This window comes from Lentilactobacillus diolivorans DSM 14421, from assembly GCF_001434255.1.
Classification (GTDB): domain Bacteria; phylum Bacillota; class Bacilli; order Lactobacillales; family Lactobacillaceae; genus Lentilactobacillus; species Lentilactobacillus diolivorans.
On record NZ_AZEY01000105.1, the window covers coordinates 1 to 57,671 of the forward strand.

A 57,671-nucleotide genomic window follows, 5' to 3' on the forward strand; every position below is an offset into this window, starting at 1 on the left:
AGTTCTATAAAAGATTTAATTGTTAAGAATATGGCACAACTAGCACAACGCGTTAATTACTAAATTTTATATTGGATAGAGACCTTTAAGTTTGCCGTCCCACAAAATTTAACAGCATCATCAATTTGGAAACTATCTTATCGATCTTTCGAAAAAAATTCAAACGATGCGATGATGATCGCGAAATTTCACGATTCTGTTAAATTGTCGTTTGAACAACTAATATGATTGTCTTGAATGTTAGAATAGGCCTAAATTGATTTGAAAAGATGTGTAGGCATGGACACAAAACTAACGAGTAAAATGACTTGGGTTCAAATCGTTGCGGCAATTGTTTTTTGCTTATTTGCGGTATTCTTAATTAATCACAATGATGGCTTATATGCCCAGCCGATTTATCAGGTAACCAGTGTAAAAAGTGGTAAGACGACTCGAATGACTGACGAGTTTCATAATGTCGATCACTATCATGTGCAGACCCTTTATGGGAAAATCACAAACGGCAAATACGCGGGGAGAAAACTGTCAATTAATAATGCGTATTCGGATTCTCACGCGATGGATCACCATTATTTGAAAGGCCAAAAATTATTTATTACCTTACATACAACTCCCAGGCTTCACGCCACGGTAAAAGACTTGAAGCGGGATGCACCAATTGCTCTCTTGTTTGCCCTTGCAATTAGTTTGTTATTTCTAATTTTAAAGTTACGAGGAATTACTGTCATTTCCAGTATTGTCATTAATACGATTTTATTCTGGATCGCAATTAAAATTGATCATAACAATGATGGCGCGGCGGTGATCCTTATCTTTAGTGTGTTAGCTGTCGTCTTTTGTTTTGTGACCTTATTTCTCGTAATGGGATGGAATCGCAAAATGTTGGTAACTTTAGCGGCAGTCCTTGGCGCGACCGCAACGACAATTTTACTGACCCTGTTAGCCTTTATGGGGACTCATGAGCGGGGTGTTTATTATGAGTCGATGCAGTACGTGACTCAATTGCCCAAGCCACTGTTTATTGCGGAAGTACTGATTGGTGTTTTAGGGGCGGTCATGGATGAAGCAACCGACATTATCGCATCGTTGGCAACTTTAAAACACGAACGACCGCAGTTGACTAAAATGCAACTCTTTAATTCTGGTCGCCAAATTGGTAAATCGATTATGGGACCACTGATTAATGTCTTATTCTTTATCTTTATGGCGGAAACCTTACCAATGACATTGCTATATTTGAAGAACGGGAATAGCTGGCAATACTCATTTTCAATGAATATGTCGCTAGGAATGACGTCGAGCTTGATTAGTGGGATTGGCATCGTGCTAACGGTGATTCTGTCAAGTTTGTTTGCGGGCTTATGGATTAAAGGAGATGATCGCTAATGGGAGCTATCACAGCGTTAGGGATTGTCTTATTGATTTTGATGATGATTGTTGGCGGCAAACAAGGCATCACATCATTTTTAAGCATGGTTGTCAATTTTGGAATTTTATTTTTCAGTATTGTCCTGATTGCGTTTCATATGCCGCCAATCCTCGTGGCCGTTGTGGCAAGCGCCATTTTATTAGCTATTACGATTTTTTGGAGCGATGCGAGTGACAATGCATCGGTCACGGCATTCGAAGCTTCGGTCATTATTTTAATTTTGTTAATTGCCATTATTATCCCGATTGAATATTGGGCTCAGGTGGGTGGCTTTGGTTTAGAGGACAGCGAAGAATTGGAAGGCTTATCAACGTACGTGGGCATTGATTTCACTAAAATCGCGATTGCCACGGCCATTCTAAGCTCACTGGGTGCCATTGCCGAGGCCGCAATTGCGATTGCCTCCGGTTTGGATGAAATTATCACCCAACACCAATTGATTCGGAGTGAACAGCTATATGTGGACGGGATTGTCATTGGCAAGCAGATTATCGGTACCGCGGTTAATACCCTGTTCTTTGGCTTCTTCGGCAGTTCACTGGGCTTGTTTATTTGGTTTTACAGTTTAAACTATTCGTTTGGTGAAATCCTAAATGATAAGGTGTTCGCAGCAGAATTAATTGCCATTGTCGTGTCACTGATTGGGGTGGTGACAACAATTCCGATTACAACATGGATCATGAGTTTGAAGTTGAAACGGAAGACCGCAGCTAAATGAGTCATTTTTTTGTTTCATATTTGCTTTGTAATAGTTATGATTACACAAAAGAGACCGGAAAAATCATGATTTCCCCGGTCTCTTTTATGTTACTGTAAATACAAATGTGATGGCGCAATGCTTTTAGCTTAAAGTTTACAGTAGTCAGTGCAAGTTACGATTCATTAAAAAGCGAATTGATTCAGCTTATAGTAATTTGTTTTTGTGTTGCCAATGTAACAACGACTGACGATGACTGCAGAATCAACGTACTTGGAATTGGAATTGTTATTTCTTGGGTTGATTGTGACTAAATGATGGTTGGTGTTGATGACTTTTAAGCGGTATTGATAGCGACCACTGGCGTTGATATGCGTGCTTGGCAAACCGGCAATTTTAGTCGTCGTATATAGATATGTGATATTTCCTTTGGTCGTTGATTTTTGAACCTTGGCCGTGCTGAATGGTTGACTAATTTTACTGCTGCCGATTGCCGGCTGACCTTTGAGAAATTCCAAGTAACCATCGGTGGTAACCCGAACTGCGTTTTCTTTAGCCTTCACAATCTGATTGCTGGCGGGATACTTAAATCCCTGCCAAATAAATCCATAATTGATGGACCAAGCCATTTGATTTGGCGAATAATACCGCAAATAATTAGGTGCGGTCACCTTTTTAAAGTTCTTAGTCGTTGCCCAAATGCCGGCAGTCAGCTGTTGGTTATGTTTGGAAGTGATAAACGGTTTTCTAAGTGACCAGCGTAATTGATTCGTATCAATGCTGACATAGGGATAACCGGTTTTGGCACCCTTGGAAAGGCCGCTTACTTGAAAAACGGTTCCTTTGGGAATGGTGATGTTAACGTCATTGAAATAACTATTGGTGGTGTGAATTGTTCGGTTGGTCATCAAGAAGTCCTGATTGGCAACGTTTGAAAGAAACCGGGTTTGGGCTGATGCCGTGGTGGTCAATGTGAGCGTGCTGACTAACGCGATGGCACTCGCTAAGCAGCAAGTAAAAATCATTTTAAATTTTATCAATTTTAATCATCCTTCTTAAAATTTTGTGGTACTTGTCCGGTGGTACCAATCCTGATTACCAATTTTTGAAACATATTGGTGAGTCAATTCTTTCACATTATTTTCGTTGGGAATGGCGGTAACGGTTGCCGCACTGAGCCAACGGATTGTCAACGTATAAGTGCTACCCGTGGTTTTTTGAAAGGGCAGTGGTGAAAATGATGAGTTGAAGACCATTATGTCCTTACCGCTGCCACCGGGATGAGTGGCACTTTGCACCTTTAAGGCTGCTGTTGGTTTTTTAGAGACTCGGTAGACAAAGGGGGATTTGACAAAATATTCCAGGTAGCCATCGGTAGTTACCCGCAATCGGTTACCACTTTGGGAAGCATAATCGGCGGGAAGGGTGTCACCCTGCCATAAATTACTGTTGGTGCTGAAATACCGGTTGTTAACGCGTTTTTTGCGAACATTGGTATTGTAATAGGATAAGTAAACGGGTGTCTTGATTTGTTTAAAGTTGGCTTTGGTTGCCGGAATCCAACCGCTGAAATTGCTGGTTACTTTTGAACTTAGCAACGGCTTGCGCAACCGGTAGCTGAGTTGCTCGGCATTAATGTAAATATATTTTCGACCAGCCTGATTTTTAACCTTAGCGGCTTGAACAGTGGTTCCCTTTGGCAGGGAGAGCTGAACTTGTTTCTTGCTGTTAGTAGTATGAATGGTTCGCTGGGTTGTTAAAAAGCTGTTTTGGATGACTTTAGCGTCTGCAGTTGTGGTTCCTAAAAGAACGGATCCAATCAGAAATGTTAATCCAGCAGTCAGTCCTAAACTTAAACGGGTGATGACTTTCAAAATAGTGAGCCTCTTTTCGTAGTTTAGGTTAATTGTAGCAGTGGTTGGCTGTCGCGGCAAAATCTTTTGGGATCGGAAAACATTTTCAAATATTAACAAGATTCTGCAACATTCATGACAAATAACGGCCATTGAAGCGGTTGAACAATAAATTATTGTCAGTTTTTAGTAAATGACGTAAGCGGATTCAAGAAAGGGTGTACGCTTAAGATAAATTTGCTTCGTAAAGTGAGGATGACGATTATGCAAAATAATGAAACTAAATTAAAACCAACTATCGAACCGATTTCTCAAGCAGCCAGAAAAGCCATGCGAGAAAAAATTGACAATTTAGCAAAACCAGTTGGCGGTTTGGGCAATTTGGAAGTGTTAGCGGTTGATCTTGCCGGGATTGAGCAACGGGTTGAGTTACAAACTGAAAAACGTTGTTGTTTAGTTTTTTGTGGTGATCATGGTGTTGAACGGGAAGGCGTTTCGGCAACCCCACGGCGAGTCACAGCAATGCAAGCCGTTAATATGGCAGCGGGCCATTCAAGCGTGGCGGCGCTGGCAAAGGCGAATCATTGTGAGGTTAAAGTGATTGATGTCGGAATTGACGCTGATATTTTGGATCAGGCGGTCATCAATTTGAAGATTCGTAAGGGAACCAATAATTTTCTCGAGAAACCGGCAATGACCCGTGATGAAGCGATTCGAGATGTCCAAGCAGGTTATGACGTGGCGGCTCAGGCAATTCATGAGGGTAACCAGATCCTATGCGTTGGTGAACTTGGCATTGCCAATACCACGGTGTCTTCAGCAATGATTGCATCGTTGCTTTCACTGCCGGTTGCTGATGTGGTGGGCCGTGGTTCTGTGATTTCCGATAAGCGGCTGGCTCATAAAATCGATGTGGTTGAAAAAGGGTTGGCAAAATGGCAGCCGGATCCAACTGATGGTTTAGACGTTTTAAGTAAAGTTGGCGGTTTTGAAATTGGTGCAAAGGCTGGCGCAATGATTTGTGCGGCGGCGCATCATGTCCCACTCATTATGGATGGTTTTATTTCGTATGCTGCCTTGGCTTTGGCTGAAGCGATGTGTCCGGGAATCCAGAGGTATGTGATTGCATCGCACGCAACGCGGCAGGCAGGAACCAAAGCAATTTTGAAGAAGCTGGGAGTCACACCAATGTTTAATCTGGGAATGGCAACCGGAGAAGGTAGTGGCGCGGTGGTAACGTTGGCTTTGATTGACGATATCCAGTCAGTATTGAAAAATATGACGACTTTGGAGGATATGGGGGTGAATTTCACGGCGTAGAGTGCAAAACCGAGCGTTTAGCTTCCAGAATATAAGGCACTTAAACCCAGATTCTTGTTTTGAATCTGGGTTTAAGTGCCTTATATGGCCGGAAGCTGCTCGGCTTTTGCACGTTTTGACTAAGTAATAAGGGTGATTCGCAGTCAGCAAACAATATTCCTGGTTTGGGAATATTGTTTGCGGGGGCTTATATGGCCGGAAGCTGCGGTTGCTTTGCACGTTTCAACTAGATAACAGGGAGATTTACAGTTAAAAAGCTCAAAACGAAGCCTTATATGGCCGGAAGCTGCTCGGCTTTTGCACGTTTTGACTAAGTAATAAGGGGGATTCGCAGTTAGCAAACAATATTCCTGGTTTGGGAATATTGTTTGTGGGGGCTTATATGGCCGGAAGCTGCTCGGCTTTTGCACGTTTTGGCTAAGTAACAAGGGTGATTCGCAGTCAGCAAACAATATTCCTGGTTTGGGAATATTGTTTGCGGGGGCTTATATGGCCGGAAGCTGTCCCTTTTTACACGTTACACACGTTGATCATAATATTTTAACGTTAAGGTTTCGACGACATTTCGATACGACAGGCAGAGATAAAGAATGATTAAAACTCGTGTGGTGCTAAACGTAAAGTGAATGGGGATGAAGACGCTCATAATTCCGATAATTGAGACAATCAATAGTAAAAAGTCATCGTATTTTTGAGTTATCGTATTTGATTTTGCCAAAACGTAATTCCAGCGCTCGTCATTTTGATACTTTATCCCTTGGTCTGCCTTATATTTTGCAAGATAAAGGGTGAAGAAGAGTGAAACTAGAACTAAACATACGATGATAATTTGATCCATGGCTATACCTCCGCTTTATAAAAGATGTCAGTGATAGAAACGTCAAACGCCACTGCAATATCAAACGCCAATTCCAGGGATGGTGTGTACTTATACTTTTCAATTGAAATAATTGCTTGTCTGGAAATGCCAACTTTTTTGGCGAGCATGGCTTGTGTCCAGTCGCGTTCAGCCCGGAGTACTTTGATTCGATTTTTAATCAACAGCAATCCTCCTCATTCAATCCAATGCAAATCTATTTGTAAATTATGGTAACGAACCCGTTATATTATGTCAAGAGATCATTACTATGATTTTGATGAATAAGTGCCAAAATAATCACTATTACCCACAAATTATCCTGTCAAAATGCTTTGACATCCCCGATTGCCAGGGGATTTTGGCGGTAAGTTGACGTGAATTGGCCTATGCTAAAAATGAAGCAGGGCAAATGCTTTAAACCGAAAATTGAAAGTGAGTGGTAACCATGCTGGAAGATAATGATTTTATTATTCGTCAAATTCGGGCAGCTGCTGAAGGGATGGCTTATATACTGGGTCATGGAAAGTCGACTGGACGGACTGAGATTGTTTTTCCACAGGATCAACGTCAGAAATTACCACATCAAAACGAGTTGCAACAATTAATTGATCAGCATCAGTATGCTCAGGCAGCAGAACGGCTTTTAAAATACCAGCGGACCATGGCAGATCAAGATTTTGTCAAATTAGGAAATTGGTTTTACGATCAAGTGAATTTGTCTAATCAGACCAACCACCCGAGCGAGGATCTGTCCAAACAAACCATTATGGCCGGACTAAGACAATTGAGTCGACTTAAGTTGGATGCTGATAAGGCGCCCAAAACAACTAGGTAAATTAAAAAGCCCATGATTTAATCCCTTGGTAAAAGGCGGTTAAATCATGGGCTTTTCAGTTTTGATAAAAGCTTCGAATAAGAAACAGGTAGGCAATGAATCAGATTATTCACGAATTTGGCCATTGCCGCGAATCACATATTTAGTCGTTGTTAATTCGTTAAGTCCCATCGGACCGCGGGCGTGCAGTTTTTGAGTACTAATGCCAATCTCGGCACCAAAACCAAATTGAAAGCCGTCGGTGAATCGGGTTGAGGCATTGACATAAACACACGCGGAATCAATTTTATCTAAAAAGGCTTGACCATTTTGATAGTTGTCGGAAATGATGACTTCAGAGTGACCGGTTGAATATTGATTGATATGATCAATTGCAGCTTGCTCGTTATCAACTACCTTAATTGCCATAATCAAATCGTTGTATTCAGTCGACCAATCGTCCTCGGTAGCTGGTTTGATTGAAGAAACAATTTGCCGGCTCCGATCATCACCCCGTAATTCAACGCCGTGATCCTGAAGTGCCTTGGCGATATCTGGTAATAAGGTTTCAGCGACATCTTGGTGAATTAATAATTTTTCGGCAGCGTTACAAACTGAAGGTCGTTGCACTTTGGCGTTAACAATGATATCAATCGCCATTTGTTTTTCAGCAAATTGGTCAACATAGATGTGGCAATTGCCGGCGCCAGTTTCAATGACCGGGACCGTTGCGTTTTTGACAACTGCCTGGATTAAACCTGAGCCACCACGGGGGATTAAGACATCAACGAATTGATTGAGATGCATTAAATCATTGGCCGTTTCATGACTGGTATCATGCAGAATCTGAATGACATTTTCGTCAAGATCGTTGGCAATTAAAACGTCTCGCAGAACTTGAGCCTGTGCCAAATTACTGTTGAGAGCTTCTTTACCACCTCGAAGAATAATGGCGTTACCACTCTTAAATGTGAGTGCGGAGGCATCGACCGTGACGTTTGGTCGAGCTTCAAAAATCATCGCAATGACGCCAAGTGGCACCCGTTTCTGCTCAATCTGAAGGCCGGCATCGTTTTGCCAACCCTTTTCAATATTACCAATTGGATCCGGCAGGGCCGCAACTTGACGTAAGCCAGCGGCCATATCAGCGACGCGCTGCTCAGTTAATTTTAATCGATCAGTAAATTTAGCCGGCATGTCAGAAGCATTAGCCAAATCCTTTTGGTTGGCGGTTAAAATATCAGCCGTATGCAGGACTAATTTATCGGCAAATTCATTTAAAATCAGATTTTTAGTGACGGTGTCCAGTAAATTCATTTTATAAGCAGCTGCCTTGGCATTTTTACCAATTTGAATAAGTTGTTCATTCATGAGTAACGCCCTCCTTTAATTGTGGGGTAGTCCTGGAAAATAAGGTGCCAACTTGTTTGCCAGCCAAGATATCAAGGATGACCCGTGGATCCTTTCCGTTGGCCAGCACCATTTGCCGATCTTCATCCAACATGCGTTTTGCGGCTAATAATTTAGTCCGCATCCCGCCGGTACCAAACCGGCTGCCTGTGCCACCGGCGACTGAAAAGTCTTCATCGTCAATTTTAGATACCTGGTTAATTAGATTGGCATTCGTAAATTTCTTAGGATTTCGGTCGTAAAAGCCGTTAATGTCTGACAGAACGACTAGTAAATCAGCATTGACATGACTGGCGACAATTGCTGACAATTGATCGTTATCACCAAAGGTTGTTTTATGGTCCAGCTCGTCGGTAGCGACGGTGTCATTTTCGTTGACAATCGGGATCACATTGTCGTTAAGTAAACAATTGAAAGTGTTCATGACAAACTGATCGCTTTTGGGGTAGTCAAAAACATCGTGGGTTAATAAGACTTGGGCAATGTTTGTCATGTAATGATTAAATCGTTGGGTGAACAAGGTCATGAGTTCTGATTGGCCAATGGCAGCCAGAGCCTGTTGAGCACCAATTTCAGTTGGCCGTTTTTTAAGATGCATTTTATTTAGGCCAACGCCAATTGCGCCGGAAGAAACTAAAATCAGTTCCTTTCCCTGATTGTTCAGAGCGCTTAAAGTGTAAGCCAGCTGGTCGAATGTTTCAAAATTGATGGCGCCGTTGGGATAGATTAAGCTACTGGTACCAACTTTGACAACAATTCGATTTGCAGTAATAATTCGATTTTCCATAGAGATCACCTGATGTTTATTATGATTGCGAAAGGAGAAACAGATACTGAATCGTCATGCTTGAAAATTAGGATATTAAAAAAAGCCCCACTTTGAATGAGTTGAGACACCCAATTGCGGGCGGTACCATTCTCATTCAAAGCGAGGCTTCACACTTTTACATTGTTAACGGAAATATCCGTGTCAGATTAAGACAATTTTATTCGAAGGTAGGATTCATGGACTAAAACGCCTTTCAGCTTTTGGCGAATTCTCTTAATTGCCACTACTTGATCTTCTAAAACACCGTAATCATATATTACTTACTATCAACTTGTCAACTGAAATGGTTCTTATTCCAAATTAAGAGCCTTTTCGTAGACCCAATATTTCGTGGCGCCGGAGTCGCTGCTGAAGCGGATTCGGTACCAGTGATGGCCGTTTTCTTTAGTGCTGTCGTTGTCAATATAAACTTTCTTGCCAACAGTTGCACCTACTGATGCCCATGAATAAGATTTAACATTTGCCCGCGTATTTTTCACGTGGTTGTACAATTTGTATGACTTGTACGTGTCTCCTAATAACGCGTTTTGGTCAACTGATTTGTAGGTGACTTCATCGTAAGCCTTTTTCTTTTTTACATTTGCTGTAATGGAACCGCTCGTGCTGTCGTCACTCAAATTATCATAGTTGGTTTTGACTAGTTGATAAAATTGAGCCATGGTATAGGCGCCGCCGAAATAGGCTTTACCCATGGAGGAATAATAACCGTTTGGATCAGTATGATCAGAGCCTCCCAGAAATTTTGAAACAGCCTTGTGAGACCAGACCGTCCCCTTGCCATCATAGGCAGCATCGTTGGGCTTTAACCCATATTCATCCAAAGTATAAGCGGTGTAATACGCAGCATTGGCAATTTCGTGGGCAAACGCGGACTTACTGTGAACGCGAACTTGTTCAAACTGGACAAATCTTGCGTTAGCCGGATATCCGGCTCCCCAAGCAAGATAGTTTGTGTTTGCGATATTGATAATTCGGCTGGCATCAACGAAAGTGTGAACGAAAGCGGCACTGTAGTTCTTTTTCATGTAGGCAATTTCGTTGTAGATGGTTGAGTTGGGGTTTGCGGTTTCGTGAACCACAACGCCCTCGGGTTTGCCAACGCCATTCCGATATTTATTCTTTGGAAAGCCGTTCCAAATTGAGGAGGTGACACTGGCATGGCCAATATCATTGCTGGAGATGTAGCTGTTAACACTGCTGGCAGAGGCGTGTGATCCGGAAAATGAGAACATGCCAATGACCGCGAATGACAGAGAGCAGACTGCTGCTAGTAGACTTCGTTTTTTCAAAATAGTTTCCCCTTCAGATGTGTGAATGTGATTGTCTAAGTTTCGATTTTAATGGTTTATTTTTTAAGATTTTAGGATTTAACGCTGATGCAAAACGGTTGGTTGGCGTTCGTTACGTTTTTACTTAACTGAGCGGTGGCTAAATTCCCCCGACACCAATAACGTTGTATGTTAAATATTTACATCGGTTAACTTGTACGCTGTTTAATATAAACGATAACGACTAGTCGTTTCAAGCCGCAAAAAAGCCCGCAAATAGCGAATTAACGCACTATTGCGGGCTTTGTCGAACTAGTTATCAATCATATTAAGAGTTGTTGACAAAAGGCTTAAGAAACACGTCAAACACTGATGGGGCATGTGTTTGCGACTGTAATAATTCATTTTTGGGATAGCTTGGCAATGTGTAACTTTTGTTGGCATTCAGGGCAGATTCCGGTAACTTCAAGCTGAGTACCTGTGATCAGATAACCAGTTTTGTTCCGGGTAAAGCTTTGGACATGTTTAACCAACTCGGGATACTCATCATCAAAAATATCGATGATTTTTCCACAGTTTTCGCAAATCGCATGGTAATGGGGCATTCCAAAATAATCGTAACGAATTCCGCCGTCATTATTTGGCAGTTCGATGACTAGTCCATTGTCCACGAGTAATTTTAATGTATTATAAATTGTGGCCACACTTAAATTGGGCAGCTTGGTTTCAATGCCGTCACGAATGGTGTCAACGGAGGGATGATTATGGTGGGTAATGAGATAATCCAAGATAATTTCACGTTGAGGCGTTATTCGAATTCCTTGCTTTTTGAGCTGAGCAAGTGACTGTTTGAGTGCTGTACTGGTCATTAATGAATTCCTCCTCAGGAAAGAAAAGTGTCTAATCCAAACACAGTTGAAAATCTGGTGCTTATTAAAAATAACTGGTTCTTACTTTAGAATAATTCTAATATAGTTTAACGAAATATTCAATGATATTGGCATAATTAATGGGATAATCTTAAAATACCTTAAAATTAGTCCAAATAGTCACAAGTCTAAAATAAAATGCTTTTGGTCGTTGGTCTTAAACTGGTTTTCAATCAGGCTTTTTTGAACGACATCGTTAGGAACTGATAAATTAACCTGGAGTTGATTGAAGTTAAAATGATCGGCTACAAATTGAATTGATCGACGAACAATTTCACCGAGGGCTTCTGAGTGTGCTTGATCAACAATAAAATCCAACTCACCGATTTGGTTAGGGTGGTCGAAACCGGAAATTGTGATGATTCCAACAAAAGTTTGGTTGTTTGAATCGGTGACGCCCCAAGTTAATTGTTTGTCGTTCATAACCTTCTGCATAATGTGGTTAATCCGTTTGACAGTATCCAGAATTTGGGTTGGCAGCTTTTCGGCGGCAACAGTTGAGATATTTGGATTGGTATAGAGATTATCGACTTGTTTGACTGGTGTTTGGGTCAACCAATCAAGCGTATAGTGGGAAGTGAGAACTGGGTGGAATTTTTCAAATGATGTCATGATTTTTAATCCTTTCGTGAAAAAGCTTTCAAAGCTATTTTGGTTAAGTTCGTTCTGTGGCATAATGTAACTATAAACTAATTCTGGAGGAAAAATATGATCGAAAAATATTTAATTGGAACATATACCAGACGAATCAGTAAGGGTGTCTATCAACTTGAATTAGATACCGATAATCAGAAGTTGCAAAACCTGACCTTTGTTGGCAGCGCCATTGATCCAACTTATGTTGCCGAGTCCAGCCGTAAGCGCATTTATGCGATTACCAAGGTTAAGGATGATAAGGGCGGCGTGACTGGCGGCTTCCATGAATGGGATGGCAACCGGGATGATTTTCCATTAAAACCAATTGACACGGTGCATGATCAAGAAACATCACCAGCTTACATTGCTGTTGATGAAGCCCGGCGCCTTGTTTTTACAGCTAATTATCATGCTGGTATTGTCTGCACGTATAAGATCGCCGAAGATGGGACAATTTCGTTGGCTGATCGGGTGATGGACAAAGGCACCCTCGGCTTTCGTGCCGAACAACAGGATGGGCCACATCCCCATTTTGTTAATTTAACACCGGATAATCGGGTAGTTGCCGTCGATTTAGGTGTTGATAAGGTTTATCTCTATGACTTAAACGATGCCGGTAAATTGACGCCACACAGTGAATTGCAAATGGAAGATGGGTACGGTCCTCGACACATTGCCTTTGACCAAAAGAAGCATGTTGCTTACCTAGTTGGCGAATTGAGTAGTAATTTAGCTGTTTTGGACTATGATTCAACCAAAGGTGAATTGAAAGTCCGGACGATTTCATCAACGATTCCCGATGATTGGACAGAACACAATGGTGCTGCCGCAGTTCGGGTTTCAAAAGATGGTCGTTTTGTCTACGTTTCTAACCGGGGTAATAATTCAATCGCCGTCTTTAGTTCAGATGATAACGGTGATGTTCAATTAGTGCAACGAATTTCAACTGAAGGCGATTTTCCAAGAGATTTTAACTTTAGTGACGACGAATCGTTTGTTATTTGTCTCAATCAAAATTCAGATAACGCAACGTTGTATACGCGTGATGCTGAGAGCGGGAAGCTAACGATGATCCAGAAGGATTTTGCCGTTCCAGAAGGTGTTAGCATCTTACGTAAAAAGTAAATTGGCTAATTAATAATAAATGATTGTTTTTAAAAAATTGAAAGCTGGGAATGACGCTGATTGAGCGTGATTCCCAGCTTTTTTCGTAAAGGAATAAATGACGGTTTCTCTGTGTTGAATACGTTGATCAACCAAACGGGATTGGGGTGAAAAAGACGATTAGCTTTCCGGGTATGATTAGGGCACCAAAAATGATCAGCGCCGGCGGTTGCAAGTCGGAAGTCTGACCGTTAACTTTTTTTCGGCAAAAATTTTGTGGGAACATCCCAGGTCAAACAATGGACAGAACCACCGGTGGTTGAGATTCGAGCGACATCAACGGGCACGACTTTTTTAGTAGTTTGTTGTTTAACAATTCTTAGTGCTTGAGCATCCGTTCGGAGACCATAATGTGGGACGTAAATGGTGTTCGGCGTTTCCAGCATGTTAATATATAATCCCTTAGCTGAAGCAATTTTGGCATCATATTGGCCCTTTGATGTATAGGCAGAGGGTAGGAGGACAAATTTGGCATCAGGAAGTTGGGCTTTAATGAGTCGTTGCACCTTTCTGACCAATTTTTGGTTCCCAGAGAAATCACTAATAAATAGTTTCCGGGAGCTGATGAACTTAACCATCCCATCGGCGTGGCCCAATACGTCTCCAGGTTCGGTGGGGATGAAGATGACATGATGGACCGCTAATTTTGTTTTTAATTCCGCTATAATTTCCGCTCGGGACCAATCTGGGTTATCGGCAAAGACGTGGGTCGTTAAGATAACGGTATCACTGTTATTCCAAATCAGATTACCACCATCCAAGACCAGGCTGCTGGTTTGATAATTGAATTTTTCCCGGTTGAGCCAACTTCGAAAACGTTGATCTAAATAGTGACTGTCTGCCCTTTTGAGATAACCTGGGTGGTAACGAAACTTTATCATTTTGGTGGTAATTACCGGCGCAACATCTCGAAGCCAAATGTCGTCATAGGTGAAGTTACTGGTTCGATGAGATAGTGCCTCTTGGGTAATTGTGACGACGTTTCCCGGGTCCAGTCTGGCTAATTGATTGTCAAAATGATGGAGTGCTTTATTAAAGGGATGATAGTAGGTGTCATCAGAACTGGGTAGGGCTGTATAAATTGTCGACTGGTCTGCTGCGGCAGTTTGGTTGACAGAGCTTTTGGTTCCAGCGACCAATAAACTGCCGGCACAGATAATAAGTGCTAAAAATCCGATTCGTTTCTGCATTGATAATATCCTCCAACTTGTTTGTTGGCATTATGATAGCACTGGATTTTGTTATTAATTTTATAAAAAATATTATAAGCGCTGTAAGAGGAAAAACTACCTGTTGACAAGGTGGGCTAATTATAAAATAAAATTATTTAGTAATATTAACTTATCAATAAATGATTTGGTTATAAAATGAACAAATGCCATTTTTCCGGCATCGCTTGGTTTTGCTTAATAATATGCAGAGCTGTTTTGAATCCGGCTTTGGTTTGCGGTTCATTCAGGAGATCCAAAATAGTAATGGCTTCATTCATTTTATTTTCGCCGGCGGTGCCATTAGATTTAATGAATTCATACCATCCTTGATAGAAATGGTATTCGATCGCGTAGGAACTATCTTCCCGTTCAGCAATCGATTGTTTGATTAAGGCCAGCACATCACTTGCCCACTGCAATTTTCTGGCGTTAATATAGGTGGCGAATAAACTGAACAGTAAGTTAAACCGCATTGTTTGCAGAATCGGGAAACCGTCACTTTGGGCAGTTCGTTTAATTGCAATTGATTAAAGTTGATGAACGGTTTGAATTGGCATTGCGGGTTGACTGAAGCCGAATAAAATCACTTCAAATGTGCTCCAGTTTTCAATGTTGTAGAGGTAGCTGACAAGCGGTCGACATAGTTTCTCCCGAGTTCGATTAAGCACTGATAATGAGGAAGTGTGGTCAATTTCCCAATTTAATTCGGCTAGTTGAATCTGGTACAGGATGATAATGTAATGATTCCAGCCAACCTGATCAGTCTTTTCCAAGGAATTGATGATTGTGATTAGCTGGGTTCTTTCCTGAATTCTTTCAGCCTTCGTGTGGTCTTTAGAATTAAATAATTGATTTGAGAAGCGACCTAATTGGTGCATAAAAGTACTTGTTAAAAAGACAGAATTATGATCTGAATAAGCGATGCTTAGTGGAATGAAAGTATCTTTTCCACGAAGATAAAGGAATTCTTCAACCGACACGTTGATTTTGTCAAGCAGGTAGATCAGCCGATTAAAGCTGATCTGAGACTGCCCATTTTCAAATGAGCTGATAAATGAAAGACTGTTCTGCTTGTCTGCGACTTGTTTAAGTGTGAGGTGACGGTCCGTTCGTAACTTCCGGAATAGTTTACCAATTTCTTGCATTTCTTTGCCTTCTAACAATTCCAGTATATCGGAATTTATTAAAATCAAGTTTAATTCTTTTATAGAATGTAGGCAAGAATTGAGGTCTTGCTTATGCATTCATATTTGACTAATCACGGATTCCGAGCGCTTGTTAATGCGGCAATTTTTAATGCGATCGGCAGCAGTTTATTTAATATCGTTTTCATTATTTACGCGGGAAATTTGTCCTTTAAAACGCTTGCTGTCAGTTTAGTATCGTTCACAAACGATATCCCCAGTATCATCGACGTCTTTTCAGGGTACTGGGCGGATAATGTCCATCATAAATATCTTGGAATGATTTTTTCACGGATTAGCCAGTTTGGCTTATTTGTCGGATTGGCAGGACTAATTGGGTTGAAGCGCTCGTTACCTATTTTTATCGTTCTTCTGACAATTAATATGATTAGCGATTCTTTGGGATTATTTGCCGATAGTTTATCATTACCGTTGCTTGGTCATTTAGTTGCCAACGACGAGTTAAATAACGCGATCGGCCTTGAATCAGGGGTGACATCGACGATTCAAATGGCTTTTCAGGGTGTTGGAGCGACGCTGATTGTTTGGCTGAATGATAATTACAGTCTTGTTGGTTTCATTAATGCGGTGACCTTTTTAATAGCAGCTGTGATTGTTTGGCAATATCGACAAACTTTTATGTCAATTGAACCTCATCTAAAGGTGAATCAAATCGCTCAAAAACGTAAACCGATGATAGCAAGTCTATTAGTAACCGGTAAATTAATTTACTCAAATAAACGGTTAATGGCAATTGTGAGATTCGGATTTTTGATTAACCTGTATGCCGCTCCGGCGGATGGGCTTATCAATCTTGGTATTTTAAACAACCCTGTGCTTTGGATTGGCAGTTTTGGCAATAGTGTTGCATTGGTCAATATTTCATTTTCTCTCGGGAGTATTTTGGGTGCTGTCTATCAAAATGATTTTTTGGCTAGAACAAGGATTATGGGTCTGATTATCTTAACAAATGTGGCATTCGTATTTTTAGCTGTTACATTTTTAGCTGAAATATCGATTGTTTTTATTATCATGATGGCGTTGATAACCGGATACTTACTGGGCAAGTTGAATCCGCGAACGACTGCCTTGTTTGTCAAAGTAATTCCCGATGACCAGTTGGGGGCTGCGATGAGCTTTTTGGGGATGTTGTTTATGTTAGGGGCACCAGTTGGCGATGTGGTCTTTTTAACAATTGCGAATATAGGTAAACAAGGCACTAAATACAGTTGGGGGTTGTTTGCGGTTTGTGCAGGCTTGACAGCTTTGGCAGCTATTCTTCGGCACAGGTTTCATGTTGGTAGTGTTGATGATTGAAAAACATGAGCGAGATAGAGAACGTTTAACTTCCAGAATTTAAGGGATCTATCCGAGTACTCTGGTCCTGAACCTTTGGATAAATCCCTTACATGACCGGAAGTTATTTTTTCGTATTTTCTGTTCGGTAATAAGCATGATGGTACTAAAAGAGACTGGATAAAATGACTACCCAGTCTCTTCTTGCTTTAAATTTTATTTTTCGTTACCGTTGTTAGTACGTTAATTTACTTTGGTTTCAATCGTCCCTAATCCATCAATATTGCTGGCAAAGACATCACCAGACTTTAGGAAAACCTGTGGATCTCTGCCAACTCCGGTCCCACTAGGGGTGCCAGTAAAAATCAGGTCGCCGGAATAGAGTTCGATTACACCGGAAATATAGGAAATTAATGTCTGGATATCAAAAATCATTTGGCCAACAGTAGCTTGTTGCATGATTTCACCGTTAACTTTAGTGGTGACTTTCTTTGAAATAATGTCATCGGTATCGGCGATTGTTGTAATATATGGGCCAACCGGTGAGTAATTCCGAAATGACTTTCCGAGATCGAATTGGGTGCTGGGACCATCAATTGACTGCATCGTCCGGTCGGAAATGTCCTGACCAACCATGTAACCGGCAATGGCATCTTCCGCGTCTTCACGGCTAATGTTTCGGCCGCCACGACCAATGACAATGATTAGTTCCGATTCCCAATCTACGGTATCACTACTTAAATGAATGGTGTTAAATGGGCCGGCCAATGAACTGACAAACTTGTTGAAAACATTGGGGCGCTTGGGCTTTGGCGTATCCATTTCTTTCATATGATCGAGATAATTGAAGCCGATCGCCGGTAATTGGCGTGGATGTTGGACGGGTTGCTCGAATTTGTTGGCATCAAGCAACTCAGCGCGATCGTCATTAATAATTTTTTCGTCAGAAATATCGATCAAAACTTTTGAAAGAAACGACTGCCAATCATGTAAAATATCGTCGATTGAGTCATAGCCAGTGATTGCAACCCCCCAAAGCTGATCGTTTTGGGCCGCCACAAACGTTGGCTTTTTGTTGTACATTGCTAATTTCATTTCAAACCCTCCTGGCTTAATTCAATTAACGAACAGCGATATTAGTATACACCCAAATGATAAGATTGTACTAATATCACTGTTATCAATTGCCATTTTTCCAAAAGTTGTTCAATTCCTTTTTTAGTTGCGTCTGATTATTCGAAACTTCGATGTTGGTCCAATGTTTTGGAAAAATTTGACGGTATCGGGTTTGATTAAATCGTTGATCCATTAATACAATCACGCCTTTGTCCTCGTCAGTGCGAATGACCCGGCCGGCAGCCTGACTGACGTTGTTGAACCCGGGGAGTTGGTAAGCGTATGAAAAGCCTTGACCGTTTAGTTGGTCAAAGTAGTCGCGAATTAAATCGGATTCTTTGTTCATCCCGGGTAGACCGACGCTGACAATACCCACGCCAATTAATTGATCGTTTTTTAAATCAATGCCTTCTGAAAAGATACCGCCCAGTAACGCAAAGCCGACCTTGGTTTGTTGGGGATCTGTTCGGAATTCGTTCAAGAAATCAATTCTGGCCGTATTATCCATTTCGGCTTGTTGTGATAGGATTTGGACATCGGGATGTTGTTGGCCAAATTGGTCTCGGACCATTGTCAAATAGGCCATTGATGGAAAGAAGATCATGTAATGGCCGGCCTTCTGGGAAATGAGGGTTAAAATGGTGTCACAAATTGGTTTGATGCTATTGTTGCGATTGGCATAAAGCGTATTAATATTGTTGGCAATGATTACCTGACAATTCTGTTTGGGGAAAGAAGAAGCTGAAATCATACACAAGCTATCGGGTTCGTTGCCTAATACCCGTTGGTAGTAAGCAATCGGACTCAAGGTTGCTGAAAATAGAATGGCGGCGCGGCCTAAATTTAAACTCGCTTGGATTTGCTTGCTGGGATCCATACAGAATTGGCGAAAAATAATGGTGTGGTCGTCGATAATAATTCGGGTGCGGTAGGTGTCATCGTAAAATTGGCTGATGAGATAGTAACTCCGACATTGCAAATAGTAGTCGACAACGGCATCAACCGTCTCACTGGGTTTCTGGGTGGCTAACCATTCATGGATAACTTCAATGAGGTCACCTAACGTATTGTTGAAATTATCCAGCGGCGCCAACTGGGCAATTTGCTGATCATCAGTTGTCGCTGCTGGTTTGCTGTATCGTCTAAAAGATCGTTTCAGCGATTGTAAGCTTTTGATGACTTTGCTATTTGCCGCCTTCTTCTTTGCCAATTGCGAAACAAGCGGATCAATGGGACTCGCAGTTAGAGTTGCCGAATACATTTCCCGGGAGCGCTGCACCAGATTATGAACTTCATCAACAAGAAAGCAGTTTTGTTTATCGGGAACTGAGAAAAACCGTTGCAGGTGAACTTGCGGGTCAAATAAATAATTATAATCGCAAATAATCACGTCACAAAATAAGCTGACATCTAATGAAAATTCGAACGGGTCAACTTGGTGTTTTTGGGCATATTTTTGAATATGTGGTTTGGTGATTTGATCCTCGTTTTGAATAATATCCTTAATGGCTGGTCGAATTCGATCGTAGTAGCCGACCATATATGGATTCTCTTCGGGGGCAAGATCACGTTCCTGATCAAAGATGATTTTATCTTTGGCTGTCAGGGTGATGCTTTTAATGGTCAATCCTTTATCCGCCATAATCCCAATTGTATTCTCAGCAACGTGGCGGGTCGATTGTTTGGCAGTAAAATAAAAGATCCGATTGATTAAAGCTTCACCCATTGATTTGATTGCCGGAAAGAGGGTTGAAATGGTTTTGCCAGTCCCGGTTGGCGCTTCCACAAATAGATGTTTTTCGAGCGCAATCGTTTTGTAGACATTGGCAGCAAGTTGATGCTGGCCGGCCCGATAGTTGCTGAACGGAAATTTGAGGTGCCGGGCTGATTTAATCCGTCGCTCATCCAGTTCGTGGCGCAGCTTGATCCACTCTTGGTATTCTTTGATCAATGCGTCAAAAAATTTAGTTGCTTCGGTTAAGTCAATCGGTTGCTTCCGGATTGTAATTTGTTCGTCGGGGGTCTGGACATAGGTAAGCTGCATATCAATCGTGTCAATGCTTTTGTCTTGCATATAGATATATGAATAAACCTTAACCTGAGCCCAGTATAGCTTTAGCGTTGATTCTGGAAGGGTGTCAAAGGCTAAGTCGGACGTTTTGATTTCTTCAATTAGGACTTTGTCATTGCCAAGATCGATTCCATCCGCCCGGCCACTGATGACATAGCTATCATTGAGATAGTCAAACGATGTTTTCAAGGCGACTTCCGATTGATAGGTTTCAGGACGATGATGTTGTAGCTTTCGGTGAATCCGACTACCTTTGCGGGCGGTGTTTTCACTGCTGGTGGCGGGACTAAGATCGCCACTGCGACGTAAAAATTCGACTAATTCCCGGATCCCAATTTGATGTTCTGCCATTTTTAACACCCTCCCCGCATTCAAAATTTGCACGCTTTACATTATACCGAATTTTTGAATGATCCGTTACCCGGTTGAAGTTGTACTTTCAGAAATCGGCGTATACAATTAAAACATTAATAAGTCGAAATAAAGATGGGATGGTTAACATGCAGCCACATTTTGGTCAGATTGTTGCGGCAAAGCACGATCACTATTTTGCGTTGGGACGGGTAGTGACCAATAATCCGCAATTGATTTTGGATAACGTCAATTATATTGGCAAGAAAAATTTTGTGATTCATATTAAATTTGGTGCCGGCATTACCCGAGAAGCCCAGCTATTGGTTCGAGTGCCGGAGAGCCAATTACCGGACTATTTGGATAAAACAAACCTGAAAACGTTTGGTCAGGCCATTGAAAATAATGATTTGATGTTATTAAACACTGATTCTGAGCAGTTTGAGAAGTTTCGAGTAAAGGCCGAACTGGAAATTGAGGATCCCAAGGATGAAAAGATTGCCTATGTTGCCAGTTTACGGGAAAATACGATTCAGTTGGTTACGGATTATTTGGAACAGTTGCAAGCCAAAATCGATAAGTTATCGCAGCGTAAGGCGAATCACTATTTTTCCAGCAAGACTCATTATGAGGACGTGAAGGATTTCTTGTTATCGGTGACACCATACATGGATCTGAGGTTAAAGGAAAGTCAGGCACGCCAAGACGAGTGGCGGCCAAAGTTACGATTGGGAGGACAATAAAAATGTTGAATGAAGCGAAGTTACAAGCAATTGTGGCAACTTTTGCCAAATACAATATTGAGGTCAAGACCGAGGAGATGCGAATAACGGCAATTAATGGCAACAAGGTGGATTTCGATGCCAAAACCTATATGCAGGATCAATTGATTGGCCTGATTTGTAAGGTGTTGGAAACGCAGGTGGTGCATGAGGTGTGGATGAGGGAGAGTGCAAAACCGAGCGCTTAGCTTCCAGAATATAAGGCACTTAAACCCAGATTCCTGTTTTGAATCTGGGTTTAAGTGCCTTATATGGCCGGAAGCTGCTCGGCTTTTGCACGTTTTAGATAAATGAGATTGGTGATTCGCGGTTAAAAATCAGCCCAGCCGGAACTTTATATTCTGGAAGCTGCTCGGCTTTTGCACGTTTTGACCAAATAGCAAGGCCATTCGCAGTTAAAAACCAGCCCAGACAGGACCTTACATTTTGGAAATTGTAGTTCATTTGAAACTCGAGAGCTAGTTATAAAGAATACCGGGGCTGGGACAAAAGTAATTTTGTCCCAGCCCCTTTTGAGTAATCACGATTATTACCGAGTGAAAACGTGCGCCAAAAGGCAACTTCCTGCCACGTAACCGAATTATCCAAACATTCAAGCCCGGAATATTCGGATAATCCGATTACGCTCTGGAAGTTAACCGCCTTTCGTCCCACTCTCGTATTTTTCAATATCGTACTAATTTAACCCTTAACGAAGGGGCTGTTCTTTCAAAGCGACCTATACATTCTGATTCTGCAGTCCCTTAACAAAATCCAGATAGGCGGCTTGTTCGCCAGTGTCGCTAATTTGTGCGTGACTTAAATCGTTATCGTGTAAGTCGGCTTCTGGGAGATCAACTTTATGAGTGAAAGTGGCATTGCCAATTAAATCAATCTGGTATGTCCCGTCGTTATCGTGAACCCGGGTTTTGACCATCCCGCCAGGATTATAGGCTGAGATAGTTTGCTCAAAATCGGCCATTTGAGGATGATTTAAGCAAAAGGCAAGACTAGTAGCAGACATCCCAGTACCGCAGGCATTGGTAAAGCCAACCCCCCGTTCAAAGGTCCGGACAAACAAGCTGTTCTTGTCTAAAATCTGAGCAAAACTAACGTTAACACCATCTGTAAAGTAATCGTTAGGACGATTAAGCATAGTTCCCAAGTTGCCCAACGTGTCTGACCGCATCACATCATCAGTCACAAAGCTGATTAAATGGGGATTGGGTACCGCGATGGCAGTGAACCTCAGTCCCTTTGCAAATTGGGGAACTTCTTGATCAATTAAAGTATCGGTTCCTAAGTTTTGAAATGGTAGGGATTCTTTGTTAAACGTGACTGGTGAAATTTCAACGCTAAAGGTCGGGACGTTTGGTGCTAATTCAGTTTCCCGGTGGACATCTAAATCACTGTCTTGGGTCTGAACCTTAAAGGCATCTTGGTGGTACTTATCTGACAAGTAACGGGAGACCGTTCGTAGACCATTGCCACACATGGAAGCAATGCTGCCATCCGTATTAATAACTTGCATACTGCCAAGAACGTCGGGATGGTCCGAACTATCGATGACCAATAAACCGTCAGCCCCGTCTAATAGGCCACTTTGGGGATCAGTAATATGTTTGGCCAGTTCGACCAGTTCGTCTTGACTCAACTGATTGGCTAATTCAGTTTGATCGAGAATAAAGAACTTATTTTGTGAGCCATGAACTTTCAATAATTGAACCATATCGCTATTCCTCCAAGTTTTTAAATTGAGAGACTGGGATAATAAAATATCCAGTCCTGTTTTGTGTCATTACGACTATTACTGAGTGAAAATGCGGTCCAAACGCAGCTTCCGGCCCGCTCTGTTATTCCGAGTATACCGCATTCTTCGAAGGAGTCACCGATTGACTGCTCGCTTGTGAAAAGAAGTGTTGATAAATCCTTCGAACAGCTTCGTCAGCATCGGATTCACGTGTGCCCAGCATAATTGAAATCCGAGAAGCCCCTTGATTAATCATATGAACAGCGATGTCGTGTTCGGCAAGTGGTCGGATGATATTTTCAATCGTACCAACCCGTGCCCGCATTCCTTCGCCTACTACCATGATAATGGCGTAGTCATCAATCCATTCCAGTGTATCAGGTTTGACGGTTGCTTTGATGTCTGCACACATCTTATGGATGGTTTCATTATCTAGTTGATTTCGATCAAAAATGATGGTGAGGTCATCAATCCCAGAGGGCATATGCTCGTAAGAAACCCCATATTTGTATAAAATCTTGAGAATCTTTAAAGTGAAACCAACTTCCTTATTCAGCAGATAACGATGCAGATAAAGGGCAGCGAAGCGATTTGATCCGGTAATTCCGGTAACTGATTTAGTTGGTTTAAATGAGTTTTCCGGAACAATCAGCGTCCCAGGCAAGTCAGGATTATTCGTATTCTTAACGTTAATGGGAACCTGACCTTGGATCGCCGGAATGATGGCTTCATCATTAAAAACTGAAAAGCCTGCATATGATAATTCACGCATCTCACGAAAAGTCATTTTGGCAATTGGGGCAGGGTTCTTAACGACTTTGGGATTGGCAGCGAAGATTGCGTCAACGTCGGTAAAATTCTCGTAGAGTGATGCGTGAAGTCCGCGAGCCAAAATTGAACCGGTAATATCGGAACCACCACGGGCAAAGGTAGCGATGTTGCCATCAGCGGTGAAACCAAAGAAACCTGGGAAAACTAATTTTTCGTCACCATACGACAGATGTTGGAGATGATCATACGTTTCTTCCAGCACTGATGCCGAATTGGGATCGTCGCTCAATAAAATACCGGCTTCACTGGGATCAACGAAGCGGGCTTTAGTTCCTAAACGATTAAGACAGGCCGCAAATAGTTCGGCATTTAATCGTTCACCATGAGCTTTGAAAGCAGCCATTAAATAGTCGTTATTTGGATAGGATCGGGTGGGTAACGCCTTAAGTTTGCGATAGATGTCAGTTAAGACATCGTCAGGCACATTAAAACCATGTCCGATTTCCTGGTAACGATCAAATATTTGATCGGCATAGTTGTTGTCCTGGTCATTCAAAGTGGCATTGGCGTATTTGATCAGCAAATCAGTTACTTTGATGTCGCCAGTAAATCGTTTGCCGGGTGCAGAGGTGACAACGACCTTGCGTTGTGAATCTGCTTGAACAATGTGAATGACTTTTTCAACGTGGGCTGCGTCTGCTAATGAACTACCCCCAAATTTTACGACTTTCATTTTATCAATTCTCTCCCTGGGTCTTCCCATTAATTTAAAATTCAGTTAGATTTCGTTAAGTCGAATTTTAGCATCTTTGTGATTTTTTTCAACACCAAATATTTTCTTGCGGCTGGCAACATCACATCAGACGGGCTCATTAGCAATTCACTCCCATGCTCATGGCAATCAAAGGTTGACTATTTATGAGAGACATTATAGAATGATGTCAATTAAATCATTAGAGGTTGCAACCAACATCAGTAACCAGTGGAGTTCCTACTTGAACTTTGAAGCTGGCAAAAGGGGCGGTTGCCGAAGCACCAAGTGAAGTAGGGCTTGGCGCGCTGGGACTTGGCTTAATAGGCTTTGGACTGTCGCAGCTAACATGTCGGCTGCGGGGCGCTAACGACAATTGATAAAGAATATCAGTTCAATAAAAATTCTGAAATCTCTTTGTTTAGTGCGAGCATCTTCGGCTGAACAAAGAGATTTTTTTATACAAAATAAACGGCAACACCTTTGGAGGAAGAATAATGAGTAATCAGATTGACCAACTAACAACGAATCAAGCGGGACATTTAGAGATCGGTGGCTGTGACACTTTGGATTTAGCAAAGGAATACGGCACTCCGCTGGTTGTCTACGATGTTAAATCGATTCGCGATCAAATCCATCACTTTCAAAAGGTGTTTGAAGATAACGATGTTGATTATGCCGTCAGCTATGCCAGCAAAGCTTTTGCCTGCATCGCCATGTTTCAACTAATTAATCAGGAACACGGCCACATTGATGTTGTGTCTGGTGGAGAGCTCTACACGGCAATCCAAGCCGGTTTTCCAATGGACCACGTTAGTTTTCACGGTAATAATAAATCTCGTGAAGAGTTGGAAATGGCAGTTGATCATCAAATTGGTGTCATCATGTTGGATAACTTTCATGAAATTGACCTTCTTAAGCAAGTATTGGAAGAGCGTAACAGCCATATTAATGTGATGCTGCGGGTGACTCCGGGAGTTTCTGCCCATACCCATGAATATGATCAGACCGGTCAGGTTGACAGCAAATTTGGTTTTGACCTCAAAAGTGGTCAAGCTCGCCAAGCATTGGATCAAGTTTTGGCCGATCCAAGGATGACGATGTTGGGAATTCACGCTCACATCGGATCACAAATCTTTGAAGTCAAAGGATTTGAGATGGCGGCTACAACGCTGGTTGATACTCTGGGGGATTGGCACGAAGAAATCGGTTATACGGCGAAGGTCGTGAACGTTGGCGGTGGCTTTGGAATTCGTTATACGCAAGCGGATGATCCGATTGCTCCGGAAATGTTTGTTGACGCGATCGTTAAGGCCATCAAAAAGCGGACCCATGAGTTGGGATTACCAATGCCGGCCGTTTGGATCGAACCGGGTCGCTCAATTGCCGGTCCGGCAGGCTACAACTTGTATACCGTCGGCAGCCGCAAAGATGTTCCTGGAATTAGATCTTACGTTACTGTTGATGGTGGAATGGGTGATAATATTCGACCGGCATTGTACCAGGCGAAATATGAAGCAGTTTTAGCCAAGAATCCTAAAGCTCCCATTAAAGAAACGGTTCGGGTTGCCGGTAAATATTGTGAATCCGGCGATATTTTAATTCAAAAGCAGGATCTGCCCGCAACTCAACCGGGTGATGTACTGGCAATGTTAGCCACCGGCGCGTACGGCTACGCAATGGCCTCTAATTACAATCGTAATCCGCGGCCAGCCGTTGTGTTTGTCGAAAATGGGCATTCACAAGTCGCAATTAAACGTGAAAGTTTTGAAGATTTGGTTCATTTAGACGAACCGTTTAATTTATCAGATTAACGAGTTATAAAAACGGATGTTGATTAAAAATTAATTACTAAATAATAAGGGAGAAAGATAATGGCACAACTAAACGCACGAGAAATCATTGATTATATTGGAAACGCTGAAAAAAAGACACCGGTGAAAGTTTATGTGAAGGGATCGTTATCAGAAGTGACCATTCCTGACACAATCAAAGCTTTTGTTGAAGCCCACACGGCAATCTTGTTTGGTGATTGGAAGGATGTTGAACCCTTCTTAAAACAAAATCAGGCGATGATCAGCGATACCGAAATTGAGGCAGATTCTCGCAATTCAGCTGTTCCATTGTTAAATGTAAAAAACATTAATGCTCGGATTGAGCCGGGGGCTGTGATTCGCGATCACGTGACAATTGGTAATAACGCCGTCATCATGATGGGGGCGATTATCAATATTGGCGCTGAAATTGGTGATGACAGTATGATCGATATGGGCGTTGTCATGGGCGGCCGAGCCATGGTTGGGAAGCATTCACACATTGGGGCCGGCGCAGTTTTGGCTGGTGTGATTGAACCAGCATCCGCCAAGCCGGTTCAAATTGATGACAATGTCTTGATTGGCGCCAATGCGGTTGTTATCGAAGGCGTTCACGTGGGTGAGGGTGCGGTTGTTGCTGCAGGTGCAGTTGTCACCGAAGACGTTGCCCCACATACCATGGTTGCCGGCATGCCGGCCCGTAAAATTAAAGATGTGGATGCCAAAACGGAATCGAAGACGGGTCTTGAAGATGATTTAAGAAAGCTGTGATTAGATGGCACAATTAACAACTGAACAATTAATTGATATTAGGCGCCATCTACATGAGTATCCAGAGTTGGCAATGCATGAATTTAAGACCCATGACTTCCTATTAAATACGATCCAGACGTTTAATCAGCAAAATTTGGAAATCCGTGAATTACCCGATTTACCAACGGCATTGTTGGTTTATATCCAGGGTAGTGATCCTAAGCGAACGATTGGTTATCGGACAGACATCGATGCATTACCAGTTACCGAAGAGACCGGATTACCATTTTCTTCAAAAAATACCGGTATTATGCATGCTTGCGGCCATGATGTTCATATGACCGTGGCGTTGGGTGTCCTTAATTGGTTTAGTGAACACCAGCCAAAAGATAACTTGGTCTTCTTCTTTCAGCCCGCTGAAGAAAGTGAAAATGGCGGTAAGGTTGCTTATGAACAAGGGGCTTTCAAAGGTAAATGGTTACCCGATGAGTTTTACGGGTTGCATGACAATCCTCATTTGCCAGCCGGCGCGATTGGTTGTCGAATGGGAACCTTGTTTGCCGGAACGACTGAAGTGAACGTTGATTTGATTGGCAAGAGTGGTCATGCGGCTTATCCGCAAGCTGCCAACGATATGGTGGTTGCCGCTGCAGAATTTATTGGCCAAGTCCAAACAATTATTTCTCGAAGCGTTGACCCAATTGAAGGCGGCGTGATCACGTTCGGCAAACTGGACGCCGGTACCATTCGGAATGTGATTGCCGGTCAAGCGAGAATTGAAGGAACGATTCGTGGATTAACTCAAAAGATGATTGAACATATCGTGGCCCGACTTAAACAGATCGCCAATGGGGTGGCGATAAGTTACGGTGCGCAAGTCAATATCCAGTTTAATCAGGGCGGTTACTTACCGGTTGAAAACAATCTGGCATTAACCAAGCGATTCATTGAATTTGCCAAACAGGATCCGGCAACTGAATTCGTTGAAACGGAACCAGCCATGACTGGCGAAGATTTTGGCTACCTATTATCTAAGATTCCCGGAACCATGTTTTGGCTGGGAGTTGACGATCCGAAGTCACAACTTCACGCGTCAACATTAAATCCAAAGGAATCATCAATTGCCAAAGGGATTCATTCAATTGTTGATTTTTTGGAATATCGACAGCAGGAGCGTAACTAATTATTTAAAATCAAGTGTAATTTGCAGATAAAAGTAATGGATAGTTAACAGACAAACAAATTAAAGAAAGTAGGGATTTTTATGATTAATGCAGATATCATGACAGCAATTATTACCCCGTTTGGTGACGATGGCACGATTAATTTTGACGCTTTGGAACGACTAACAAATCATTGTTTGGAAACAGGCAGCCGCGGCTTTGTTATTGGTGGCACCACGGGTGAAACACCAACTTTGACCCATGATGAAAAAATTGAACTATATACGCGTTTTGCTCAAATCGTAGATGGTCGGGGCGTGATTATTGCAGGAACTGGCAGCAATAACACTCGAGAAACCGCACGATTTACCGCTGAGGTTGGTCGAATATCCGGTATTGATTACGCACTAGTAGTTGTGCCATACTATAACAAGCCAAACCAACGGGGAATGATTGCTCACTTTACAGCAGTTGCCGAACAATCACCGATTCCAATTATTATTTATAACATCCCTGGTCGAACCGGCGTAACAATGGCCAACGATACCATTGTTGAGCTGTCGAAGAACCCAAATATTGCCGGTGTTAAGCAATGTACATCAATGGAAGACTTTGAATACGTTGTCCAAAATACCAATGATGATTTCAATGTCTTTACGGGTGAAGATGCTCAGGCTTTGGCAGCTAAAGCAGTTGGTGGCCGCGGTGTCATTTCAGTTGCCAGTCATATCTATGGTAAGGAAATTCGTAAAATGTATGATGATTTGGATGCTGGGGATGTTAAGTCAGCCGGTGATCTGATGCGGTTTTTAACCCCAAAGATCCAAGCATTATTCATGTATCCATCGCCATCACCTGTTAAAGCCGTTTTAAATGCCCAGGGTTACCATGTTGGCGATTGCCGCTTGCCAATTCTTTCCTTAAATAAGGAAGAAAAGCAGACGTTGGCCATGCATCTTGGGATGGAAAAGGACGCTTTGTTGTCAAGCAAGGCCAGGGTATAAATTGTTTACCGTTGGAAATTGGTTACGCTGGGTCACCGAATGCTGATTTCTTGTGCGTGGTGGAATTTGGATTTTGTTGAAACGTGTGCCAGAAGACTGATCCCTGCCGTGTGTCGGAATTTGAGCTTAGTTAAAATGTGTGACAAAAGGCAGCTCCCGGCCATGTAAGTGAATTATCTAAATATTCCAAGACCGGAATATTCAGATGATTGGAGTGGAAACTTAGCTGAAATGTGTGGCAGAAGGCTGATCCCTGCCGTGTATTGGAATTTGAACTTAGTTAAAACGTGTGACAAAAGGCAGCTCCCGGCCATGTAAGTGAATTATCTGAATATTCCAAGACCGGAATATTCAGATAATTCACTTACATTCTGGGAGCTAACCGCCTTCTGTCACACTCTGAATACAAGGAGATTTCTTATGATTAAAGTGTTAGTTGCCGGATTTATGGGGTCGATGGGTCAAAAGACTGTCTCCATGGTCAATGAGAATGACAACTTTGAATTAGTTGGTGCCTATAGTCCCAATGTTGATGTTGCGCATATGCAAGGGATGGGGCTGAATGATAACGTTAAATTATTTGGTGATTTGAAGGATATTCAAACGGATGCGGATGTCTGGATTGATTTTACGATTCCAGCTGCCGCCTTTGAAAATGCTAAATTTGCCATCGAACATGGTATCCATCCAGTTGTTGGGACTTCAGGGATGAGCGACGACCAAGTCAGTGAGCTGCAAAAATTAGCTGCTGATAAAGGAGTTGGCGGGATTATTGCCCCTAACTTTGGCTTATCTGCCGTTCTTTTGATGAAGTTTGCCAAGGAAGCCGCTAAGTATATGCCGGACGTCGAAATTATTGAAATGCATCATGCTGATAAGCTGGATGCGCCGTCTGGAACAGCCTTATCAACCGCTAAGATGATTGATGAGGTCCGCGGCAATCATCCAACGCCTAAATCTGATGAAACATTATCGGGTGTTCGCGGTGGTGATTACAATGGTATCAAGATTCATTCAGTTCGTTTACCCGGCTATATTGCCCATGAACAGGTGTTGTTTGGTGGTAAGGGTGAAGCATTAACGATCCGCCAAGATTCATTTGACCGTGGCTCATTTATGAATGGCGTTGAAATTGCTGTTCCAGCCGCAGCCAAAGCAACTAAATTGATTGTTGGCTTGGAAAATATTTTATAAGATAAACAAATAAATGGAGGATGCGTAATGCCACAGTTAGATAGTAGACTTTCAGAAGTTGTTAACGAAAATATTGATTCAGTAGCGCCTTCTGGAATTAGAGCGTTTGACCAAAAAATCTCCTCAATTCCAGGAATTGTTAAATTGACGATTGGTGAACCGGATTTTGACGTGCCGGAACATGTCAAACAAGCAGCGATTAAAAGTATTGAGGAAAACAAGTCCCATTATTCAGCGCAAAAAGGAATTCCTGAATTACGGAGTGGCATTGCCAACTATCTGAAAAAACGAACCGGGGTTGATTATGATCCTGAATCAGAAATCATTGTTACCGTTGGCGCAACTGAAGCCATCTTTTCAGCATTAACTTCAATGCTGAATCCGGGTGATAAGGTCATTGTTCCAACGCCGGCATTCGCACTGTATTTCCCAATTATTAAGGTTGCAGGCGCGGAATTAATCACCATTGATACTTCTGATGATGGTTTTGTTTTAACCCCTGAAAAATTACAGGCGGCGCTTGATGAAAATGGCGACAGTGTCAAAGCCATTATTTTAAACTATCCGACTAATCCAACTGGGGTTGAATACTCCAAGGAACAACTCCAAGCGTTAGCTGACATTATTTCTCAACATCAAATGTTCGTTCTAGCTGACGAAATTTATTGTGAGCTAACGTATGGCGTTAAGCATTATTCGATTGCCAGCATGTTGCCTGGCCAAACGATTTTGGTGAATGGCCTGTCAAAGTCCCATGCCATGACCGGCTACCGGGTTGGTTATATTGCAGCCCCAAAGGATTTTGTCACCGAAGCTTCTAAAATGCACGCGTTTGTCGTAACGGCACCATCAAATCCGGCTCAGTATGCGGCCGCCGAAGCATTAAATAATGGTTTGGATGATGCAATTCCGATGCGTCAAGCTTATGAAAAGCGACGTGATTATATTGCTGATCGGTTAGAAAAAATGGGGATGGCAATCGCAATGCCCCAAGGCGCTTTTTACATTTTTGCCAAAATTCCTGATACAATAGACGAAACATCAGTTGAATTTGCGACAACTTTGGCTAGGGAAGCTAAAGTTGGTGTGACGCCCGGTTCTGCATTTGGACCCGGCGGTGAAGGCTATGTCCGGTTATCATATGCCGCCTCTGATGAAGATATTCAATTGGCAATGAATCGAATGAGCGAGTATTTATTAAGCGTTGCAGAATAGGTTACGAGGGAGAAATGTTGAGATGAAAGAATTTAATGTTGCAATTTTAGGTGCTACTGGTGCAGTCGGAACACGAATGATCCAACAGTTGGAGCAGTCAACCATTCCAGTTAAGAATGTTAAACTGTTAGCTTCGGCTCACTCTGCTGGAAAAGTGCTACAGTTCAAGGGTGAAGACGTCACTGTTGAAGAAACGACGCCAGAATCATTTGAAGGTGTTGATTTAGTATTAGCTTCAGCTGGTGGTTCTGTTTCTAAGAAATTCTTACCGGAAGCTGTTAAACGTGGTGCCGTGTGTGTTGACAATACAAGTGCGTTTCGGATGGAACCGGAAGTTCCACTTGTTATTCCAGAAGTAAATGAAAAGGCACTTTATGATCATCGCGGGATTATTTCCAACCCTAACTGTTCAACCATTCAAATGGTTATCTGTTTGGATCCGGTATATCGAAAGTTTGGCTTGAAGCAAGTGATTGTTTCAACTTACCAAGCTGTTTCCGGTGCCGGCCAATCAGCACTCAATGAATTAATGGAAGAGTCCCAACAAGTCTTAAACGGTGAGAAAACCGATCCTAAGATTTTACCAACCAAGGGTGACAAGAAGCATTACCAACAAGCTTTTAACCTGTTACCTCAAATCGATGTTTTTGAGCAGGATGGTTATTACACTCATGAAGAGTGGAAAATGATTCATGAGACCAAGAAAATTATGCTTGATGACATGGATGCCAAAGACATTAAGGTAACGGCTACTTGCGTGCGGGTACCGATTCGAATTGCTCATGGCGAAACAGTTTACTTTGAAGTCGCTGACAAGAGTGCCACAACTGATCAAATTAAGGAAACATTAGCGGCCGCATCCGGTGTCGTCCTTCAAGACGATACAGCTCATCAAATTTATCCACAACCAATTTTGGCTGAAGGTAAGCGGGATACGTTTGTTGGTCGGGTTCGACCAGATTACGAAAATGAGGGCAGCTATCATATGTGGGTGGTTTCTGATAACCTGCTTAAAGGTGCCGCTTGGAACACCGTTCAGATTGCTGAACGACTGGTTGCCGACGATTTGGTTCGGGTACCGGACAATCCATATCTTGGCCCAGATAATCATTAATGTCGCTTAATAATGAGAAGTGGACAAAGAGCAGTCCGCTTTCAAGATGTAAATGAATGATTCATTTATTCTGGTTCGGATGATTTGAATTGTTCTCGTATACGACTTGAAGTTACCTCTGTTGTCCTTCATTTCTTTAGTAATCTTTGTGGTTACAATATAAATAAGTCCAGTTAGAAACTGATAAATGTCGGCTTCTAACTGGACTTTTTTTGTAGTACTTGGAGACGGACAAATTCGGCTTTTGTGCCACGTTAAATAGGTAGTTCTTGAAGACTAGGAAGTTGAAAGGCTTACTAGAAAAGGGGCTCTGAGAAGTAGCTTCCAGTCATATAGGTGCCGTAGTAAAATCGAGATTTAAATCCGAAACGTGTGCCAGAAGACTGATCCCGGCCGCGGAAAAAGATTAACCAAATATTCTAAAAACCAGAATATTCGGTTAATCTCCTTCCACTCTGGGATCAAAGCGTCTTCTGTCACACTCTAATGTTTTTCATTCGCCAAAGCGCCAGCCAATATATTATAATGTTGTTAGAACAAAACTAATTTTTATGAAAAGAAGGGTGATAGTTACATGGCAGATAAAAATAATGAGGTTCCTCCCGATCAGAGACTGTGGCAGCGTAGTACCGCGGACTTGGTTCAGCAGTACCAGACCAATGCCAAAGATGGATTAGGCGAACAAGTCGCTGCTCAACGGCTTAAGCGTGATGGTTACAACGAGTTGACGGTTAAGAAGAAGAGCAAGTTGGTCAAATTCATTGCACAGTTTAACAACAGCATCATTTACATTTTGATTGCTGCGGCGGTTATTACGTTGCTGCTTCATCACTATTCTGATTCATCAGTAATTGGAATCGTTATTATTGCCAACGCGTTTATTGGGTTCTTTCAGGAGATTCAGGCTGATAATGCGTTGACCAAGATTAAGGAATTGTTGGTTAGTCAAAATTACGTGATTCGTAATGGGCAAAAAATCGAAGTGCCGGCACGTGAGCTGGTGGTCGGCGACTTAGTTAATTTGGAGGCTGGGGATGCAGTTCCTGCCGATATGCGCCTGATTTCCGCGGATAATCTGCGAATTCAGGAGTCAACGCTGACTGGTGAAAGTAATTCGGTTGAAAAAACTGAGGATCCACTAACCAAGGATTCAGTTCCATTAGCTGAGCGTTCTAATATGGCTTATGCGTCGACCGCGGTTACCCAAGGATCAGGAATTGGAATTGTCACCGCAACCGGTTCAAATACGGAGATTGGTACCATTCAGCAAAGTGTCTCGGACGTTAAGACCCAGGTAACACCATTGATGAAGAACTTAAACAAGCTAGGTGTTAATTTATCGGTCTTTATCGTTGTGATTGCATTCTTGTTGTTCTTCATGGGGCTATATACTAAAATCTATAGTTTGCCAGTGCTGACGATTGCCATTATTACGATGGTGGTTGGTTCAATTCCTGAAGGACTGCCTGCTTCAACCTCGGTTGTATTGGCAAGAGGCGTTCAAGTCATGACTAAGAAGGGCGCTATTGTTAAAACGTTGCCGGCGGTTGAAACGTTGGGGGCAGTTGACATCGTCGATACCGATAAGACCGGAACGTTAACTAAAAACGAAATGACGGTCACTGATGTCATTACGGATCGTCACCATTATCAAGTGACCGGAATCGGGTTCGTTAACAATGCCAAGGGTGTCGACGGTGATGTGATGCTCAACGATGAGAAGTTCGACTGGCAATCGGATTCTCAATTCGCTAAATTAGTGACGATTGCCGGGACAACCACTGATGCCGAGTTGGTCAACACAGACGGCGAGTGGAGCTTAACCGGTGAGCCGACAGATGGTGCGTTGACCACGCTTTATCATAAGTTAATTGGCCACGAACCGGAAGTTGACGAACTGGATACACTGCCATTTGATTCCGCATACCGCTATAGCGCAAGGCTGGTTAAAGGAATCGACCATAATGAATTGATGGTTAAAGGTGCACCCGGCACGATTTTTGATATGGTTAAACAAAGCGATCCGAGTTTTGACGAAGATGCCTGGTTTGAAAAGGTGACTGATTTAACCGAACATGGCTTACGAGTGGTCGCTTTGGGATCCAAGCCGGTCGCGGGTGATCGTGATGAAATTGATCAGGGCAAAATTGCAGAAGGCATTAAGCTAAGCGGGATTGTTGGGATTATTGATCCCCCACGTGAGGAAGTCATTCCTGCCATTCAACATCTTCGTCGTGCCGGAGTTAAAGTTAACATGATTACTGGTGATCATCCCGATACCGCAACCGCCATTGCCCGTAAATTGGACCTGGATGAAAGTATTCACGCGATTACCGGGCCGGAAGTTGACGAAATGTCCGATGAAGAGCTGATTAAAAACATTGGCCGTTACAATGTTTTTGCTCGGACAACCCCAGCCAATAAGCTGCGAATTGTCAAAGCCCAGCAGGCTAATGCCAAGATTGTTGCGATGACTGGTGATGGGGTTAACGATGCTGCTGCACTTAAGCAGGCCAACATTGGGATTGCAATGGGAATTAAAGGAACCGACGTTGCTAAGGAAGCCGCTGACATGGTTTTGGTTAATGATAGTTTTACAACAATTGTTGATGCGGTATCGGAAGGTCGGCATGTCTTTGATAACATTCAAAAGACAATTCGTTTCCTACTGCCGACTAGCTTTGCAGAAGGGCTGGTTGTCCTAATTAGTATGATTATGGGACAAGAGTTACCTTTATACCCAACCCAATTGCTGTGGATCAACACGGTTTCAGCGTTAACCATCCAGTTTGCGTTCATCTTTGAGCCAGCTGAAGAATCGATCATGGTCAGAGGGCCCCGAGATGTGATGAAAGGAATTCTGGGTAAGATGGATGTCGTGGAGATTGTCTATGTCTCAATTCTGATATCCTCGCTGGGAATCTTTACCTTTGATCGATTTGTTGATGCTAACCTGATCAATCCAATTTTGGGTAGTACGATGGCCGTTAACATCATTATCTTTGGTAAGATTTTCTATCTGTTTAATATTCGTAACTCGTATCCAATCATTTCCAAGCATTTCTTTGAAAATAAGATGGCGTTTGGCATTATTGGTATCTTGATTGCTTTACAGGCCTTCTTGATTTATGTGCCGTTTATGCAGGAGATTTTCCACACAGCGAACGTTAACTTCTATTATGGTTGGTGGATTCCAATCATCTGTGGTTTCGTTGTCCTGGTTGTAACGGAAATCATTAAATTGCTGCGAATTCAGTATCGTAAGAAGAAGGGGCAGGCAACTAAGATTCGCCAACAAGACTAAGCAAACGAGTTTCGTTATGTACTTTAATTTGGGGATTTCTTTGCTAACAGATTAAGAAGGGCTGAGATGAAGATAATTTTGTCTCAGCCCTTTTGGATAAATCACGGTTATTATCGGAAAAAGACGTGGGACCCAAGGCAGCATTCAGAGTGCAGCCTTTGGTCCCACTATTTTTTCTAAACGTAACCAAAGTGAAAATAGATTGCAACAGCCGACTTCAAGTGTGTTTTCTTGCTACTTTGCTAAAATGGTTAGCTCAAATGTTTTAGCATCTTTCAGCCAATTTTACTCCTTTGATAATTTGCAATTGGGATGTCGAGTCCGTCAGTTAATAATTTTTCAGCAATCAATTCATAGGTAAATGTACCTAAGATCCGCTTGTTTTCCGCATCTGTATTTTGGGGATTCAAGTTGACCAGCGCCTGAGAATGAGTTTGGAGCTTGCCATCCTTGGTCAATTTGACCAAGGTGCGAATGCTGTTAGGATCGTTTTCGTAAATTTTGACGGCTACTAAGGGATCTTGATAAATAGAAGTGCCGGTGAGTGACTCGGATCCGAATAAACAAATTTGTTGGAACAATTGACTGGGCATATCGTAATAGCGCTGGCTGTCAAAAAATAACCATTCGCTGACATACCGATAAATTTTGGGCGCGTCTTGTAAATAACCAATTAGTTGAGCCCGTTGGTTGGCTGCGGCGTCTGTTAGGGTAGGAAGTGTCATCTTTGGCGGCTCTTTGTTGATTTGTGGTCCTTTTACTGGTGGGGTTGATTGATTAGCGATGGTTTTGTGCGGTGCTTGTCGAATCCGTTTGGTCTTTTTTAAGTCCCACCAACTCCAAAGAACGACTACGATACCGATTATTAAATATCTTAGAAAAAGATTATTACCAATTATTGTCGCCGTCACCATTACTATCATAATCATCCCCATCGTCATCATCTAAAGAATCATCAAGCGTATCGTTGAAATCATCGCTATCCCCATCATTGTGGTCATCATCGTCATTAAACTGATCATCATTATCAAAATCGTCATTATCAAAGTCGCTATTATAAGTATCGGTGTCATCAGGATCATCGTGGTCAAATTGACCGTCATCGGTATCGTAATCGCTTCTAAAGTCATTTTCATCGTTGGGTTGATCGTCAGAATCAAAACCATGATCGTTATCAAATGGATCAGCGTGAGTGAGTGACTCATGGTCGTTATCGTCAAAGCGGGTTTCCAGATCGTGCTTTGTAAAGTCGTCCACGTCATTGAAAAGAAAATCGGTGATTGCGTTATCGTGGTCAAAACCGCCGGATGCCCAAACCCCAAACAAGTATCCGCCGACGATATCAACTAGTGGATTGCCGTCATCGACCGTATTATCTTGTGGAGAATAATTGCTTGGTAATTGTGAAGGGTCAATGCTTTGTGGCGCGTCGGAGTGTTTTCTGGTCTCCTTGGTCAAATCCAAGCGTTCGTTCTTTTCGTCACTAACAAGAGTCGGATGATAAGGAGTTGTTTGTAAAAGCTGGTTACTTTCGGCTCCTTCAGTATGTCGCAGCGGGGTAATTTTTCCAGATGAATTGATGACTGCCAGAATTTGTGGATCCAGTTTAAAAGTGGCACTGTCAGTGGATTGGATATGAGTGGATCCATAGGTCAGATGGTGAGTAAATGGCAGTCTTAATAGCTGTTGTTTGGTGAGTTTAATCATAATGAGGACTTTCTTTCTTGGGCAGAGCGCCAATAATGTCTAAATTAATTTTAATATTTCTAGTTTATTATTAATTATAAGTCATTTATATCCGAAATGATTTTTTTCAGGAAGATATCTGTATTCCCGTTTACGAGAAGGCGGTCGTCAGGTGATAAGTAATCATTGGGTAACCACCATTTCTCAAGCAGTTTTGATGAAAATGGCTGTGGCTTTTTGGCGTTATGTTTTAAAGTTTGCTCAAAAGAAATATTGAGGTAATAAATGAATGCATGGTGACCGAATTGCTGACTAATTTGTTCTAGCATTTGTCCGTAGACGTCTTTTCGCAAAATACCCTCCAAAATGATGATTGGATAATGATTTTGACCCCAAGTGACTAAGCTTTCGATCAGACTAATGGCGGGAGTACCAGGATGATCATTCGCATGTAACAGATTTCTACGCAGGACATCTTGTTGAAGCAGGAGACAGTTTTGGTAGCCGAAATGGGCTTGCAGTTTCTTCGCTAATACAGTTTTGCCGCTAGCAGAATTACCGCGGATTAGGATTAAAATTGGTACCATTAATTATCGTCCCCCTAAAATTATGGAATCGAATTTTTACCTTAGGGTTGATTATTGGTTCCTTTTGTTTTGGTATTTCGTTAATGAAACGGCCAACACTGCAATGCCGCAAGTCATGAGGATTGTGCATAGCGTTCGTGCAAAATTGGTCATTTTATTATAAAACAAAAATAATCTGCCACCGCCAATCACAAAAAATGAAAAGCCAAGACATGTTAACTGAGATGATGACCATGTTCGCAATGCTTTTTTCTCCTTGTGTTTTTGGATGTTTTAGCTTCGAGAATAGGTGCTTGCTAATTTGGTTACCAATCCAGCTTTCCCAGTAACCAATGGGTCAGTATGAGTGTTGGAATTGCAATAACGATCAGAATCAAGAAAAGCAACGGTAAGCCGCCCAGGGAAAAGTAATTGACGGAGCTAAGTTGTTCAATAAAATTTTGAAAGATTAAAAATAATAATTTCCAGAATAGTTGAAACAAGGCTAGAAAGACAATCCACCATGTAATCTGGTGCTTAATTCGGCTGAGTCGACGTTCTTTATAATTGTCATTCATATCAATTAGTTAATCTCCTTAAATGTTTTGAAGACATTCTAACAAGTTTTTATGAAGTTTGTTTGAAAATCTGGAATAAGCATTTATTCAAATTGGTTGATTACACCAAAAAAGCTGAGATAAATTTTTTCTCAGCTTTTTTGATACATATCATGATAGTCAAAGCTTTTTATTTTTATTAGCTTCGCTTACTGCCCGTGGTCCAACAAAAATAATTCCCAGTAAGGCTGCAATCCCAACAATTAAGGCGATCCACCAGCGAATACTGAACATTGGCGGTGTCGAGTCAAAGACAACCAGGAAGCTCAGTGCGACACCAATAATTCCAAGCCAAAAAACGTAGGTCTTATAAAAATTTTTGTTGAATTTCATCATGATCGACCCCCCTTTTGCAAGGCCTGATCCACAGTTCCAACTTAATTATACAGTTATTTATCAATAAGCTGGTGGTTTAACATTTTTAATTTTACAGTGGATTCAGATTTGAGAGACCCAAGAACAATTCAATGAGTTAGCCGATTTTATCAGCGATTATTTCAAATCAGCCGGGTTTACCGCTTTGCCTTGCATGACTGAAAGCACGAAGGCTCCAATGATAATTACAAGAGAAACAGCGAACGCAATGTGCATCCCGAAGATAAACGTCTCTGGTTGGCTTGGCAGATAAGTCGTGATATGAAAGCCGGCTTTAAGGCTCATGCCAACGAAAAGGGTACTGGTTGATAACGCGGTTCCGGAAATCATGCCGATGTTTCGGGCCAGTGCATTCAGGCTGCCAGCGCTCCCAAGCTGATCTTTTGGAACGACAGACATCACGATATCACTGTTTGGTGACTGGAAGAGCCCAGTCCCGATTGCCATAATCACCGTGATCACAACGTAGACCCAGATTGGACTTGTCAAGCTTAGGAAATAGTAGAGCGCCTGGGCGAATGCGACAATTGCCAGACCAATCGTGGCAACTTTGGCTTGAGAGTAATGATCAGCAAACCAACCACCAAGTGGACCGGCAAAGACCATAATGACCGGAAAAATAATGAGTAGTGCGCCGGCTTGCCCAGCACTTAGTCCCCGCGCATCTTCCAGGTAAAATGGGATGATGACCACGGTAAAGAAGTTGGACAGAAAAATCAGGACAGCCGCTCCCAAACCATACGTAAACGGTTTGATTTTGAACAAGGATAGCGGCATTAGTGGGTTCTTTGCCCGCTTTTCCGTGTGAATAAAGCCCCAGAATGTGATAATTGCAATCGCGAATAGAATCAGTGGTAATGGGGCTGTGTAACCAATCTCCTGCCCCAGGAAGACGCCAAGAAACAGGCCGAAAATTAATAACGAAAAGTTAAGAAATCCGAACCAGTCGATTCCCTTTCCAGTTGTTTGATAGTTTTTGGGCATCACAACGGCGCCCAGAATGATTGCAAAAATGCCAAACGGTAAGTTGACCCAGAAAATATATCCCCAAGATAATTGCGATAGGATCAGGCCGCCTAATCCGGGCCCGGCGATGGCTCCCAATGCGACAAACGTTCCGACAAACCCCATTGCCCGGCCACGTTCTTTTACGCCAAAAGTCGAGGTTGTGATACCGTACGTATTCGACAGGGTCATTGCCGCGCCAATTCCTTGAACGGCTCGGCCAACGAGTAACCATGGAAAATTAATTTGTAAACCGGAAATAAACGAACCGGCGATGAACACAACGGTTCCAATCCGAAAGACTTTGATTTTGCCATATAAATCGCCCAGTTTACCAAAAAACAGCAGTAAGGCGCTTAAGATAATCAAATATGCGGAAACCACCCATTCGATTTCATTCATTGGCACGTGTAGTTGCTTGGACATAATCGGCATGGCAATATTAACAATACTAGCATCCAAATTTGACATAAACGCGAACGTCCCAATTGAAACTAAAATCCACCAACCATTTTTTTGCGTGGTCGTTTGGGTAGTCGGTGTTTTCTTCATCATTTTGTTTTACCCCCTCAGATACGATAAAGATTTTATGCGATTAATTCAGCTTCATTATACGCAGGTTGGGAGAAAACTAATGAATTTTGCTTGGATAAACATGCTCAACGGCTAAGCTTCGAGTGATATAATGAGCAATAAACTTGTGAGCAGAACAGGTATCGGAGGTTGTGCAATGACTAGCATTTTATTATCTTCAAGAGCATTTGTTACTGATCTTATTACGCACACCTTTTTTGAGTTAATGGCGGATGGAAACAAAAATCGGCCGGTTGTAATTATTGTTAATTCAGTTAAGGAAGGAAAACAGCATCCTAAAATGATCGCACTAAAAAACACCTTAATCCAAAAAGATGTTTTGCGGCCAATCTTGTTTGATGTTTATCATGATGATGTTGCAGTGTTAAAGCAGGCAGCAGCTATCATTTTAAATGGGGGTTATGAATTCTTTTTGTTGCATAGTTTGAAAGAATCCGGGATGGGGCAGGTGCTCAGAACACTTATTTTAAAAGGAGTGCCGACATATGGCATTAGTGCCGGTGCGATTGTTTTGGGGCCTGATCTTGGATTATATCAAGCCATTTATCCTGAAGACAATCTATTTCACGATAAAGATATTAGTGGCCTTCACGTGACAGACATTAGAATTTATCCGCACTATGATCAACATTTTGTTCAGGATCCAACGCTAGCCGAAAAAATTTCAAAATGGGAAACGGCAACTCATAATCATGTGATTCGAATCGCTAATGATGAGGGCGTAGTCATTAGTGACAATGCTGCTCGGCGGTTCAAATGACGAAGCTTGTTGTGCAAAATTTAATCCTTGGATGATGGCGATTTAACCGTCGATTTCGTTGCTTTTGATGTCTGTTTTCCTCGGCGAATGATGATGGGAATTAGAAATAAGATGCCAACCAAGATAACCAGAATATTAATCACAGAGTTTTTGAAGATGTTAAAGCCCCAGGTTGAAACATCTCCATAAGACTGTGTTTGAGAAGCGCTATATTCCCACGGGTTGGATGTGACGTGATCAGGTGTCCATGAGTGGCCTTTATGATTGTTCTGAATATCTTGATGATGAAGTTTCATTGCTTTATCTTTGTATGTTTCAAAAGCGACGGATTTGCTGCTGTATAGACGAGGCAGATAATGTCTGATAATCGGGAGAAGAATCAACAAATTAAATAAGAAGTAAAGATCGACAAGGCTATAATTCATTTGGAATTGAAGTGCGCTGGCACCACTTTTATCCACGAGATATGGAAAGGTGATTGAACCATAAAACAGCAGGACTAAGAAGAATGCCAACAAACCACTCAGCACGAAATAGCAATATTTGATAACCGTTTTGATTATTCTCATCATGATCACCGTCCAATTTGTTTAATAAGTTACTATGAGAATAGCACGAAAGTCGGTCGACTGATAGATTGAATTGCGATTTGATGGCATGCGACAGAGCAATTGAGAAAGGACCCGCTATTTGAAGTATCATTGAGGCTTCAAATAGCGGGTCCTTTGCTGGTTAAATTTTTATTGTTGATCTAATTAGATTGGCCCAGATTTTAGTCAGTGCGCCATCTTTCAAAATATGCGGTGTTTTTGCCAAGATAGTCAATTGCTTCGTTGGCTAATTGGGTTGCCCGCGTTTTAGCTTCTTCTGCATCCAAGCCATCATAGTCACGGACAAACCCTTCGCCGATGTTGAAAAATTTATTCTGACGGCCAAAACCATTGTCTTTAAATAAATCATCAAGCTTTGTAATGTCGTCTTTAGCAGCATCATAAACGATTTGAGAAAGATTCTTTTTGGGATCCAAGAGGGTCGCCGCATATGTAACGATAAATTCGTCCATATCGATGATAATATCGTGCTTTCTATTTTTTCTTGCCATTATATTTTCACCTCACTATTCAGTTTAATGCTTTTGGTTGGGATTGGCTAATTTTATTCGGAATTTGGGGTAGTTAGAGATATTTTGGATTTTTCGTCGTGCCGAGCTGAAATGTGCGTTCAAGCCGAGGGGCTGCTCTCGGTTATATAGCTAAACAATCTCAATGTTCCAAAATCAGGTATATTGAGGGAATGGACTATTAACCGAGCCGAAATGTGCGCCAAGCAGCAGCTCCCGGCCATATAACCAAACAATCTCAATGTGCCCAAAACCAGGCATATTGGTGGAATGGATTATTAACCGAGCTGAAATGTGCTCCAAAAGGCTGATCCCGGCCATATAACTAAACAATCTCAATGTGCCCAAAACCAGGCACATTGAGATTGTTTAGTTATATGGCCGGGATCAGCCTTTTTCCGCACTCTTACTTGTTCATCTTAAACTCCAAATACAAATCATTATACTGCTGAACCTTCTGGGCACTCAGGTTGCGATACACCTGCAGTTTATCAATGACCTTTTGCGGCGGATAAAACTGCTTATCTTCCCGGACCTTTTTCGGCAGTAGCTTAAATGCTGCTGTATTTGGGGTCGAGTAACCGATATAACGAGCGTTTTGTGCCGCGTTTTCCGGCTTGCTCATGAAGTTCAGGAACGCATAAATTGCCTTGTAATGCTTGGCCGTCTTGGGGATAACCAGGTTATCAAACCACATATTGCTGCCCTCGGTTGGCACCACATAGTGCAAGTGCGCGTTCTGCGACATCATTTCCGTCGCCTCACCGGACCAGTCAACGGCTACCGGTGCTTCACCTTCCGCCATATACATTTTAATTTCATCGGCGACAACCGCTTTGACATTTGGTGACAGCCGATTAAGTTTATCCTTGGCAGCAATCATTTCCCGAGAATTGGTTGTGTTTACTGAATGACCCATGGAAATGAGCGAGAAGCCCATAATATCCCTAGCTGAGTCAATCAGCATAATGTCATTTCGATATTTTTTACTCCAGAGCTGATTCCAATGTTCTAAAGAACCCGTTTTAACATCCTGGTCGTTATAGATAATACCTAGTGTACCCCAGAAATAGGGAATTGAGTATTTGTTACCAGGATCAAAACTTTTATTCATAAATGAAGCCCCATAGTTATTGAGACCGGTCAATTTTGACTTATCCAACGGAACAAGCAGGTGATCAGCCTTCATCTTTTGAACCATGTAATCGCTGGGGACGGTTAAATCATAGTTAGTGCCGCCCTGCTGTACCTTGGTGTACATTGCTTCATTACTATCGAAGGTATCCACATTGACGTGATAACCGGTTTCTTTTTGAAATTTGGTCAGAAGGTTGGGATCAATATAGTCACCCCAATTATATAAATTGAGAACTTTATTGCCCGAATCACCGGTTGATTTGGTGAGTTGATTACTCCCATAGGCGAGACCGGCACAAATGGCAAGGATCGCGATAAACACCATCGCAAACTTTTTCATTTTCCGGTCACCTCCAATTTATCCTGTTTCTTTAGTTTACTAGCGTTGTGATTTTCAATGAAATAGTACACGACAACAAGAATTAACGAGAAGATAAACATAATTCCGGCTAAGGCATTAATTTCCAAACTAATCCCTTGGCGGGCTCGTGAGTAAATTTCAACGGACAAGGTGCTAAATCCGTTCCCAGTTACAAAGAAGGTAACGGCAAAATCATCCAGAGAATAGGTAATCGCCATGAAAAAGCCGGCAATAATTCCTGGTTGAATAACCGGTAGAACAATTCTGCTTAGGGTTTGGCCGGTCGTAGCACCAAGATCGTTGGCCGCGTTAATGAGTGATGGACTCATTTCATCCAGTCTCGGCAAGACCATTAACAGGACAATCGGAATTTCAAAGGCAATGTGGCTTAGCAGCACTGACCAGAACCCTAATGGGACCTTCAGTGCAGTAAAGAAAATCAAAAAGCTGGCACCGATGATAACGTCTGGTGAAACCAACAGGATGTTATTAAGCGATAACAGGGTTTCACGTTGATGCCGCCGCTTAGTGTTGTTGACCGCCAATGCGCCCATTGTTCCAATGATGGTCGAGAAAGTCGATGACAGCAGGGCGATTAGAATGGTGTCCAGAAAGATTGCCAACATTCGTTTATCAGCAAATAATTCGCCATAGTGGGTCAACGTAAACCCATTAAAATTAGTCATGGTGGTACCCTTGCTGAATGAATACAGAATCAGGTAAACAATTGGAATATAGAGCAGTAAGAAAACAATAATAATATACAATCTTCCTAATTTTGATGAACGATTGGCCATTATGATCGCCTCCTGTTCCGTTTAGTGGTTGTCAGCAACATAACAATCACCATTGAAATAATCAGAACCACACCAATCGTCGACCCCATTCCCCAATTCATGGTTGTTAGGAAATGTTCTTCAACGGCAGTTCCCAATGTAATGACTTTATTACCACCAATTAATCTGGAAAGCATGAAAAGGGATAGGGAAGGGATGAAGACAATTTGGATACCGGACTTAATCCCCGGCATCGTTAGTGGAATGATAATCTTGGTTAAGGTTTGCCAATTTGTCGCCCCTAAATCCCGGCTGGCTTTAATATATGACTCGCTGATATCGGTCATCGAGTTATATATCGGCAGGATCATAAATGGAATTTGAATATAAGCAGCGACCAGAATGAAGCTGGCGTCCGTAAACAACATGTGCTGAACCGGCAGGCCAAAAAACTGGAAAATGTTATTAACCAGACCATCGTGACTCAAGAGACCAATAAAGGCGTACGCTTTTAACAGCAGGTTAATCCACGTTGGCAGGATAACCAGTAGAATCCAGAGGTCGCGATGCTTTAGCTTACTGATGACCAACGCCATTGGGTAACTGATTAGAATGGAAAATAGCGTAATTAAAAAAGCGTACAGAACTGAATTAGCCGTCATGGTTAAATAAGTACCTGATGAAAAGAATTCTTGATAGTTTGAGAAGGTAAACTGATGATGAATATTAAAGAATGAATAATAGACAATTAAGGCAACCGGTGAGATCACAAAGAGGACCAACCAGAGCATGTAAGGCGTGTAAAACATGGTTTTGAAACTTCGTCTCATGATAAGCCCCCTAATCTTCATAGGTTTCCAAGCGTTGATTGAACTTGGTTTCCGTTTCGTTGTAACGCATGATATGCATGTCAGTTGGACCAAAAGTTAGCCCAATCACAGCGTCATCCTTGGTGGCATTCGTTGAGTGGATTAACCATTCGTCGCCTTGATTGTCGGTTGCCATGATTTCATAATAGTCGCCACGAAACAGTTGGGTATCAACTTTAACTTGGAGTTTGCCCTTTTCCGGCGTTGTAATGACCAAGTCTTCAGGTCGAATCACCACTTCAACTGGTTCATTTGGGCGCATCCCGGCGTCGGCACATTCAAATTGGTGACCTAAAAATGCGACCTGGTAATCGGCAACCATTTTTCCCGGAATAATGTTACTCTCGCCGATAAAGTTGGCAACAAAATGATTGATCGGTTCGTCATAAATATCAACTGGTGATCCTTTTTGGAGAATCTCACCCTTGTTCATGACAAAGATATGATCACTCATTGCCAAAGCTTCCTCTTGATCGTGAGTGACGAATAGGAATGTGATGCCCAAACGTTGTTGTAAATCACGCAATTCATACTGCATATCTTTACGGAGTTTGGCATCAAGAGCTGATAAGGGTTCATCCAGTAAGAGCACCTTGGGCCGATTGATAATGGCCCGAGCAATGGCAATTCGTTGTTGCTGGCCACCGGAAAGCTCAGAAATTTCCCGATGCGCATATTGTTCAAGTTGAACTAATTTGAGTGCATCGTGAACTCTGGTTTCAATTTCATCTTTACTGACTTTGTGGACGACCAAGCCAAAAGCAACGTTGTCATACACGTTCATATTTGGAAATAGCGCGTAGTCCTGAAAAACGGTGTTAAGGGGTCGCTGATTGGCGGGGATGTCGTTAATTTTCTTACCATCAAATAGGACTTGACCACTTGTAACTTCGGTGAAGCCGGCAATTGATTGAAGAATCGTGGTCTTACCACATCCGGAAGGTCCCAGAAGCGTATAGAATTCTCCTGCATTTAGTGTAAAGTTGATGTTTTTAAGGGCGGTAAAGTCGTCGTACTTTTTGTAGACGTTTTTTAATTCAATGATCGTTTTGCTCAACGCACCAATCCTCCTAGTTGGGTAAAAATAATGGAACAATATATTATAACGAGATGAACGGGTTGTGTACAAGATTTAGTTTTACCAATATAGTAGAAAACCATTGAGCCGTTTCTAAAAATGAGGATCGTGGGTCTAGTGTCGGCTGGCACGGTGGTTGCCGCCACCTTTGATCTTGTGAACCCGTCGTTTGAAGCTCGGCTTAGCGTTGTCGGCGACAAACTTGAAGCCGGCCATTTTGCCGTTAAAGGGTTGACCTGACAGGCGGATTTGCAACCAGCGGGTCATAACGTTGATCATGGATTCAATTGATTCAACTCGTGACGCAACGTTTTCATTCTTGGCCGCTTGCATAATATCAGTTTTTAATCGGTTCACCAAGTTTTGATGATAATCAACTAATTCCTGAGTTAATGGGGCATCTTTATATTTATTAAATAATTTTTCGATTTGACGCACAGCATCTTTTGAATCTTGAGGCGTATAATATCTATCAGAATTTGCCATAAGCTCACTTCTTTCTTTTGGTGTTAGGCAATTACTTACATTCTACGTTACAATAATGGAGATTAACAGGATGATGGAGGGTAAAAACAGATCATGAAAACAATTTTGGCAATACATACTGGTGGGACAATTTCAATGTCTCAAAATGACAAGGGTGAAATCGTGCCTAACGATGAAAATCCGATTGCGGAACAACAGTCAATTTTAAAGGGACAGGTCAAATTAATTACCGATGAAATGTTTAATTTACCTTCACCGCACGTAACGCCCGAGGTGATGTTAAAGATTAAGCAGCGGATTATCAAGGCGATTGCTGATGGGATTGACGGTGTGGTCATTACTCATGGGACTGATACACTTGAAGAGACCGCTTATTTTCTTGACTTAACGTTGCCAAATACAATTCCGGTCGTTGTGACCGGGGCAATGCGGTCATCAAATGAAATTGGGTCTGATGGCCTGTACAATTTTAGAAATGCGATTTTAGTTGCTGCTACCGATGAATCATATGGCAAAGGTGTTTTGGTGGTGATGAACGATGAAATTCATACGGCACGGTTTGTAACCAAGACGCATACAACAAACGTAGCGACGTTTAGAACACCAACGTTTGGGCCAATTGGGATTGTGACTCAAGACAAGGCTAAATACTTCCAGGAATTGATTCAAACCGAAGTTGCCGACATTGATCATGTGGTTAGTGGTGTCTATTTGATTAAAGCGTATGCCGGAATGGATGGCACCCTGTTTGACGCAATTAACCAATCGGATACCAAGGGATTGGTTATCGAAGGACTGGGAGCGGGAAATTTGCCGCCGCAAACATTGCCGGCAATCCAGAAGTTGTTGGATAGGCAGATCCCAATTGTGCTGGTTTCAAGATGTTATAACGGTGTGGCCCAGGATATCTATGACTATCAGGGCGGCGGCATTCAATTGAAGAAAATGGGCTTAATCCTGTGCCAAGGGTTGAATGGCCAAAAAGCAAGAATTAAGTTGCTGGTGGGATTAAGCGATGAGAAGAGTGGGAAGAGTTTGGCCCATTTTGTGAGGAATGCCGTGTCATAAAAACAGAGTATGAAATCAAGCGTTTAGCTCCCAGAATATAAGCGTCCCTTATCCAATATTCCGGGCTTGAATATTGGATAAGGGACGCTTATATGGCCGGGAGCTGCTTGATTTCACACGTTTCGGCTAGGTAGCCAGTCCCAAATCTCCGAGTAGAAAATATTAGGTTGAAGTACTTATATGGCCGGGGGTCTGCTTGGCTTCACACGTTTCGGCTAGGTAGCCAGCCCAGGACCAGATGTTCTCGGTTTTGAAATATCTGGTCTAAGTGTTTATATGCCTGGCAGCTTGCTTAGTTTCACCCATTTCGCAACCATTCCAAGCATAATTTCACTAAATAATTAACCAATGAAGTACTATTAACAATGTAAGCATTTTTATTTATAATGATAGATTTAGAAAGAAGGTGCACCCTTGGAAACACTGTATGATCAGCTTAGAACTGCCCAAATTGATGAATCGTTAATTAATGCATTCCAAAACGACAGTGACATTGTCTATACTGGGATCATTCAATTTTTAAGTTCAACTGATTTTATCATGTTAACTTATAACGATTATGGTCTTCAAGACGGGGAAGTTTATTTGAAAATTAGTTCGGTTAAGTCGGTGGAAACGGATAGTTATGATTTGGCAAATATAAAGGAGCGGATTTCTTTTGATGAAGTGCATCACCTGTCAGCTAATCCATCTTTTGATTTGCCGATTAAAATGAGCGACACGTTGTTTGACAGGGTGGTTCAAACCCTTCATGAAGATACAAAAGTGGCCTTGGTCATTACCATCGAAAACGGCAAGCTAACCTATAACGAAGGTTTGATCCAGGAACTTCAACCGGATCACTTAACATTTTTGAATTTAAATAAATTTGATTTTTCAAAGCGACCAGTTTTTGATATTCCCTATACCGATATCCGTGGTATTGAATTTGGTGGCACTGAATTGAAATTATTGGAAGACGCGCTTTCACTGATTGATCCGAAAAATCACGTTGAAGACGTAACGGTTACTGATCCGGATCAATTTGTGGTGGAAGCTGAAAAATTGCGTAAGAGTGGTCAATGGCTCATCATTGATACGAATGACAAGCGGCGATATTTTTATGTTGGTCAAATTATCGCCAGCAATTCGCGTGAATTAGTGATGATGGTTGTTGATATGAATGGTCAGTTTGGTGGCTATGTTTGGATTCGGTATGATGATATTAAGCGGTTCATTACGGATGCGGATTATTTAAAGATTATTGATCAATTCGTTAAGGTAAATAAAGCGGCTAAGAACTTTGCGTTACCGGTATTAAATGCAGACCGAGCATTTGACAACGCTGATGATATCTTGGTTCATGTCTTAACGCAGGCAATTCAGTATCATCGCTTGATTAGATTCGAAATGACCAACCAGGATAATTTTGTTGGTTATCCAACAAATTTTGATTTTGCGAGTGGTCTGGTAACGGTGGAGTTGCTGGATGTGGATGAGCAGGACGAAGAATTGACAAGAAAAATCGGTGTGGAATCTATCAGAGAAATGGCTTTTGATTACTTTAGGGCTTATTTGGTGGAGAATAATGTATAAAGAGTGGGAAACCAAGCGGTTAGCTCCCAGAATATAAGCCTCTCAACCTAATATTCTGGGTCTGAATATTAGGTTGAGAGGCTTATATGGCCGGGAGCTGCTTGGCTTCACACGTTTCGGCTAGGTAGCCAGCCTATTTCTGGGTCTGAATATTAGGTTGGGAGGCTTATATGGCCGGGAGCTGCTTGGTTTCACACGTTTCAGCTAGGTAGCCAGTCCAAGATCTCCAGTTTCAGAATATCTGGTTGAAGTACTTATATGGCCGGGGTTTGCTTGGCTTCACACGTTTCGGCTAGGTAGCCAGTCTATTTCTGGTTTTGAATATTTGATTGGTGGGCTTATATGGCCGGGAACTGCTGGGCTTTCAAGCGCTTTCAGTCTAATCAGCTATTATTTAATGTGTCGGTTTTTGGGATAACCACTTAAGAAGGGAGACATAGAAGACCATGCCAAAGAAAACCAATTCTCGTTTACCAAAGTGGTTAAGGGACACCTTACAAACAGCCACCTTAATTGTTGTTTTGATGGTTTTATATAACTTGATAGGGCCACTTGTGTACAAAAACGGCTCGTATTTTCCATGGTGGACGGTTCCTTATTCGATTGTCAGTGTTTATTTAATAATCGGTGCTTGGAACTTTATGGTGGCAAAATTGAAGGCAACCAACCAGAAATTGGTTGATGAAGAGAATCGCCAAAAGCAAAAGCAGGTCGAACTGCGTCAACAAAATGCCGCTAAGCAACAGGGTGAGGCTGAAAAACGTCGCCAACGTAATCAGCAGCATCAGACTAAATCGAGGTAATAAAAAATGACAGCTGAAGACTTTTCATTTTGTCCATATTGTGGTGCTAAATTAAAAACGGGTGACCTTGTGTGTCCACATTGTCATCGGCGATTACCGGTGGCACAAACCGAGCCCAAGCAACCATCGATTAACCGAATGGCGAATAACCCATTTCGAGAGGGGATGGCGCGGTATCACGAAGAAACCAAAAGTTTAGCTAAGACACACCATCAGTCATTTTGGCGAAAGTTGTTTTTTAGATCGAAATAATTGACACTGTCAAAATTGATTCGCAAGTAAAATTTGAAACCAGGGATTGTTTCACGACTTAAAAGTGTCATAATCAAGGTATCAACTTCACTTGGGGATGAGGGTATTGCTTAAGAAAAGGTCATGGCAATGGCTGATTGGTTTAATGACGTTGCTGACAATTTGTGGGCTGAGTACAATTGTTCATGCACAAATAAATTCGCGGCCAATGATTCAGGATCAGCGGCATTTATTATCGGCAACGCAACGGCAGCGGATTATTGAGACTAATCGACGGTGGCAGCGGGACAGAAATCACCCGGCAATTTGGGTTTATACCTTGAAAAGGTTACCTGATGCAGTAACGAATGATCCGGCCTTTGGAACGCGTAATGAGGACGCAGTTATGTCATTTCGAGGATTTACAGAAAACGTTTTGCAAAGAAATGCCCATAACGAGGTACCAGTTCATGTAAATGAGGATCGGCAAACGGCAATCGCACAGCAAGCCGGTCGCGATGGACAACACGTTTCGTTTATTATCGTTTATCCGGCTAAGTCACAATTACACACCATCTTTGTGCCTTCAGATGACGTAGATACAGCAACCTCAGATCTACAAACATGGCTTCTGAATTTCCGACTACCAAGTAAACAAGGAAATGGATCAAGCGTGATGGCATATTTTGACCGCTACCAGCCATTTATCACGAAGCATGTTGCCACAACCTCAAAAATTAAGCCCGGTCCGGGTTGGGGCAAAGTCACTTTCTGGTTATTCTTGGCAATCTTGGTTCCTTGGTTAGTGATTCGTAAGTTGATCCATCCTGGTTCGCATATTGATTGGTCGACTGCTGGAAATGATAATTTTGGTGAAGGTTATTTCTGGGGCTGGTTTGACAGTAATCACTTCGGTGGTGGCAACGGTGGCTGGGGACCGTGGTGGTAGCAACAATCCATTATGACGGTTAAGCAATCTCAAATTTAATCAATTTATTAACAATAAAGACCCTGTAAAGTTGGTTTTCATTTAACCAACTTTACAGGGCCTTTATTTTATCGGATGCTGAAAGAATCTTAATGCCATTAGTATATTCTGGCTTTCATTCAGCTTGTTATTTTTCATTGTTAACGGATGAACGATTCGATCGTTTTCTTCTCTTCAGCTGTCGGGGAGGACTCCATTGATTTGATATCGTGGAGGCGTTCAACGGAAATATGCAAATTAAATGCTAATGCTGTGTCTGGCATATCGTGCTTCTTTTGATAATTAATGATTTCTTCAGCTAGGGTACTAAATTCTTCTGCCATCTTAATTCCTCCGTTTGATAAATCGTATTGCTATAGTTCCATTATAGCAATAAAAGTGGAATCGGACACAATTTAACGATGTCTAAGGCCATACTCGATTAAAGCAACTAGGATCGCGGTGACAACAAGACCAATCCAGAAGTTATTTGTCTGGATGTAAAAATAATAGAGTAGCCCGATTGCGATGATTGCTTGGAGCGCATATCGCTCAATCCGATTGGGAATTGATAAAAATGCCAACCCAATTGCCAGAATAATACTGCCAATTAAGACCACCTGCGCACTTTGTAAGCTTTCAAATTGATTCACAAATCCCCAAATATCAACTGCGATACCGACAACTAGTGCGAAAATTCCGAATGCAAATGCAAATACGTTTGCTCTCATAGTTAGATGCCTTCTTCCAATTCTTTTCTTTCTTAGAATCAAGTATAAAACAAAAAAGGAAGAAGTGGGTGAACAACTAATAAAATCAGTGGGCCGCCAGTTAGTATCTGATGAAGTAGAGCATAGCCTGAACGGCCGCAAATAGGACAATTAACAGTGCCCAATCCAAGGTTGTGATTTTGATGATCTTATAGTGGGTGCGGTCTTGATCTTCAACGAAACCATGAGAAGTCATGGCCTCTGCCAAGTTTTGCGACCACTGAATCGAAGATAAAATAGCTTTGAAATACAATTCCGGCGACCAGAAATGAAGTGCTTCGCCGCGCATTAACGCTGAAGTCTTGATAATCTTGATCTCTTCTGTAATTTTTGGCATCAAATTAAACGCTGCCAGAACACCATAGGCGAATTTTGAAGGCAGCCGAAAATCCTGTTCCAAGGTGAGTGCCAAGTCAGTAATACTGCTGGTGAGGGTGAAAGTTGCCCCCAAGAAGACATAGGCGTAGATCCGAGTAAACAGAATCCATGCGAAATGAATCCCGGCATCCCCATACAGCCACTGTGAAACAAAGAGCCCCAATGCGGGAAACAGCGGCCAAAAGACCAAGGCAAACAGCGCTTTGAAACTAATTCGATGAAGTAAAATGTAAATCAGACTGACAGCGATTAAGATGACGTTGACGATCAAACTCTGAGTAAATGAAATTTCTAACGCGATTAACATGACTAGCAACAGTTTTAATCCAGGATTCATTTCACAACCTCCTGGTAAGTCAAATTTTGGTTTTTAAAGTTGGCGTGGTAATCGATTAATGCTTCAAGGCCGGATAATTGATGAGAGATGGCAATTTGAGTCTGGCCAAACTTATTTTTGGCATCGTTCAGAAAGCCAACGATGACTTGAAGTGACTGGTAATCAAGTCCCTTAAACGGCTCATCAAGTAACAAAACTGGTGGGTTCATAATCAACATTTCCACGATTTGCAATTTCTTCTTCTGACCCTCACTTAAGGAATAAACAACCTGGTTATCGCGCCCAGTTAGGTCGAGTGCCTGTAACATTCCCTGAACATCTTCAGCCGAGTAAGCCTCGGTGAATTTGTTTGCCAAGGATAGATCCAACTCTTCTTTAACGGTAATGTTGAGAAATTGATTTTCAGCATCCTGAAACAGTAATGTCACGTTTTTGGCGTAGTTAAGCGGTCGAATTTTTTGAATGTTCTTGCCGTCATACGAAATGGTCCCTTGATAGGCCAGTAGTTTCGTTAAAGCATTGAACAATGTTGATTTGCCAATGCCGTTAGCCCCGGTAATTAAGGTCATTTTACCTTTGTAAAAATTAAAATTATCCAGTTTTAGAAGGATTGAATGATGTGGATTTAATTTGAAATCCCGAATATTCAAGATAGCTGGGTCAGATGTACTTGGCAGCGGAACCCGTTTGTTGATCGTCTGGGTGGACTTGAAATGTTCAAAGAACTTCTGGGCAGATGGGGCATCCAGTAAACTAATTTGATGACTTTTTGGATCAAGATAATAGAACTCATCGATAAGTGACTGATAATCTGCCAAGTCGTGGTCAGCGATGATAATAGTCTTACCGTGTTCAGTTTGTAATACCTTGAGTTTATGCAGCAGGTCTAATCGTGAATCCGGATCAATGCTGGCAAAAGGTTCATCGAGAACAATCACTGGTGGGTCCATTGCGACGATGCAGGCTAAAGCAACCCGCTGTTTTTCACCACCCGATAACGTATTAATCACGCGTGATCTGAGGTTACCAATCCCACAGAAAGTTAAGGCATGGGTAATAATATTGTCCATTTTGGCCGGTTCAATCCGTAAATTTTCCAAGACGAAGGTCATTTCATGAATGACAGTGTCCATTGCAAATTGTTGATTAGGATTTTGAAACATCATCGCCACCGTTTTACTGACTTGATCACGGGGAACTTGCTTAATGTCGGTATCACCAAATTTGATGGTTCCCGTTGCATCAAGGCCGATAAACCGAGGATATAGGCCAGCAATGAAATAAAGCAGCGTGGACTTGCCACTTCCGGAGGGCCCTGACAATAATGAAAAATGGTTACTGTGGAATGTTAAATTAATGTCGTTTAATACCTTAACGTCGCTCTTAGGGTAATGAAAGGTGAAGTGGGTAATCGAAACGTCCGTCATTTTAAAAACCTCTTGTTTTACAGATTATATGCGTTACTCCGGTTCAATAATTTCACGATTGCCTTGGTTAATAAACCACCAAAGACAAAGGTTGAAATGTAACGAATGACAAATAGCCCGATGATCATTGGCAGTGCAAAGTGACCATAACCATTTTTATAGATATCCCAAGCAAAGGTGATTACAACGGTCGTGAAGATTGAAGCATTAAGGCCAATCCAGTCATAATGCTTGTAGCCGGTCAACGCAAAACCAAGTTCGGAACCAAATCCTTGAACCAGGCCGGAAATAAAGGCCCCGGCACCCCATTGACCACCTAAGAAGACTTCAACGGCAGCTCCTAAAAACTCGCCCAGAAAAGCAGAACCGTAAGTCCGAATCACAAATCCAGCCAATGGTCCAGCCATTGTCCAAAGCCCCATTAGTAAGTCATTGGCAGCCGGTGCCATACCGATTGGTGTTAATGCAACGGTGAGGGCGGTGTAGAGGAACCCGGCACCCCAGAAAATAATCCCACAAAAAATAGCAATTAAAGCAATTAAAATAATATTGCGTAAATTCCACGCACTTTGGCGCTGATGTTGCTGATGATTCTCAACCTTGTTGTCCATAACAAGACCTCCCAATATTTTTTTCATACGAGGAGTGCTGCCTTGAAAAACCAAGCAAACGCAAAAAGAGGCTGGAACAATAATCGTTTTAAACGGTCTCTGTTAGTGTCAACTCGATTATTACCAAGCAAAAACGCGGGACAAAAGGCAGCTTCCGGCCGTGTAGTCGAATTATCCAAATATTCAGGTTCAGAATATTCGGATAATTCGGTTACACTGGAAGCTAAGCGCCTTTTGTCCCGCTCTGCTCAAAGTCATCTACTAATGCACTTTATCCATTCGGATACAACGGAATATGCTCCCTTCGCTGGTATTATCCAGATCAGGTTCGATGGGTTTTTCTCAGCCGAAAGGCACCCCAGATAGTTGTATGATCACGAATAGTATACTAGAAATAAGCAGGCGTGACAAGGTATCCTAATTTGGATGCCTCCGGAAACCGGCAATCGGCCGCTTAAGTAGTTTAACGATTTAAATTTGTCTAGTCGGAATGGCTTTGCAATTAAGCTGAAAAAGATTGCAAGATCCCTTGACGTGGTATTGGTCGATAAGTGTATGATTTTAGTAGAGCATTATTAGGAATTGGAGGAATTTGGTTTGGTAAAAGTAATTGCAAGTGATATGGATGGGACTTTTTTAAATAATGAGGGTACTTTTGACGAGAAATTGTTTCAAGAACAATTGAAAAAGATGGCGGCTAATGGGATGCACTTTATTTCAGCAAGCGGCAATCAGTATCAACACTTGTTGGCACTGTTTGATAATGTCACTGGCCCAGTTTCGTATGTCTGCAATAATGGGGCTCTGGTCGTTGATGAAAATGGCGTCATTATCTCAGAAACAATTATCGATCATCCTGTTTTGCAAAGTGCCTTGGATTACTTGGTGAAAGATCCGAGCTTCTTTGGCGCCAAAATTATTTTAGTTGGTCGAGATGGGACTTATTGTAATTTATCCAAAAATAATAAACGGTTTAAAAAATCAGAACATTTCTATCCAGATCTTCAATCAATCTCGGATTTAACGATGGTTTTTGACCCAATTTATAAAATTGAAGCAACTTGGGAAGAAGGCAGCCCACTTGAGCGCCAGACCAAATTTAACCACAAGTTCAGCCGACGATTGACTGCCGCAGCTTCTGGTAATGGCGGCCTCGATATTGTGGTCAGTGGGACAACCAAATCAACTGGGGTCGATGAATTGTTACAGTCTTGGCAGTTAACCTTCGATGATGTTGTGGCGTTTGGCGATAACAATAATGATTTTGAATTATTAAATGAAGCTAAATTAGGGTATGCCATGAAGAATTCGGCACCGGATTTGTTAGCCAAAGTTGCCGCGGTTACCGCCCATGACAATAATGAGCAGGGCGTTCAAAAACAGATTGATCAACTATTAGGTTAATCAGCTTTGATTGGAAAAAATCAAGCTAGAAATTGGTTGACTTTGGGATGGCTTTTGAGCAAATCAGGTAATGAAACGGCCAAAATCTGATTTGAGTCATGATACCGGAAATAGTAGCTTTGAGTTGTTGAGTCAAGGATTGACAAATAATGGGTGTAGTTGAAATTGGGATGGTGATCCATTGCTGGCTGATAGGGGATTGCCACCTCGGCCAAAACGTTAAATAATCGAGTCCGGGCATCAACCTGGGTCCGGCTTTGTTGCAAGCCAAGTTTATTGACAGCGGCAACCAGAAACCGGGTCGTTGGCGTGTTGGTGGCACTTGGTAAGTGTTGGCGGCGAATCAAATTTTCGGACTTGACTTGGAGTTCGCTTAGAGATGAGTTAACGTGCAGTTTCTTTGCTAAACGTCTCATGTGATCAGGATAGGTTGGCGAGTTGGTTAAAACGCCAATCGAATCATCAATGACTTCAAGTCCATTAACGGTTGGTTCAATGACTAAGGTTTGGCCTGATTTATCAGTTAGGATCCAATGAAATGAGAAGATTTCGTTACCTGCCAACCAATTTTTGCCAATGATGGCAATGGTTGTTAGATCGTTTTTTACGTCGGCAATTGACGCGTGTTCACCTAATGCC

The 57,671-nt window shown here is 42.1% G+C and carries 58 protein-coding genes and 2 riboswitches (1 of these 60 running past the window's edge); of the genes, 23 read left to right on the forward strand and 35 right to left on the reverse strand.

The annotated features are described in order from the left end of the window. Positions 1-279 precede the first annotated feature (279 nt). Together FC85_RS13200 and FC85_RS13205 are read left to right on the forward strand one after the other, a co-directional pair. Entirely contained in the window at positions 280-1,386 is a 1,107-nt protein-coding gene (locus FC85_RS13200; protein ID WP_057865988.1) for a YibE/F family protein, read from the forward strand. Beyond that, positions 1,386-2,147 (forward strand): YibE/F family protein, encoded by a 762-nt coding sequence (locus tag FC85_RS13205; protein ID WP_057865989.1) that lies wholly within the window; start codon positions 1,386-1,388, stop codon positions 2,145-2,147. Before FC85_RS13200 ends, FC85_RS13205 begins: the two co-directional genes overlap by 1 nt. A 164-nt stretch (positions 2,148-2,311) precedes the next feature. Here FC85_RS13205 and FC85_RS13210 read toward each other — a convergent pair whose 3' ends face one another. Together FC85_RS13210 and FC85_RS13215 are read right to left on the reverse strand one after the other, a co-directional pair. Next, complete coding sequence (locus tag FC85_RS13210) at positions 2,312-3,166, reverse strand: hypothetical protein (RefSeq protein ID WP_057865990.1); 855 nt, start codon at positions 3,164-3,166, stop codon at positions 2,312-2,314. Between the two features lie 15 nt (positions 3,167-3,181). Next, positions 3,182-4,000 carry a hypothetical protein gene (locus FC85_RS13215; RefSeq protein WP_225427625.1) on the reverse strand — a complete coding sequence of 273 codons (819 nt, stop codon included), beginning with the start codon at positions 3,998-4,000 and terminating at the stop codon, positions 3,182-3,184. Between the two features lie 243 nt (positions 4,001-4,243). Between FC85_RS13215 and cobT the strand changes: the two genes are divergently transcribed. Then, a complete protein-coding gene (gene cobT, locus FC85_RS13220; RefSeq protein ID WP_057865991.1) occupies positions 4,244-5,299 on the forward strand; it encodes a nicotinate-nucleotide--dimethylbenzimidazole phosphoribosyltransferase in 1,056 nt (351 codons plus the stop codon). A 517-nt stretch (positions 5,300-5,816) separates the two neighbouring features. Here the strand turns inward: cobT and FC85_RS13225 are convergent. Beyond that, positions 5,817-6,137: a hypothetical protein gene (locus FC85_RS13225; RefSeq protein WP_057865992.1), complete on the reverse strand. Its 321-nt coding sequence runs from the start codon at positions 6,135-6,137 to the stop codon at positions 5,817-5,819. 2 nt (positions 6,138-6,139) lie between these two features. Further along, positions 6,140-6,340 (reverse strand): helix-turn-helix transcriptional regulator, encoded by a 201-nt coding sequence (locus FC85_RS13230; protein ID WP_057865993.1) that lies wholly within the window; start codon positions 6,338-6,340, stop codon positions 6,140-6,142. A gap of 263 nt (positions 6,341-6,603) precedes the next feature. On the opposite strand from FC85_RS13230, the gene FC85_RS13235 reads away from it, so the two are divergent. After that, positions 6,604-6,993, forward strand: a complete 390-nt coding sequence (locus FC85_RS13235) for a DUF6483 family protein (RefSeq protein WP_057865994.1) — start codon at positions 6,604-6,606, stop codon at positions 6,991-6,993. 105 nt (positions 6,994-7,098) lie between these two features. Here the strand turns inward: FC85_RS13235 and FC85_RS13240 are convergent, their stop codons facing one another. The 5 genes from FC85_RS13240 to FC85_RS13260 all read right to left on the reverse strand — a co-directional run bounded on the left by FC85_RS13240 (position 7,099) and on the right by FC85_RS13260 (position 12,020). After that, positions 7,099-8,343 carry a glutamate-5-semialdehyde dehydrogenase gene (locus FC85_RS13240; RefSeq protein WP_057865995.1) on the reverse strand — a complete coding sequence of 415 codons (1,245 nt, stop codon included), beginning with the start codon at positions 8,341-8,343 and terminating at the stop codon, positions 7,099-7,101. Beyond that, the gene (proB, locus tag FC85_RS13245; protein WP_057865996.1) at positions 8,336-9,169 is read right to left on the reverse strand and encodes a glutamate 5-kinase; all 834 of its coding nucleotides are present in this window, start codon (positions 9,167-9,169) and stop codon (positions 8,336-8,338) included. Before proB ends, FC85_RS13240 begins: the two co-directional genes overlap by 8 nt. A gap of 332 nt (positions 9,170-9,501) precedes the next feature. After that, the gene (locus FC85_RS13250) at positions 9,502-10,500 is read right to left on the reverse strand and encodes a peptidoglycan recognition protein family protein (protein ID WP_057865997.1); all 999 of its coding nucleotides are present in this window, start codon (positions 10,498-10,500) and stop codon (positions 9,502-9,504) included. A gap of 380 nt (positions 10,501-10,880) precedes the next feature. Further along, entirely contained in the window at positions 10,881-11,348 is a 468-nt protein-coding gene (locus FC85_RS13255) for a Fur family transcriptional regulator (protein WP_057865998.1), read from the reverse strand. 180 nt (positions 11,349-11,528) lie between these two features. After that, positions 11,529-12,020: a GNAT family N-acetyltransferase gene (locus FC85_RS13260; RefSeq protein WP_225427626.1), complete on the reverse strand. Its 492-nt coding sequence runs from the start codon at positions 12,018-12,020 to the stop codon at positions 11,529-11,531. A 96-nt stretch (positions 12,021-12,116) separates the two neighbouring features. On the opposite strand from FC85_RS13260, the gene FC85_RS13265 reads away from it, so the two are divergent. Continuing rightward, positions 12,117-13,169, forward strand: a complete 1,053-nt coding sequence (locus FC85_RS13265; RefSeq protein WP_057866000.1) for a lactonase family protein — start codon at positions 12,117-12,119, stop codon at positions 13,167-13,169. Between the two features lie 230 nt (positions 13,170-13,399). Here FC85_RS13265 and FC85_RS13270 read toward each other — a convergent pair whose 3' ends face one another. The 3 genes from FC85_RS13270 to FC85_RS13280 form a co-directional block, all read right to left on the reverse strand. After that, the gene (locus FC85_RS13270; protein WP_186825092.1) at positions 13,400-14,398 is read right to left on the reverse strand and encodes an agmatine deiminase family protein; all 999 of its coding nucleotides are present in this window, start codon (positions 14,396-14,398) and stop codon (positions 13,400-13,402) included. 170 nt (positions 14,399-14,568) lie between these two features. Further along, complete coding sequence (locus FC85_RS13275) at positions 14,569-14,943, reverse strand: Rgg family transcriptional regulator (protein WP_371862974.1); 375 nt, start codon at positions 14,941-14,943, stop codon at positions 14,569-14,571. 3 nt (positions 14,944-14,946) lie between these two features. Then, the gene (locus FC85_RS13280; protein ID WP_057866002.1) at positions 14,947-15,564 is read right to left on the reverse strand and encodes a helix-turn-helix domain-containing protein; all 618 of its coding nucleotides are present in this window, start codon (positions 15,562-15,564) and stop codon (positions 14,947-14,949) included. Positions 15,565-15,657: 93 nt separating this feature from the next. Here FC85_RS13280 and FC85_RS13285 point away from each other — a divergent pair, with 93 nt between their 5' ends. Beyond that, positions 15,658-16,920, forward strand: coding sequence for an MFS transporter (locus FC85_RS13285; RefSeq protein WP_057866003.1), 1,263 nt, complete (start codon positions 15,658-15,660; stop codon positions 16,918-16,920). 222 nt (positions 16,921-17,142) lie between these two features. On the opposite strand, the gene FC85_RS13290 is transcribed toward FC85_RS13285, so the two are convergent. Beyond that, entirely contained in the window at positions 17,143-17,994 is an 852-nt protein-coding gene (locus tag FC85_RS13290) for a fumarylacetoacetate hydrolase family protein (RefSeq protein WP_057866004.1), read from the reverse strand. 85 nt (positions 17,995-18,079) lie between these two features. Next, the gene (locus FC85_RS13295; protein WP_057866005.1) at positions 18,080-20,437 is read right to left on the reverse strand and encodes an ATP-dependent DNA helicase; all 2,358 of its coding nucleotides are present in this window, start codon (positions 20,435-20,437) and stop codon (positions 18,080-18,082) included. 149 nt (positions 20,438-20,586) lie between these two features. On the opposite strand from FC85_RS13295, the gene FC85_RS13300 reads away from it, so the two are divergent. Both FC85_RS13300 and FC85_RS13305 read left to right on the forward strand, forming a co-directional pair. Next, the gene (locus FC85_RS13300) at positions 20,587-21,180 is read left to right on the forward strand and encodes a hypothetical protein (protein ID WP_057866006.1); all 594 of its coding nucleotides are present in this window, start codon (positions 20,587-20,589) and stop codon (positions 21,178-21,180) included. 2 nt (positions 21,181-21,182) lie between these two features. After that, positions 21,183-21,407: a hypothetical protein gene (locus FC85_RS13305; RefSeq protein ID WP_057866007.1), complete on the forward strand. Its 225-nt coding sequence runs from the start codon at positions 21,183-21,185 to the stop codon at positions 21,405-21,407. A gap of 530 nt (positions 21,408-21,937) precedes the next feature. Here FC85_RS13305 and dapF read toward each other — a convergent pair. Together dapF and FC85_RS13315 are read right to left on the reverse strand one after the other, a co-directional pair. Beyond that, positions 21,938-22,927 (reverse strand): diaminopimelate epimerase, encoded by a 990-nt coding sequence (gene dapF, locus FC85_RS13310; protein WP_057866008.1) that lies wholly within the window; start codon positions 22,925-22,927, stop codon positions 21,938-21,940. A gap of 124 nt (positions 22,928-23,051) precedes the next feature. Next, the gene (locus FC85_RS13315; RefSeq protein WP_057866009.1) at positions 23,052-24,452 is read right to left on the reverse strand and encodes an aspartate kinase; all 1,401 of its coding nucleotides are present in this window, start codon (positions 24,450-24,452) and stop codon (positions 23,052-23,054) included. 213 nt (positions 24,453-24,665) lie between these two features. After that, positions 24,666-24,847: riboswitch (Lysine riboswitch) on the forward strand. A gap of 120 nt (positions 24,848-24,967) precedes the next feature. On the opposite strand from FC85_RS13315, the gene lysA reads away from it, so the two are divergent. The 8 genes from lysA to FC85_RS13355 all read left to right on the forward strand — a co-directional run bounded on the left by lysA (position 24,968) and on the right by FC85_RS13355 (position 36,031). Then, positions 24,968-26,284 (forward strand): diaminopimelate decarboxylase, encoded by a 1,317-nt coding sequence (gene lysA, locus FC85_RS13320; RefSeq protein WP_057866010.1) that lies wholly within the window; start codon positions 24,968-24,970, stop codon positions 26,282-26,284. 60 nt (positions 26,285-26,344) lie between these two features. Next, the gene (gene dapD / locus FC85_RS13325) at positions 26,345-27,055 is read left to right on the forward strand and encodes a 2,3,4,5-tetrahydropyridine-2,6-dicarboxylate N-acetyltransferase (protein WP_057866011.1); all 711 of its coding nucleotides are present in this window, start codon (positions 26,345-26,347) and stop codon (positions 27,053-27,055) included. A 4-nt stretch (positions 27,056-27,059) separates the two neighbouring features. After that, a complete protein-coding gene (locus tag FC85_RS13330; protein WP_057866012.1) occupies positions 27,060-28,220 on the forward strand; it encodes an N-acetyldiaminopimelate deacetylase in 1,161 nt (386 codons plus the stop codon). Positions 28,221-28,301: 81 nt separating this feature from the next. Further along, positions 28,302-29,204: a 4-hydroxy-tetrahydrodipicolinate synthase gene (gene dapA / locus FC85_RS13335; protein WP_057866013.1), complete on the forward strand. Its 903-nt coding sequence runs from the start codon at positions 28,302-28,304 to the stop codon at positions 29,202-29,204. A gap of 420 nt (positions 29,205-29,624) precedes the next feature. Then, positions 29,625-30,398, forward strand: a complete 774-nt coding sequence (dapB, locus tag FC85_RS13340) for a 4-hydroxy-tetrahydrodipicolinate reductase (RefSeq protein ID WP_057866014.1) — start codon at positions 29,625-29,627, stop codon at positions 30,396-30,398. A gap of 27 nt (positions 30,399-30,425) precedes the next feature. Next, positions 30,426-31,613 (forward strand): aminotransferase class I/II-fold pyridoxal phosphate-dependent enzyme, encoded by a 1,188-nt coding sequence (locus FC85_RS13345; RefSeq protein ID WP_057866015.1) that lies wholly within the window; start codon positions 30,426-30,428, stop codon positions 31,611-31,613. Positions 31,614-31,635: 22 nt separating this feature from the next. Further along, positions 31,636-32,727 (forward strand): aspartate-semialdehyde dehydrogenase, encoded by a 1,092-nt coding sequence (locus tag FC85_RS13350; protein ID WP_057866016.1) that lies wholly within the window; start codon positions 31,636-31,638, stop codon positions 32,725-32,727. 574 nt (positions 32,728-33,301) lie between these two features. Then, the gene (locus tag FC85_RS13355; RefSeq protein ID WP_057866017.1) at positions 33,302-36,031 is read left to right on the forward strand and encodes an HAD-IC family P-type ATPase; all 2,730 of its coding nucleotides are present in this window, start codon (positions 33,302-33,304) and stop codon (positions 36,029-36,031) included. A 275-nt stretch (positions 36,032-36,306) separates the two neighbouring features. Here the strand turns inward: FC85_RS13355 and FC85_RS13360 are convergent, their stop codons facing one another. The 6 genes from FC85_RS13360 to FC85_RS13390 all read right to left on the reverse strand — a co-directional run bounded on the left by FC85_RS13360 (position 36,307) and on the right by FC85_RS13390 (position 40,832). Continuing rightward, positions 36,307-36,954, reverse strand: coding sequence for a hypothetical protein (locus FC85_RS13360; protein WP_157051297.1), 648 nt, complete (start codon positions 36,952-36,954; stop codon positions 36,307-36,309). Beyond that, on the reverse strand, positions 36,920-37,738 hold the full coding sequence (locus FC85_RS13365) for a hypothetical protein (protein WP_057866019.1): 819 nt from the start codon (positions 37,736-37,738) through the stop codon (positions 36,920-36,922). The genes FC85_RS13360 and FC85_RS13365 overlap by 35 nt, the downstream gene beginning before the upstream one ends. A gap of 74 nt (positions 37,739-37,812) precedes the next feature. After that, the gene (locus FC85_RS13370; RefSeq protein ID WP_057866020.1) at positions 37,813-38,304 is read right to left on the reverse strand and encodes a zeta toxin family protein; all 492 of its coding nucleotides are present in this window, start codon (positions 38,302-38,304) and stop codon (positions 37,813-37,815) included. Positions 38,305-38,609: 305 nt separating this feature from the next. After that, entirely contained in the window at positions 38,610-38,861 is a 252-nt protein-coding gene (locus FC85_RS13380; protein WP_057866022.1) for a hypothetical protein, read from the reverse strand. A gap of 159 nt (positions 38,862-39,020) precedes the next feature. Continuing rightward, on the reverse strand, positions 39,021-39,236 hold the full coding sequence (locus FC85_RS13385; protein ID WP_057866023.1) for a hypothetical protein: 216 nt from the start codon (positions 39,234-39,236) through the stop codon (positions 39,021-39,023). Positions 39,237-39,392: 156 nt separating this feature from the next. Further along, on the reverse strand, positions 39,393-40,832 hold the full coding sequence (locus FC85_RS13390; protein WP_057866112.1) for an MFS transporter: 1,440 nt from the start codon (positions 40,830-40,832) through the stop codon (positions 39,393-39,395). Positions 40,833-41,010: 178 nt separating this feature from the next. Between FC85_RS13390 and FC85_RS13395 the strand changes: the two genes are divergently transcribed. After that, positions 41,011-41,634 (forward strand): Type 1 glutamine amidotransferase-like domain-containing protein, encoded by a 624-nt coding sequence (locus tag FC85_RS13395; RefSeq protein ID WP_057866024.1) that lies wholly within the window; start codon positions 41,011-41,013, stop codon positions 41,632-41,634. A gap of 20 nt (positions 41,635-41,654) precedes the next feature. Here FC85_RS13395 and FC85_RS13400 read toward each other — a convergent pair whose 3' ends face one another. The 7 genes from FC85_RS13400 to FC85_RS13430 all read right to left on the reverse strand — a co-directional run bounded on the left by FC85_RS13400 (position 41,655) and on the right by FC85_RS13430 (position 47,461). Next, on the reverse strand, positions 41,655-42,206 hold the full coding sequence (locus tag FC85_RS13400) for a hypothetical protein (RefSeq protein WP_147008502.1): 552 nt from the start codon (positions 42,204-42,206) through the stop codon (positions 41,655-41,657). A gap of 200 nt (positions 42,207-42,406) precedes the next feature. Beyond that, positions 42,407-42,736 carry a hypothetical protein gene (locus FC85_RS13405; protein ID WP_057866026.1) on the reverse strand — a complete coding sequence of 110 codons (330 nt, stop codon included), beginning with the start codon at positions 42,734-42,736 and terminating at the stop codon, positions 42,407-42,409. A 424-nt stretch (positions 42,737-43,160) separates the two neighbouring features. Further along, complete coding sequence (locus FC85_RS13410; RefSeq protein ID WP_057866027.1) at positions 43,161-44,231, reverse strand: ABC transporter substrate-binding protein; 1,071 nt, start codon at positions 44,229-44,231, stop codon at positions 43,161-43,163. Next, a complete protein-coding gene (locus FC85_RS13415; RefSeq protein ID WP_057866028.1) occupies positions 44,228-45,049 on the reverse strand; it encodes an ABC transporter permease in 822 nt (273 codons plus the stop codon). The genes FC85_RS13410 and FC85_RS13415 overlap by 4 nt, the downstream gene beginning before the upstream one ends. Beyond that, the gene (locus FC85_RS13420) at positions 45,049-45,858 is read right to left on the reverse strand and encodes an ABC transporter permease (protein WP_057866029.1); all 810 of its coding nucleotides are present in this window, start codon (positions 45,856-45,858) and stop codon (positions 45,049-45,051) included. The genes FC85_RS13415 and FC85_RS13420 overlap by 1 nt, the downstream gene beginning before the upstream one ends. A gap of 10 nt (positions 45,859-45,868) precedes the next feature. Further along, the gene (locus FC85_RS13425) at positions 45,869-46,954 is read right to left on the reverse strand and encodes an ABC transporter ATP-binding protein (RefSeq protein WP_057866030.1); all 1,086 of its coding nucleotides are present in this window, start codon (positions 46,952-46,954) and stop codon (positions 45,869-45,871) included. A 135-nt stretch (positions 46,955-47,089) separates the two neighbouring features. Next, entirely contained in the window at positions 47,090-47,461 is a 372-nt protein-coding gene (locus FC85_RS13430; protein WP_057866031.1) for a hypothetical protein, read from the reverse strand. Positions 47,462-47,554: 93 nt separating this feature from the next. Between FC85_RS13430 and FC85_RS13435 the strand changes: the two genes are divergently transcribed. The 5 genes from FC85_RS13435 (at position 47,555) to FC85_RS13455 (ending at position 52,087) form a co-directional block, all read left to right on the forward strand. Further along, positions 47,555-48,529, forward strand: a complete 975-nt coding sequence (locus FC85_RS13435) for an asparaginase (RefSeq protein WP_057866032.1) — start codon at positions 47,555-47,557, stop codon at positions 48,527-48,529. Positions 48,530-48,943: 414 nt separating this feature from the next. After that, on the forward strand, positions 48,944-50,104 hold the full coding sequence (locus FC85_RS13440; protein WP_057866033.1) for a hypothetical protein: 1,161 nt from the start codon (positions 48,944-48,946) through the stop codon (positions 50,102-50,104). Positions 50,105-50,550: 446 nt separating this feature from the next. Beyond that, on the forward strand, positions 50,551-50,907 hold the full coding sequence (locus tag FC85_RS13445; protein ID WP_057866034.1) for a hypothetical protein: 357 nt from the start codon (positions 50,551-50,553) through the stop codon (positions 50,905-50,907). Between the two features lie 6 nt (positions 50,908-50,913). Next, positions 50,914-51,159: a zinc ribbon domain-containing protein gene (locus FC85_RS13450; protein ID WP_057866035.1), complete on the forward strand. Its 246-nt coding sequence runs from the start codon at positions 50,914-50,916 to the stop codon at positions 51,157-51,159. Between the two features lie 106 nt (positions 51,160-51,265). Further along, positions 51,266-52,087 carry a hypothetical protein gene (locus tag FC85_RS13455; RefSeq protein ID WP_057866036.1) on the forward strand — a complete coding sequence of 274 codons (822 nt, stop codon included), beginning with the start codon at positions 51,266-51,268 and terminating at the stop codon, positions 52,085-52,087. 179 nt (positions 52,088-52,266) lie between these two features. Here FC85_RS13455 and FC85_RS13460 read toward each other — a convergent pair whose 3' ends face one another. From FC85_RS13460 to FC85_RS13480, 5 genes are all read right to left on the reverse strand, one after another. Continuing rightward, positions 52,267-52,449, reverse strand: coding sequence for an LBP_cg2779 family protein (locus FC85_RS13460; RefSeq protein ID WP_057866037.1), 183 nt, complete (start codon positions 52,447-52,449; stop codon positions 52,267-52,269). 72 nt (positions 52,450-52,521) lie between these two features. Beyond that, entirely contained in the window at positions 52,522-52,836 is a 315-nt protein-coding gene (locus tag FC85_RS13465) for a hypothetical protein (RefSeq protein ID WP_057866038.1), read from the reverse strand. Positions 52,837-52,936: 100 nt separating this feature from the next. Then, the gene (locus FC85_RS13470; protein WP_057866039.1) at positions 52,937-53,590 is read right to left on the reverse strand and encodes an energy-coupling factor transporter transmembrane component T family protein; all 654 of its coding nucleotides are present in this window, start codon (positions 53,588-53,590) and stop codon (positions 52,937-52,939) included. Further along, positions 53,587-55,017: an ABC transporter ATP-binding protein gene (locus tag FC85_RS13475; RefSeq protein ID WP_057866040.1), complete on the reverse strand. Its 1,431-nt coding sequence runs from the start codon at positions 55,015-55,017 to the stop codon at positions 53,587-53,589. The genes FC85_RS13470 and FC85_RS13475 overlap by 4 nt, the downstream gene beginning before the upstream one ends. A 17-nt stretch (positions 55,018-55,034) precedes the next feature. Further along, entirely contained in the window at positions 55,035-55,628 is a 594-nt protein-coding gene (locus FC85_RS13480; protein ID WP_057866041.1) for an ECF transporter S component, read from the reverse strand. Between the two features lie 281 nt (positions 55,629-55,909). Then, a riboswitch (TPP riboswitch) is annotated at positions 55,910-55,999 on the reverse strand. Positions 56,000-56,225: 226 nt separating this feature from the next. On the opposite strand from FC85_RS13480, the gene FC85_RS13490 reads away from it, so the two are divergent. Continuing rightward, positions 56,226-57,032, forward strand: a complete 807-nt coding sequence (locus FC85_RS13490; protein ID WP_057866043.1) for a Cof-type HAD-IIB family hydrolase — start codon at positions 56,226-56,228, stop codon at positions 57,030-57,032. A 20-nt stretch (positions 57,033-57,052) separates the two neighbouring features. On the opposite strand, the gene FC85_RS13495 is transcribed toward FC85_RS13490, so the two are convergent. Continuing rightward, a protein-coding gene (locus tag FC85_RS13495; RefSeq protein WP_057866044.1) for a linear amide C-N hydrolase crosses the window boundary here: on the reverse strand, positions 57,053-57,671 show its 3' portion. Its footprint extends 320 nt past the window's final position; 619 of the gene's 939 nt are visible here — the last part of the coding sequence; the start codon falls outside the window, past its right edge — the gene reads right to left on this strand; the stop codon is at positions 57,053-57,055.

Coding starts and splice junctions, on each gene's coding strand:
- FC85_RS13360 (WP_157051297.1), bottom strand. CDS start 36,954: ATGATAGTAATGGTGACGGCGACAATAATTGGTAATAATCTTTTTCTA.
- FC85_RS13355 (WP_057866017.1), top strand. CDS start 33,302: ATGGCAGATAAAAATAATGAGGTTCCTCCCGATCAGAGACTGTGGCAG.
- FC85_RS13315 (WP_057866009.1), bottom strand. CDS start 24,452: ATGAAAGTCGTAAAATTTGGGGGTAGTTCATTAGCAGACGCAGCCCAC.
- FC85_RS13435 (WP_057866032.1), top strand. CDS start 47,555: ATGAAAACAATTTTGGCAATACATACTGGTGGGACAATTTCAATGTCT.
- FC85_RS13235 (WP_057865994.1), top strand. CDS start 6,604: ATGCTGGAAGATAATGATTTTATTATTCGTCAAATTCGGGCAGCTGCT.
- FC85_RS13385 (WP_057866023.1), bottom strand. CDS start 39,236: ATGATGAAATTCAACAAAAATTTTTATAAGACCTACGTTTTTTGGCTT.
- FC85_RS13200 (WP_057865988.1), top strand. CDS start 280: ATGGACACAAAACTAACGAGTAAAATGACTTGGGTTCAAATCGTTGCG.
- dapA (WP_057866013.1), top strand. CDS start 28,302: ATGATTAATGCAGATATCATGACAGCAATTATTACCCCGTTTGGTGAC.
- FC85_RS13345 (WP_057866015.1), top strand. CDS start 30,426: ATGCCACAGTTAGATAGTAGACTTTCAGAAGTTGTTAACGAAAATATT.
- FC85_RS13415 (WP_057866028.1), bottom strand. CDS start 45,049: ATGGCCAATCGTTCATCAAAATTAGGAAGATTGTATATTATTATTGTT.
- FC85_RS13205 (WP_057865989.1), top strand. CDS start 1,386: ATGGGAGCTATCACAGCGTTAGGGATTGTCTTATTGATTTTGATGATG.
- FC85_RS13280 (WP_057866002.1), bottom strand. CDS start 15,564: ATGCAAGAAATTGGTAAACTATTCCGGAAGTTACGAACGGACCGTCAC.
- FC85_RS13225 (WP_057865992.1), bottom strand. CDS start 6,137: ATGGATCAAATTATCATCGTATGTTTAGTTCTAGTTTCACTCTTCTTC.
- FC85_RS13470 (WP_057866039.1), bottom strand. CDS start 53,590: ATGAATCCTGGATTAAAACTGTTGCTAGTCATGTTAATCGCGTTAGAA.
- dapB (WP_057866014.1), top strand. CDS start 29,625: ATGATTAAAGTGTTAGTTGCCGGATTTATGGGGTCGATGGGTCAAAAG.
- FC85_RS13420 (WP_057866029.1), bottom strand. CDS start 45,858: ATGAGACGAAGTTTCAAAACCATGTTTTACACGCCTTACATGCTCTGG.
- lysA (WP_057866010.1), top strand. CDS start 24,968: ATGAGTAATCAGATTGACCAACTAACAACGAATCAAGCGGGACATTTA.
- FC85_RS13460 (WP_057866037.1), bottom strand. CDS start 52,449: ATGGCAGAAGAATTTAGTACCCTAGCTGAAGAAATCATTAATTATCAA.
- FC85_RS13350 (WP_057866016.1), top strand. CDS start 31,636: ATGAAAGAATTTAATGTTGCAATTTTAGGTGCTACTGGTGCAGTCGGA.
- FC85_RS13265 (WP_057866000.1), top strand. CDS start 12,117: ATGATCGAAAAATATTTAATTGGAACATATACCAGACGAATCAGTAAG.
- FC85_RS13255 (WP_057865998.1), bottom strand. CDS start 11,348: ATGACCAGTACAGCACTCAAACAGTCACTTGCTCAGCTCAAAAAGCAA.
- FC85_RS13480 (WP_057866041.1), bottom strand. CDS start 55,628: ATGGACAACAAGGTTGAGAATCATCAGCAACATCAGCGCCAAAGTGCG.
- FC85_RS13285 (WP_057866003.1), top strand. CDS start 15,658: ATGCATTCATATTTGACTAATCACGGATTCCGAGCGCTTGTTAATGCG.
- FC85_RS13390 (WP_057866112.1), bottom strand. CDS start 40,832: ATGAAGAAAACACCGACTACCCAAACGACCACGCAAAAAAATGGTTGG.
- dapF (WP_057866008.1), bottom strand. CDS start 22,927: ATGGTTCAATTATTGAAAGTTCATGGCTCACAAAATAAGTTCTTTATT.
- FC85_RS13410 (WP_057866027.1), bottom strand. CDS start 44,231: ATGAAAAAGTTTGCGATGGTGTTTATCGCGATCCTTGCCATTTGTGCC.
- proB (WP_057865996.1), bottom strand. CDS start 9,169: ATGGAAAATCGAATTATTACTGCAAATCGAATTGTTGTCAAAGTTGGT.
- FC85_RS13300 (WP_057866006.1), top strand. CDS start 20,587: ATGCAGCCACATTTTGGTCAGATTGTTGCGGCAAAGCACGATCACTAT.
- FC85_RS13465 (WP_057866038.1), bottom strand. CDS start 52,836: ATGAGAGCAAACGTATTTGCATTTGCATTCGGAATTTTCGCACTAGTT.
- FC85_RS13475 (WP_057866040.1), bottom strand. CDS start 55,017: ATGACGGACGTTTCGATTACCCACTTCACCTTTCATTACCCTAAGAGC.
- dapD (WP_057866011.1), top strand. CDS start 26,345: ATGGCACAACTAAACGCACGAGAAATCATTGATTATATTGGAAACGCT.
- FC85_RS13260 (WP_225427626.1), bottom strand. CDS start 12,020: ATGACATCATTTGAAAAATTCCACCCAGTTCTCACTTCCCACTATACG.
- FC85_RS13405 (WP_057866026.1), bottom strand. CDS start 42,736: ATGGCAAGAAAAAATAGAAAGCACGATATTATCATCGATATGGACGAA.
- FC85_RS13395 (WP_057866024.1), top strand. CDS start 41,011: ATGACTAGCATTTTATTATCTTCAAGAGCATTTGTTACTGATCTTATT.
- FC85_RS13330 (WP_057866012.1), top strand. CDS start 27,060: ATGGCACAATTAACAACTGAACAATTAATTGATATTAGGCGCCATCTA.
- FC85_RS13370 (WP_057866020.1), bottom strand. CDS start 38,304: ATGGTACCAATTTTAATCCTAATCCGCGGTAATTCTGCTAGCGGCAAA.
- FC85_RS13270 (WP_186825092.1), bottom strand. CDS start 14,398: ATGCAGAAACGAATCGGATTTTTAGCACTTATTATCTGTGCCGGCAGT.
- FC85_RS13380 (WP_057866022.1), bottom strand. CDS start 38,861: ATGAATGACAATTATAAAGAACGTCGACTCAGCCGAATTAAGCACCAG.
- FC85_RS13400 (WP_147008502.1), bottom strand. CDS start 42,206: ATGATGAGAATAATCAAAACGGTTATCAAATATTGCTATTTCGTGCTG.
- FC85_RS13305 (WP_057866007.1), top strand. CDS start 21,183: ATGTTGAATGAAGCGAAGTTACAAGCAATTGTGGCAACTTTTGCCAAA.
- FC85_RS13365 (WP_057866019.1), bottom strand. CDS start 37,738: ATGATTAAACTCACCAAACAACAGCTATTAAGACTGCCATTTACTCAC.
- FC85_RS13430 (WP_057866031.1), bottom strand. CDS start 47,461: ATGGCAAATTCTGATAGATATTATACGCCTCAAGATTCAAAAGATGCT.
- FC85_RS13240 (WP_057865995.1), bottom strand. CDS start 8,343: ATGAATGAACAACTTATTCAAATTGGTAAAAATGCCAAGGCAGCTGCT.
- FC85_RS13290 (WP_057866004.1), bottom strand. CDS start 17,994: ATGAAATTAGCAATGTACAACAAAAAGCCAACGTTTGTGGCGGCCCAA.
- FC85_RS13450 (WP_057866035.1), top strand. CDS start 50,914: ATGACAGCTGAAGACTTTTCATTTTGTCCATATTGTGGTGCTAAATTA.
- FC85_RS13295 (WP_057866005.1), bottom strand. CDS start 20,437: ATGGCAGAACATCAAATTGGGATCCGGGAATTAGTCGAATTTTTACGT.
- FC85_RS13445 (WP_057866034.1), top strand. CDS start 50,551: ATGCCAAAGAAAACCAATTCTCGTTTACCAAAGTGGTTAAGGGACACC.
- cobT (WP_057865991.1), top strand. CDS start 4,244: ATGCAAAATAATGAAACTAAATTAAAACCAACTATCGAACCGATTTCT.